The 57,671-nt window shown below is 49.1% G+C and carries 55 protein-coding genes, 4 pseudogenes and 3 riboswitches (1 of these 62 running past the window's edge); of the genes and pseudogenes, 36 read left to right on the top strand and 23 right to left on the bottom strand.

Going from position 1 to position 57,671, the window contains the following annotated elements:
* The 7 genes from ACFQNG_RS00500 to ACFQNG_RS00470 all read right to left on the bottom strand — a co-directional run.
* Positions 1 to 1,619 carry the 5' portion of an IucA/IucC family protein gene (locus tag ACFQNG_RS00500; RefSeq protein WP_379862832.1) on the bottom strand. Its footprint begins 184 nt before the window's first position, so the window shows 1,619 of its 1,803 coding nt (coding positions 1-1,619); it begins with the start codon at positions 1,617 to 1,619; the stop codon falls past the left edge of the window.
* Between the two features lie 59 nt (positions 1,620 to 1,678).
* Complete coding sequence (locus ACFQNG_RS00495) at positions 1,679 to 3,025, bottom strand: lysine N(6)-hydroxylase/L-ornithine N(5)-oxygenase family protein (protein WP_379862831.1); 1,347 nt, start codon at positions 3,023 to 3,025, stop codon at positions 1,679 to 1,681.
* The gene (locus ACFQNG_RS00490) at positions 3,018 to 3,551 is read right to left on the bottom strand and encodes a GNAT family N-acetyltransferase (RefSeq protein WP_379862836.1); all 534 of its coding nucleotides are present in this window, start codon (positions 3,549 to 3,551) and stop codon (positions 3,018 to 3,020) included. Before ACFQNG_RS00490 ends, ACFQNG_RS00495 begins: the two co-directional genes overlap by 8 nt.
* A 43-nt stretch (positions 3,552 to 3,594) precedes the next feature.
* Positions 3,595 to 5,421: an IucA/IucC family protein gene (locus ACFQNG_RS00485; RefSeq protein ID WP_379862830.1), complete on the bottom strand. Its 1,827-nt coding sequence runs from the start codon at positions 5,419 to 5,421 to the stop codon at positions 3,595 to 3,597.
* Positions 5,402 to 6,949, bottom strand: a complete 1,548-nt coding sequence (locus ACFQNG_RS00480) for a pyridoxal phosphate-dependent decarboxylase family protein (protein ID WP_379862835.1) — start codon at positions 6,947 to 6,949, stop codon at positions 5,402 to 5,404. Before ACFQNG_RS00480 ends, ACFQNG_RS00485 begins: the two co-directional genes overlap by 20 nt.
* A gap of 25 nt (positions 6,950 to 6,974) precedes the next feature.
* Positions 6,975 to 8,336: an aspartate aminotransferase family protein gene (locus ACFQNG_RS00475; protein ID WP_379862829.1), complete on the bottom strand. Its 1,362-nt coding sequence runs from the start codon at positions 8,334 to 8,336 to the stop codon at positions 6,975 to 6,977.
* A 480-nt stretch (positions 8,337 to 8,816) separates the two neighbouring features.
* Entirely contained in the window at positions 8,817 to 10,016 is a 1,200-nt protein-coding gene (locus tag ACFQNG_RS00470; RefSeq protein ID WP_379862828.1) for an MFS transporter, read from the bottom strand.
* An 85-nt stretch (positions 10,017 to 10,101) separates the two neighbouring features.
* On the opposite strand from ACFQNG_RS00470, the gene ACFQNG_RS00465 reads away from it, so the two are divergent.
* The 5 genes from ACFQNG_RS00465 to ACFQNG_RS00445 all read left to right on the top strand — a co-directional run bounded on the left by ACFQNG_RS00465 (position 10,102) and on the right by ACFQNG_RS00445 (position 13,371).
* Positions 10,102 to 10,248, top strand: coding sequence for a hypothetical protein (locus ACFQNG_RS00465; protein WP_379862827.1), 147 nt, complete (start codon positions 10,102 to 10,104; stop codon positions 10,246 to 10,248).
* Positions 10,249 to 10,265: 17 nt separating this feature from the next.
* The gene (locus tag ACFQNG_RS00460; RefSeq protein WP_379862826.1) at positions 10,266 to 10,751 is read left to right on the top strand and encodes a M23 family metallopeptidase; all 486 of its coding nucleotides are present in this window, start codon (positions 10,266 to 10,268) and stop codon (positions 10,749 to 10,751) included.
* The gene (locus tag ACFQNG_RS00455) at positions 10,741 to 11,511 is read left to right on the top strand and encodes a serine hydrolase (protein ID WP_379862825.1); all 771 of its coding nucleotides are present in this window, start codon (positions 10,741 to 10,743) and stop codon (positions 11,509 to 11,511) included. The genes ACFQNG_RS00460 and ACFQNG_RS00455 overlap by 11 nt, the downstream gene beginning before the upstream one ends.
* A gap of 185 nt (positions 11,512 to 11,696) precedes the next feature.
* A complete protein-coding gene (locus ACFQNG_RS00450) occupies positions 11,697 to 12,320 on the top strand; it encodes a LysE family translocator (RefSeq protein WP_379862824.1) in 624 nt (207 codons plus the stop codon).
* A gap of 430 nt (positions 12,321 to 12,750) precedes the next feature.
* Positions 12,751 to 13,371: an RraA family protein gene (locus tag ACFQNG_RS00445; protein ID WP_379862823.1), complete on the top strand. Its 621-nt coding sequence runs from the start codon at positions 12,751 to 12,753 to the stop codon at positions 13,369 to 13,371.
* A 72-nt stretch (positions 13,372 to 13,443) separates the two neighbouring features.
* On the opposite strand, the gene ACFQNG_RS00440 is transcribed toward ACFQNG_RS00445, so the two are convergent.
* A complete protein-coding gene (locus ACFQNG_RS00440; protein WP_379862822.1) occupies positions 13,444 to 13,809 on the bottom strand; it encodes a 2Fe-2S iron-sulfur cluster-binding protein in 366 nt (121 codons plus the stop codon).
* 184 nt (positions 13,810 to 13,993) lie between these two features.
* Here ACFQNG_RS00440 and ACFQNG_RS00435 point away from each other — a divergent pair, with 184 nt between their 5' ends.
* Positions 13,994 to 14,458 (top strand): hypothetical protein, encoded by a 465-nt coding sequence (locus ACFQNG_RS00435; protein WP_379862821.1) that lies wholly within the window; start codon positions 13,994 to 13,996, stop codon positions 14,456 to 14,458.
* Positions 14,459 to 14,513: 55 nt separating this feature from the next.
* On the opposite strand, the gene ACFQNG_RS00430 is transcribed toward ACFQNG_RS00435, so the two are convergent.
* On the bottom strand, positions 14,514 to 15,371 hold the full coding sequence (locus ACFQNG_RS00430) for a family 1 encapsulin nanocompartment shell protein (RefSeq protein WP_379862820.1): 858 nt from the start codon (positions 15,369 to 15,371) through the stop codon (positions 14,514 to 14,516).
* A 13-nt stretch (positions 15,372 to 15,384) separates the two neighbouring features.
* The gene (locus ACFQNG_RS00425; RefSeq protein ID WP_379862819.1) at positions 15,385 to 16,008 is read right to left on the bottom strand and encodes an IMEF encapsulin system ferritin-like cargo protein; all 624 of its coding nucleotides are present in this window, start codon (positions 16,006 to 16,008) and stop codon (positions 15,385 to 15,387) included.
* Between the two features lie 338 nt (positions 16,009 to 16,346).
* Here ACFQNG_RS00425 and ACFQNG_RS00420 point away from each other — a divergent pair, with 338 nt between their 5' ends.
* The gene (locus ACFQNG_RS00420) at positions 16,347 to 17,681 is read left to right on the top strand and encodes an MDR family MFS transporter (RefSeq protein WP_379862818.1); all 1,335 of its coding nucleotides are present in this window, start codon (positions 16,347 to 16,349) and stop codon (positions 17,679 to 17,681) included.
* Between the two features lie 137 nt (positions 17,682 to 17,818).
* Here the strand turns inward: ACFQNG_RS00420 and ACFQNG_RS00415 are convergent.
* The 3 genes and pseudogenes from ACFQNG_RS00415 to ACFQNG_RS00405 all read right to left on the bottom strand — a co-directional run.
* Positions 17,819 to 18,001: pseudogene (locus tag ACFQNG_RS00415) on the bottom strand (MFS transporter); the annotation flags it as partial.
* 162 nt (positions 18,002 to 18,163) lie between these two features.
* A complete protein-coding gene (locus ACFQNG_RS00410) occupies positions 18,164 to 18,766 on the bottom strand; it encodes a hypothetical protein (RefSeq protein WP_379862817.1) in 603 nt (200 codons plus the stop codon).
* A gap of 538 nt (positions 18,767 to 19,304) precedes the next feature.
* Positions 19,305 to 19,796, bottom strand: coding sequence for a DinB family protein (locus ACFQNG_RS00405; RefSeq protein WP_379862816.1), 492 nt, complete (start codon positions 19,794 to 19,796; stop codon positions 19,305 to 19,307).
* Positions 19,797 to 20,364: 568 nt separating this feature from the next.
* Here ACFQNG_RS00405 and ACFQNG_RS00400 point away from each other — a divergent pair.
* The 17 genes and pseudogenes from ACFQNG_RS00400 to ACFQNG_RS00320 form a co-directional block, all read left to right on the top strand.
* The gene (locus tag ACFQNG_RS00400) at positions 20,365 to 20,883 is read left to right on the top strand and encodes a superoxide dismutase family protein (protein ID WP_379862815.1); all 519 of its coding nucleotides are present in this window, start codon (positions 20,365 to 20,367) and stop codon (positions 20,881 to 20,883) included.
* A gap of 101 nt (positions 20,884 to 20,984) precedes the next feature.
* Positions 20,985 to 21,752 (top strand): dioxygenase family protein, encoded by a 768-nt coding sequence (locus ACFQNG_RS00395; protein WP_379862814.1) that lies wholly within the window; start codon positions 20,985 to 20,987, stop codon positions 21,750 to 21,752.
* Between the two features lie 232 nt (positions 21,753 to 21,984).
* Positions 21,985 to 23,505, top strand: coding sequence for a class I adenylate-forming enzyme family protein (locus tag ACFQNG_RS00390; RefSeq protein WP_379862813.1), 1,521 nt, complete (start codon positions 21,985 to 21,987; stop codon positions 23,503 to 23,505).
* Positions 23,506 to 23,571: 66 nt separating this feature from the next.
* Positions 23,572 to 23,869 (top strand): annotated as a pseudogene (locus tag ACFQNG_RS00385) (family 1 glycosylhydrolase); the annotation flags it as partial.
* 281 nt (positions 23,870 to 24,150) lie between these two features.
* Entirely contained in the window at positions 24,151 to 24,582 is a 432-nt protein-coding gene (locus tag ACFQNG_RS00380; protein WP_379862812.1) for a GNAT family N-acetyltransferase, read from the top strand.
* A 139-nt stretch (positions 24,583 to 24,721) separates the two neighbouring features.
* Entirely contained in the window at positions 24,722 to 25,339 is a 618-nt protein-coding gene (gene cdaS / locus ACFQNG_RS00375) for a sporulation-specific diadenylate cyclase CdaS (protein ID WP_379862811.1), read from the top strand.
* Between the two features lie 138 nt (positions 25,340 to 25,477).
* A riboswitch (cyclic di-AMP (ydaO/yuaA leader) is annotated at positions 25,478 to 25,630 on the top strand.
* Positions 25,631 to 25,785: 155 nt separating this feature from the next.
* On the top strand, positions 25,786 to 27,615 hold the full coding sequence (locus ACFQNG_RS00370) for an APC family permease (RefSeq protein ID WP_379862810.1): 1,830 nt from the start codon (positions 25,786 to 25,788) through the stop codon (positions 27,613 to 27,615).
* Between the two features lie 142 nt (positions 27,616 to 27,757).
* A complete protein-coding gene (locus ACFQNG_RS00365; RefSeq protein ID WP_379862809.1) occupies positions 27,758 to 28,270 on the top strand; it encodes an acyl-CoA thioesterase in 513 nt (170 codons plus the stop codon).
* Positions 28,271 to 28,501: 231 nt separating this feature from the next.
* Complete coding sequence (locus ACFQNG_RS00360; protein WP_379862808.1) at positions 28,502 to 29,176, top strand: response regulator transcription factor; 675 nt, start codon at positions 28,502 to 28,504, stop codon at positions 29,174 to 29,176.
* Positions 29,173 to 30,221, top strand: a pseudogene (locus ACFQNG_RS00355) (sensor histidine kinase). The gene ACFQNG_RS00360 and the pseudogene ACFQNG_RS00355 overlap by 4 nt, the downstream one beginning before the upstream one ends.
* A 55-nt stretch (positions 30,222 to 30,276) precedes the next feature.
* Complete coding sequence (locus ACFQNG_RS00350; RefSeq protein ID WP_379862807.1) at positions 30,277 to 32,037, top strand: ABC transporter ATP-binding protein; 1,761 nt, start codon at positions 30,277 to 30,279, stop codon at positions 32,035 to 32,037.
* Positions 32,038 to 32,279: 242 nt separating this feature from the next.
* A riboswitch (cyclic di-AMP (ydaO/yuaA leader) is annotated at positions 32,280 to 32,445 on the top strand.
* 96 nt (positions 32,446 to 32,541) lie between these two features.
* Positions 32,542 to 33,078: a CBS domain-containing protein gene (locus ACFQNG_RS00345; protein WP_379862806.1), complete on the top strand. Its 537-nt coding sequence runs from the start codon at positions 32,542 to 32,544 to the stop codon at positions 33,076 to 33,078.
* A 183-nt stretch (positions 33,079 to 33,261) separates the two neighbouring features.
* A complete protein-coding gene (locus ACFQNG_RS00340; protein WP_379862805.1) occupies positions 33,262 to 33,963 on the top strand; it encodes a response regulator transcription factor in 702 nt (233 codons plus the stop codon).
* Complete coding sequence (locus tag ACFQNG_RS00335; protein WP_379862804.1) at positions 33,960 to 35,282, top strand: sensor histidine kinase; 1,323 nt, start codon at positions 33,960 to 33,962, stop codon at positions 35,280 to 35,282. The genes ACFQNG_RS00340 and ACFQNG_RS00335 overlap by 4 nt, the downstream gene beginning before the upstream one ends.
* A 105-nt stretch (positions 35,283 to 35,387) precedes the next feature.
* A complete protein-coding gene (locus ACFQNG_RS00330; RefSeq protein ID WP_379862803.1) occupies positions 35,388 to 36,914 on the top strand; it encodes an MMPL family transporter in 1,527 nt (508 codons plus the stop codon).
* The gene (locus ACFQNG_RS00325; RefSeq protein WP_379862802.1) at positions 36,887 to 37,879 is read left to right on the top strand and encodes a hypothetical protein; all 993 of its coding nucleotides are present in this window, start codon (positions 36,887 to 36,889) and stop codon (positions 37,877 to 37,879) included. The genes ACFQNG_RS00330 and ACFQNG_RS00325 overlap by 28 nt, the downstream gene beginning before the upstream one ends.
* Positions 37,880 to 37,897: 18 nt before the next feature.
* A pseudogene (locus ACFQNG_RS00320) lies at positions 37,898 to 38,488 on the top strand (MMPL family transporter); the annotation flags it as partial.
* 69 nt (positions 38,489 to 38,557) lie between these two features.
* Here ACFQNG_RS00320 and ACFQNG_RS00315 read toward each other — a convergent pair.
* The 4 genes from ACFQNG_RS00315 to ACFQNG_RS00300 form a co-directional block, all read right to left on the bottom strand.
* Entirely contained in the window at positions 38,558 to 39,865 is a 1,308-nt protein-coding gene (locus ACFQNG_RS00315; RefSeq protein WP_379862801.1) for an amidohydrolase, read from the bottom strand.
* Positions 39,866 to 40,171: 306 nt separating this feature from the next.
* Positions 40,172 to 41,419 (bottom strand): threonine synthase, encoded by a 1,248-nt coding sequence (locus tag ACFQNG_RS00310; RefSeq protein ID WP_379862834.1) that lies wholly within the window; start codon positions 41,417 to 41,419, stop codon positions 40,172 to 40,174.
* A 423-nt stretch (positions 41,420 to 41,842) separates the two neighbouring features.
* Positions 41,843 to 42,346: a DinB family protein gene (locus tag ACFQNG_RS00305; protein WP_379862800.1), complete on the bottom strand. Its 504-nt coding sequence runs from the start codon at positions 42,344 to 42,346 to the stop codon at positions 41,843 to 41,845.
* Between the two features lie 466 nt (positions 42,347 to 42,812).
* Positions 42,813 to 43,619 (bottom strand): Cof-type HAD-IIB family hydrolase, encoded by an 807-nt coding sequence (locus tag ACFQNG_RS00300; RefSeq protein WP_379862799.1) that lies wholly within the window; start codon positions 43,617 to 43,619, stop codon positions 42,813 to 42,815.
* A 235-nt stretch (positions 43,620 to 43,854) separates the two neighbouring features.
* On the opposite strand from ACFQNG_RS00300, the gene ACFQNG_RS00295 reads away from it, so the two are divergent.
* Entirely contained in the window at positions 43,855 to 44,019 is a 165-nt protein-coding gene (locus tag ACFQNG_RS00295) for a hypothetical protein (protein ID WP_379862798.1), read from the top strand.
* A gap of 109 nt (positions 44,020 to 44,128) precedes the next feature.
* Positions 44,129 to 44,488, top strand: coding sequence for a DUF2512 family protein (locus ACFQNG_RS00290; RefSeq protein ID WP_379862797.1), 360 nt, complete (start codon positions 44,129 to 44,131; stop codon positions 44,486 to 44,488).
* Between the two features lie 37 nt (positions 44,489 to 44,525).
* Here ACFQNG_RS00290 and ACFQNG_RS00285 read toward each other — a convergent pair whose 3' ends face one another.
* The 3 genes from ACFQNG_RS00285 to ACFQNG_RS00275 all read right to left on the bottom strand — a co-directional run bounded on the left by ACFQNG_RS00285 (position 44,526) and on the right by ACFQNG_RS00275 (position 47,218).
* Entirely contained in the window at positions 44,526 to 45,401 is an 876-nt protein-coding gene (locus ACFQNG_RS00285; RefSeq protein WP_379862796.1) for a MurR/RpiR family transcriptional regulator, read from the bottom strand.
* A gap of 8 nt (positions 45,402 to 45,409) precedes the next feature.
* Positions 45,410 to 46,780: an aspartate aminotransferase family protein gene (locus tag ACFQNG_RS00280; RefSeq protein WP_379862795.1), complete on the bottom strand. Its 1,371-nt coding sequence runs from the start codon at positions 46,778 to 46,780 to the stop codon at positions 45,410 to 45,412.
* Positions 46,781 to 47,068: 288 nt separating this feature from the next.
* Entirely contained in the window at positions 47,069 to 47,218 is a 150-nt protein-coding gene (locus tag ACFQNG_RS00275) for a hypothetical protein (protein WP_379862794.1), read from the bottom strand.
* 131 nt (positions 47,219 to 47,349) lie between these two features.
* A riboswitch (SAM riboswitch) is annotated at positions 47,350 to 47,459 on the top strand.
* 133 nt (positions 47,460 to 47,592) lie between these two features.
* Here ACFQNG_RS00275 and ACFQNG_RS00270 point away from each other — a divergent pair.
* From ACFQNG_RS00270 to ACFQNG_RS00235, 8 genes are all read left to right on the top strand, one after another.
* The gene (locus tag ACFQNG_RS00270) at positions 47,593 to 48,411 is read left to right on the top strand and encodes a MetQ/NlpA family ABC transporter substrate-binding protein (protein ID WP_379862793.1); all 819 of its coding nucleotides are present in this window, start codon (positions 47,593 to 47,595) and stop codon (positions 48,409 to 48,411) included.
* Between the two features lie 31 nt (positions 48,412 to 48,442).
* Positions 48,443 to 49,483, top strand: coding sequence for a methionine ABC transporter ATP-binding protein (locus ACFQNG_RS00265; RefSeq protein WP_379862792.1), 1,041 nt, complete (start codon positions 48,443 to 48,445; stop codon positions 49,481 to 49,483).
* Positions 49,455 to 50,129, top strand: coding sequence for a methionine ABC transporter permease (locus tag ACFQNG_RS00260; RefSeq protein ID WP_379862791.1), 675 nt, complete (start codon positions 49,455 to 49,457; stop codon positions 50,127 to 50,129). Before ACFQNG_RS00265 ends, ACFQNG_RS00260 begins: the two co-directional genes overlap by 29 nt.
* A gap of 165 nt (positions 50,130 to 50,294) precedes the next feature.
* Complete coding sequence (locus tag ACFQNG_RS00255; protein ID WP_379862790.1) at positions 50,295 to 50,735, top strand: Rrf2 family transcriptional regulator; 441 nt, start codon at positions 50,295 to 50,297, stop codon at positions 50,733 to 50,735.
* 123 nt (positions 50,736 to 50,858) lie between these two features.
* Entirely contained in the window at positions 50,859 to 51,185 is a 327-nt protein-coding gene (locus ACFQNG_RS00250) for an NAD(P)-dependent oxidoreductase (RefSeq protein WP_379862789.1), read from the top strand.
* A 24-nt stretch (positions 51,186 to 51,209) separates the two neighbouring features.
* A complete protein-coding gene (locus ACFQNG_RS00245) occupies positions 51,210 to 51,494 on the top strand; it encodes an NAD(P)-dependent oxidoreductase (RefSeq protein WP_379862788.1) in 285 nt (94 codons plus the stop codon).
* A 205-nt stretch (positions 51,495 to 51,699) separates the two neighbouring features.
* Positions 51,700 to 52,800 carry a phosphatidylinositol-specific phospholipase C domain-containing protein gene (locus tag ACFQNG_RS00240; protein ID WP_379862787.1) on the top strand — a complete coding sequence of 367 codons (1,101 nt, stop codon included), beginning with the start codon at positions 51,700 to 51,702 and terminating at the stop codon, positions 52,798 to 52,800.
* An 88-nt stretch (positions 52,801 to 52,888) separates the two neighbouring features.
* Positions 52,889 to 53,134, top strand: a complete 246-nt coding sequence (locus ACFQNG_RS00235; RefSeq protein WP_379862786.1) for a response regulator — start codon at positions 52,889 to 52,891, stop codon at positions 53,132 to 53,134.
* 96 nt (positions 53,135 to 53,230) lie between these two features.
* Here ACFQNG_RS00235 and ACFQNG_RS00230 read toward each other — a convergent pair whose 3' ends face one another.
* Positions 53,231 to 53,851, bottom strand: a complete 621-nt coding sequence (locus tag ACFQNG_RS00230) for an NAD(P)-dependent oxidoreductase (protein ID WP_379862785.1) — start codon at positions 53,849 to 53,851, stop codon at positions 53,231 to 53,233.
* A 13-nt stretch (positions 53,852 to 53,864) separates the two neighbouring features.
* Positions 53,865 to 54,617, bottom strand: a complete 753-nt coding sequence (locus tag ACFQNG_RS00225; protein ID WP_379862784.1) for a sporulation protein — start codon at positions 54,615 to 54,617, stop codon at positions 53,865 to 53,867.
* Between the two features lie 331 nt (positions 54,618 to 54,948).
* Between ACFQNG_RS00225 and ACFQNG_RS00220 the strand changes: the two genes are divergently transcribed.
* Both ACFQNG_RS00220 and ACFQNG_RS00215 read left to right on the top strand, forming a co-directional pair.
* Complete coding sequence (locus ACFQNG_RS00220; RefSeq protein WP_379862833.1) at positions 54,949 to 55,668, top strand: GntR family transcriptional regulator; 720 nt, start codon at positions 54,949 to 54,951, stop codon at positions 55,666 to 55,668.
* Positions 55,665 to 56,291 (top strand): sterol desaturase family protein, encoded by a 627-nt coding sequence (locus ACFQNG_RS00215; RefSeq protein WP_379862783.1) that lies wholly within the window; start codon positions 55,665 to 55,667, stop codon positions 56,289 to 56,291. The genes ACFQNG_RS00220 and ACFQNG_RS00215 overlap by 4 nt, the downstream gene beginning before the upstream one ends.
* 235 nt (positions 56,292 to 56,526) lie before the next feature.
* Here ACFQNG_RS00215 and ACFQNG_RS00210 read toward each other — a convergent pair.
* The coding region (locus ACFQNG_RS00210; RefSeq protein WP_379862782.1) for an IS110 family RNA-guided transposase at positions 56,527 to 57,671 on the bottom strand (1,145 nt) is incomplete at its 5' end.

Below are 57,671 nucleotides of genomic sequence, written 5' to 3'. Positions count from 1 at the left end.
TTCTGATAGCCAAGAATCGTGGTGCGAACCTTTTGCCAGAACGCGGCTTCCGGATAGTGATGATGAATCTCCAGCAGGTCGGACAAATAGCGCATATGACAAATGAACAACCCGGTGAAAATAAACTGGCACAATCCTTCGGGCTCTTCGCTGCGCAACACCTTTCTCAGGTCCTCCGGCAAATTGGACAGCTCCGGGATCGGATGGCGGCTCACATTCACATCGTCCACAAAATCCTTGATCGCCAGGCGATGCGGAACAAAATTTTTCAATACCAAGATCGTATTTTGGCCATGAGGTGAAAACACGACGCCATAACGATATAAATAATGAAGAAGCGGAGGAAGGATCACCGCGAATAAACGATCAAGCCATTCCTCCAAAGGTAAACCGGACCGCTCCACAAGGGCGGAAACAAACGGTTTTCCCTGTCCGTCCACATGCAAGAGGGAGGCGAGGGTAATGGGTTGTTCCCCTTCGTCCAAGTAAGAGTAGATGCTTTCGCGCCAGATGCAACCCAACAATTCCTGATATTGATAAGGCACTCCTTCCAGGTTGGCGTAATAGCGATGATCGTAGTTTAAGCTAGCGATTTCCCCGGGAAGGATCAGGCGGCATTCTTCATTTAAAAAGGGGTCTTTCCGCCAGATGCCTTTGATGTATTCTGTGATTTTGGGTGCGAGAACGGTTCTTTCGCCGGGCAGTCCACGATAGACGAGCGTGTTTAGGATGCTCATCGGCAATTTGACATGATGGCGGTTCTTTTGGCTGGTGTTCACAAAGGTTCGGATCGATTGCTGGGGGAGATATTCATCTTCGCCGGTTCCCAGATAAACGATCTCTCTGTTTGCCAAATCTTCGGCAAAGAAAGGAATGATGTAGTTGTTCCATTGCCATTCATGGATGGGCATAAAGAAATAGTGGTGGGCATCCGCTCCCAATTCCGCCAAACGTCTTTTGAACAGCTTGGCCTGTTCGCCCAACTCTTTGCGGATGAGTTCGTCATGCTCAAGGCCCGCCACCGCGTGAAACTCGGCCTTGTCTTTATGGACCGCGATCCACGAGAGCCGCACGGGTTTCTTTTGTTCGGGGGCGTAGGCCAAGTAATCATCATAGCCAAACCCGATCCGCCCTTTGTTGTAGGTGATCCAGGGATGTCCTTCCATTTCGCCTTCCAATTCGGCGTAGTCCAGTTGCGTGAGATCAAGACGCTGGGTTTGTTTTTTCTCCAAGATGTGGGCATCCGCAATCAGGGTATGGTTATATTCGCGAATGAGATGAGCGGCGGTTGTGGAAGACATGCCGATGGTGTTTTGCAGGTCGAGAAGAAACCGGTTTGGATTCGTCGCTTGGGTGGATGAACCCGATTCATGGCGCTGAATGGTTTCAGCCAAGACACGGTAGCTGTCAAATAAGCGCTTTTTGGCTTGGAATGTGTACTCCACCCCGTTGTTCAGGATCAGGCGATAAGTAACGGTGTCCCCTTCGCTTTTGACATATTCCGGTGCGATGATGTCTTCATACATAAACTCGGAAATCATCTTGGTCAACAGGTTGCGGGATACGGTTTCCCATGATTTGGGGTTGAGTGCGGAGGTGATTTTTTGGGCTTCATGCATGAATGGACACTCCTTTGCTTTTCAAATGATCGAACCGCAGGCAGGCCGTGCTTGCCCGGTTAAGTGGGAGAAACGCCAAACTGTTGGAATACATTTCGGTTTGACACAGGATAGATGTTTTGATTGGAGAGCGCATTGATGATAACCGAGTTGCGGTACGCTCCCAGGCCCAGGTCGGGCGCGCCGATGCCGTGGGTGTGGAGTTCCCCGTTTTGCACATAGATGGCGCAATCCGTCTGTTCATTTAAGGCGAGCCGATAATCTCGCTTGACGAAGTATCTGTTCTCCGCATCCCAACGGATCAACGATTTCAGACCCGAGATGCATCCGGGTATGTTATGTTGGTAACCCGTCGCGAAAATCACCACTTCGCTTTCATGCGCGAATCTTTTTTCTTGTTCTTTGTGCAGGCAGGTTAAACGGTATGTCTGCTTTCCTTCCTGATCCCGTCGCTCCAACTGTTGCACCTCCGTTTGGGAGAGCAAGCGCACGGGAATCTGCTGGCCGCATGTGGTGCGCTCATAGAGAAGATCATAGATGTCGGCTATGGTCCTGGCGCTGATTCCTTTATAAAGCAAATCTTGCTTCTGGATGCGGCTGTCCCGTTTCTCCTGTGGAAGGGAGTGGAAGTACTCTGTATAATCAGGCGAGAAATGCTCCAATCCCAGCTTGGAATATTCCATGGGGAAAAAGCCGCTTGACCGCGTGAACCAATCCAGCCTATAACCCACTTCGTTCTGTTCTTGCAATAGGGAATAGAAGACTTCAGCTGCGCTCTGACCCGATCCGATCACCGTGATCGAATCCGCTTTTCGACACCGATCCCGACGGTGCAAAAACTTGGCGGAGTGAAAAACATCGTCGGAAGGAAGGTCCTTGAAGTTGGGATGCAGATGAGGCGTGCTTCCCACACCCAAAACCAGGTGCTTGGCCCGGTATTCCACGGTGGTGTCACTATTCACTTCCGTCACTTCGATGCGGAAGTAGTCTTGTTTGTCCTCTTTGACCCATTCGACATGCGTTACCCGTTGTCCGAAGCGACAATGAGCCAGTTGCCCGGCGACCCATTGGCAGTAATGATTGTACTCCCGGCGCGGGATATGGAACCGTTCCAAAAAGTAAAAATGGTATAAGCGGTTGTGTTTCTTCAGGTAATTCAGAAAGGTGTAAGGGCTGGTCGGATCTGCCATCGTGACCAGATCAGCGAAAAATGGGACTTGCAGTGTGGTTCCTTCAAGCAATAATCCGGGATGCCAGTCGAATTGAGGCTTTTGCTCGAAAAACAACGCTTTGATTCCCGGCACTTTTGTCAGCATGGCCGCCAGTCCCAAATTAAAAGGCCCAATCCCGACACCGACGAGATCTAATAAAGAGGGATCTGTTTGCGTGGTTGTTTGACTAGGCATGGTTCCAACTCCTTAAAAATGGTTCGCGGTAACAGTACATGAGTGCGGCCCGCTTGTCGGGAAGATCAATCTCTTTTTGAAACGCAAACCCGCATTTCTTGAAAATGTGAATCATCTTTTCATTGCGGATATCGGGCTCGGCCACGACTTTTTCGGTCTTTTCATGTTGGAATAAGCGGAATACCATGGTTTTTAATAACGGCAAGGCATATCCTTTTCCCAAATAGGAGGGTGGGCCAAACAACAGATGAATCCCTTGGTCTTCCGGATGAACATCATAGGTTTTGCCGACAACATCATCTTTGGCCCAATAGGTTTCCCAATAGCTCATCGGTACCCCGTCGAGTGAGCCGATGTGAAGGGTTTGGTGCGGATCCGCCAAGAATTTGCGCAAGTGCTTCTCATATTTCTCAAAGGGAATCGCCAGATTCCAAAAGGGGATGACATGGGGTTCATGCATCCATTGAAAGAGCATGTCCAAGTCGTGTTCCAAGGTTACTCGACGGAAAGAGATGGTTTTTCCAATCGTCTGATCAAACAAGCTAATCTCAGCCAGGTGTGGATGAGAATCAGGATGTGGACGTTTCATTGGCCATGTTCACCCCTTTTAACAATGGATTGGGAATGGGTACATACACAGATTGGCTTTCCATCGGTCCCACGAGTTCGTCCATATCGTGCAGACGGGTTAACAAGTTGGCCTTGCAAGGCAACTGTTCATTTTCCAACAGGCTGGCAATCAAGCTGGACGGCTTACGATTGGATGGTTGCCATTCACTTAGCGCATTCCGCAACTCCAAGAGAAGTTCCCTTTCGTCGGCAAGGCCCGAAGTTCCAAACGCATTGATGAGACCAAACAAATGATTGATAAAGAGATAGTAACGGAGTCTTTCATCGGCGACGGCATCTGCGCACATGGTCTGACTTTGCTCGCTGATGCCGGGGAGAATCCGCTCCAGTTCGGGGAAAGTGGACTCACAGTAGTAATAGCCCTGATTGTCCCGGTAATAGAAACGATGCGGATATCCTTCATGCAATTGAACCAAGCTGTTTTGCTGGTGGGCCTCCAAGGCGATTCCATAGCGCAGATACAGCCACATCATCGGTTGAAACGAGATGGATAGGTATCGGCGGAACCATTCGCAGCTGACTTCTTGTGTGCTGCGCTGTTCTTTGTGTGCCAGCTCGGTGATGATATGGGCCAACCTTGATTTTTTACCCGTGACGGGATCTTGTCCCAGTCCCGCCAAAAGCGTGACATCTTTGTCTTGCCCCTCAACAAACGGGTTCTCACGCAGAACCAATTCGAAACCCGACTCCTCGAATCCGGGAATGTTGACCGTGATATAGGCGGGGTCTTGAATGATGCTGAATCTTGGGAATTTCCTTTCCATTTCTTTTCCGATCTGGGTGCCCAGGATTCTTGACACTTCCACGCCGCGCTCAAGCTCTTTCAGTTTATTCAGGCGCACGGAGTTCGTAATCTTGATGTTGAGCGAGCATTTAAGCATAAAGCGGGCTTGGGGATGATACAACGTGCGGATCGACGAAGTGGGATGATAAGCCCTTCCCTTTACGCCGAGGTCAACCAATAATCCTTGTGCGATGAACTGTTGGATTTCTTGTTTTTGGAGCAAATGTTGAGCCTGCAACGGATGGACAGGCAGAATCGAGTATTCGTCCGCTTGCAAGAAAGCCTTTTTGAAGGACTCGTCCAGTTCCGGGTCTTGCAGCAGTTCTTCTTTAATCAGCTGAGTAGCTGATTGGGACAAGGTGGAATCTTCTTTCACGATGGATCGGTGCGCGCGAAAGTAATGCAAAGCGAACGTCCCTTTCAGCTCAGGGGAATAAAGGCGCTGATCCAGGTCGGAAAGACCTTGGCGGCTTTTGGGAGTCGGATGCATCAGATGCCCAAAGACCAATGATTGTTCCGCATCGATAAAACGGAAATGCGGGCCGTATAGTTCCTTCAAGTCCGCGTGGCGCGCGGAAATATAAGAGGCGATGTGTTGACAGCTTTGAATGGTTCGAAAGACCAATTCATCTGGATAGCCGGCGGTGTTCCGGGAAATCGACAATTCCTTTGTGATCAAGGTGACGAACGTAACGTAATCCAACTGTTGCCGTTCTTCCGTTGGCGTAATGTAATGCCAAGGAAAATGGAAAAGATGGCGGCCCGTCAAAGACCAATACTTTACAGGTGCGATGATGTTGATTCCATGGTGGGGAAGCGGGCAAACCACCCATTTGTCGGTTTGGCAAACGGAGAAGAGCCGGTCGCATGGATGATGGCTGTCTGACCCGTTTCCCCCTACCAGTTCATAGTTTCCCACTTCTCTGAGATAGCAGTTTAAAAAGCTTTGCATGCTTGCCTGTTCAGCTGTGTTTTTGGGCATGCCCTTCTTTCTCCCCTTTCTGCAATTCCAGTAACTCGCCGGTTTGTTTTACTTGATGTAAGATGAATTTCACATCTTCCATGGTCATGCGCGGATTGAGCATGGTTAGCTTTAAACAGTGCATGCCGCCCACTTTTGTTTGCGCCAACACCACTTGGCCACTTTGCAATAGTGCTTGGCGAATGGATTGGTTGAGTTGATTTTGCTTGTTTAATGCCGCCGGTTCATTGGCCGCGGTTTGCGCCGCATAGCGAAAAACGATGGCATTCAGGCTTGGTTCTTTATTGATCAGCTCCAATTGCGGATCTTCCGAGATGAGTTGGGCCGTTTTTTGGGCCAACTCGATCGTGTGGTTGATCAGCTCGGCGAATTGCGCGCGGCCGATCGTTTGCATGGAAATCCATAACTTGAGCGCATCAAAACGGCGGGTGGTCTGAACCGATTTGGCCACCAGGTTGGGGATTCCTTGCCGTTCGTCTTCTTCCGGGTTCAGATAGTCGGCATTCCATTTCATCAGGTTAAAATGGATCGCCTTTTTGGTGAGAAATGCCCCGCAACTGATGGGTTGATAAAAGAGCTTATGGAAATCGACGGTGATCGAGTCGGCCGTTTCAATGCCAGAGAGCAGATGTTTGTGTTGGTCACTCAAGATCACAGCTCCGCCGTAAGCGGCATCCACATGCAGCCACATACCGAAGTGCTTGGCCCGAGAAGCGCATTCCGAAATGGGATCAATCGCGCCAAAGTCAGTCGATCCGGCCGTAGCCACCAAAGCAAAGGGAAGCAATCCCTGCGCATGAAGTTCGTTCAGCCGTTGATCCAAATCGTTTAAACACATGCGCATATGTTCATCTGTATCGACACAGACGACCGCACGTTCGCCCAACCCCAGCAAAGCGGCCGATTGTTTCACCGTAAAGTGGGCGGTTTTTGCGCACAAAATACGCAATTTGCTGGACTCTGGCGGCAGTCCGCGCTTCTGGACATGCCAACCCAACCGCTCCTTGATATAGTGATCTCTGGCCAACAGCAGGCCCATAAAGTTGGATTGGGTTCCCCCGCTAGTGAAGACGCCATCCGCCTCTTCAGTGTATCCGTATAAGTGGCAGAGCCAGCGGATCAACTTCTCTTCCAACAGTGTCGCGGCAGGGCTTTGATCCCACGAATCCATCGATTGGTTGCTGGCGCTGATCATGGCTTCGGCCGCCAACGCAGGAATCAGCGGAGGGCAGTGCAAGTGGGCGGAACAGGTTGGATGGTGAACGGCGATCGAGTGTTTGAGGATGGTTTGTCCCGCTCGCGTGATAATGTCAGCGAGATCACTGCCTTCTTCTGGACACACCTCAAACTGATCCAGTTGGGATGTCAGCTCTTGAACCTGAATTCCGCTAAAAGGCTGCGGCCGATTGGCGAACTGTTCATAAATGATCTGTTGCGCATGTGACATCGCCCGATGATATTCAGCCCGGGATTCATATGAGTTATTTAGAAAAAGGTGTTCTGCTAGCGTCTTCGGCTTTTTCCGCATGCTCGTCACGAAAACCTCCTGTTCATCATGTATGTAACCATTTCTTTTCAGCGGCCCGAACCGCTTCATCGAAAATCCCGCAGATGTGATCCACTTGCTCTTCCGTGATTAAGAGCGGTGGCAAAAAGCGAACCACACTTCCATATCTGCCGCCCAGTTCCAGGATTAATCCTCTGGTGAAACACTCTTGTTGAATTTGCCGCGCCAGTTCGGGGTAGGCGGGATAACTTCCGATCGCGTTTGACTTCAGCTGGGTGTTGACGATTTCCACACCAACCATCAATCCCCGGCCGCGCACTTCTCCAATGCTTGAGCTGTTTTTCTGAATCTCTTTAAGATGTGATATCAGTCTGTTCCCCATTTGGGCGGCATTCGTCTCGAGTTTGTTTTCACGGATGAACCGAATCGTGGCGATCCCGGCGGCCATGGCCATTTGGTTGCCCCGGAATGTGCCGGCATGGGCTCCGGGCGCCCATTGATCCAAAGATTTGTCGTACACGACGACGGCCAGCGGCAGTGATCCGCCAATCGCTTTGGATAAAATCACCACATCCGGAATGATATCCGCATGCTCAAACGCAAACAGCTTTCCGGTGCGACCCAATCCGGTTTGCACCTCATCCACAATGAGGGGAATGCCCCGTTCACGCGTGATGGAACGAATCTGCCTTACCCAATTGTCGGGCGCGGGAATAACCCCACCTTCCCCTTGCACGATTTCCATAATCAGGCCGGCGGGGGAGACAATGCCGCTTTCCGGATCATCCAGCACATGCTGCACGTATTGGTGGCCGATCTGTTCTCCCAGCTCGCCACCTTGGTTAAACGGGCAACGATAGCTGTAGGGATAAGGGAGAAAATGGACATCGGGCATCAAACTGGCCACCGATTGTTTTGGCCCCACATTCCCGGTCAAACTGAGCGCACCATGCGTCATCCCATGATAAGCCCCATGAAACGAGAGAATGCTGCGTCGCCCTGTCGCTGTTTTAACCAGCTTGAGGGCGGCTTCAACGGCATCGGCTCCCGCAGGCCCGCAAAACTGGATTTTGGCCCGGGAGGCGAATTCCTCAGGCAGACTGGAAAACAATTCTTCGACAAATTCATCTTTAACCGGTGTCGTGATATCGAGCGTGTGCAAAGGAAGATGGCTGTTAAGCACTTGTTGAATGGCTTCGATGACGACAGGATGATTATGTCCCAACGCGAGGGTGCCGGCGCCTGACAAGCAGTCAATATACACCTTTCCCTCCACGTCTTTCACCGTGATCCCGCTCGCTTCCTTAATGGCAATGGGAATGCGCCGTGGGTAAGAGCGGGCATTGGACTCGCGATGTTCTTGATTGGCGAGGTAATGCGCGTTTTGAATCACTGGGGCATGACTCATTTATCTCACTCCTATCAGATAATGATAATGATAATCATTATCAATCGTGATTTCGGTTATTAATATACCATTCAACCAAATTAAAGTAAATAGTTTTTTCTTAAAAAATTATTTGCTAATGATAATCGTTATCAATTAATATATTCCTGGACTATAGACAATGGAGGAAAGGTGAAAGAAGTATGAAAAAGGTTGGCGAAGGGCAAGCGCACCTGTTTCAGAGCGTTGATCAGGGTACAGGCCAAACGATATCGGCGTGTTCGATGTCCTACGCCAAAGATTTGCACCTTCTCCACGAATGGATGCAAACCTCGCATATCGCCCCATTTTGGGTAAATCGGCAATGTTGAATTGGCGAAAAAAGCGTTTGATTAAATGACGGACTCTTATTTCCATCTGTTATACGCAAAGTGATGGCCCCCGCTTCAACTCCGGTTGGAGCGGTTTGTTTGCAGTGGATCATCACTTATGTAATCGATGTTACTGGTTTGACAGGGTGGTTGAAGACGAATGGACATTCGGTCGCAAAAAATAAACCATGATCGTTAACCCGGAGATGAGAAAAAGAGCAAGATAATACGGGAATTCAGGAAAAACATTGTATAGGGCCGAACCAATGATCGGTGCCAACATGGCCCCAATCCCGTTGGATGCGCTTGTCAACCCGGCAACGGCACCTTGCAGCCTGTCTCCAACAGCCAAAGATGCGGCGGTGAGGTAACCAGGAATGATGAGACCCGCACCCAACCCGATGATCGAAAATGACGCGATGATCCAAGGGTAAGACGGGCTGAACAAAAAGCCTAAGAATCCCACCAGGAATAAAGGGAATCCCAAATACAGCATAAACGCATGCGTCAGCTTGAATTTGCGCACGATGACAATCTGGCTGACAAACATGGTGATTCCCGGTGCCACAAGCGCGAAACTGGCCCATTGTGCCGCCTCGGCTGCGTTCATGTTCAGGCGATCCTGCAAATAATATCCGAGTGTGACGTGGAGGATGACGAAGATGAGATTAATGCAAAAGCTGATCAGCAGATAGGGGAAAATGCCCTTGTCGAAAGGGGTCAGGGTCCATTTTTCTTCGGATCGGACCGAACCGGACTCATTGGGCAATGCTTTTAGTAACACCAAAGTCATGACGACGGGAAACAAAGCGGCCAAATAGATGGGGACGGTAAAGTGGACACCGACCAATAACCCGCCGACAGCTGGTCCGATGATGAGGCCCAGCCCATTGGCCGCCCCAATCAGCGCCATTCCCGAAGAACGATCCTGTTTTGAGGTGATGTCAGCCATAAGGGCTTGAGAAGAGGTAAGCATCGCCGCAAAGACAACGCCTCCATATAAACGAATCAGAAGCAGACACAAAAATAACAGGGTAAAAGAGAGCAGATGTGACAAGCCCAGTTGGATGGACAGCCCGAAAAAAAGATAACTGAGGGAAAAGTGGAATGTTCCCGCTATCAGGATTTTCTTTTTCCCCCATTTTTGAACTCTGTTCCCCCAAAATATGCTGGAAACAAACAGAGACAGGGCGGCGATGGAAAAAACCAGGCTTGCTTCTATCTCTGATAAATGCAATGCGCGGAAGATCGGCCCCAATAGCGGATTCACCATCGATAAGCTGAAATAGGCGCTAAACAAGGTTAGAAACAGCGGGGTAGCATGTTTCAATTTCAACCCACCTTTCATTGTGTGATAACGATTATCATTATCATATATTTTTTTGTCAAGTAGGTCAAACGGTGAAGGAAAAGAAGTGGAAAGAACCGTTTTGCGGGACATGGTGGCATTGCGTTCTTCCCTTCTTCAATTGGTTTCAGTTGAAGAAGGGGTTTTTGGCGCGTTTTTTCTGTTGGTGTCAATTATCCCGGCCAACTCGCCGTCCCGCTGCAATTCCCATTAAAAGGAGGGGTGTTTTATGTGGGGCAAGACGGCGGTCACCGCTTGATGAATCACCACTATGACACGCCTGAGGAAAGGTACGCCTTGGATATTGTCAGGCTGAATGAAATCGGCTCATCCAAAAAAATCGGCAGCGATGGGTTATCCGGTTACGCGATTTATGGCCAGGCGGTTTATAGTCCCGCAAGGGGGAAAGTGTATAAAGTCGTCAATCATGTGAAGGACCAACCGCCATCCAGGCAAAATCGCCAATTTCCACCAGGCAATTTTGTTGTGATTGAAAATGAAGCGTATATCATTTTAGCCCATTTGAAGCCAGGCAGTATCCGCGTGAAAACCGGTGACACCGTTCAAGTTGGCGACTTGATTGGGCTTGTCGGGAACTCGGGGATGTCAAGTGAGCCCCATTTGCATATCCATGCGGTCGATAAAACAAGAAAAAAGTCCCTTCCCCTTATGTTTGACGGTGATTTTCTCGTAAGGAATGAACTCGTTGTTCACTGAAGAAGGAGTGGTAACATGCACATGTTGTTATGGATTGGCTTGGCTATTGGCGGTATGTTTTTTCTTTTTCTTGTTTTCGCATGGGGGGTCAAAGTTCGGGACAGCCAAAAAACAGTTGCGGTTCTTGGCGGAAAATCCTGAGAAGGCTTCATTGGTGATAAGGGAAAACAATCAAACCATCATCGAATACCAACCGGAACAACCCATGCCTTTGGCAAGTGTGGTTAAGGTGATTGTGGCGATTGAATACGCTTTGCAGGTGGAAGCGCAACGCATCGACCCAACTGAATGGGTTTCCTTGGATGAGTTGGAAAAGTATTATATTCCGCATACTGATGGGGAAAGCCATCCCGAATGGTTGGCGCAAATGGAGAGATCCAATAAAATATCCGGGCAACGAGTCGAGCTGCAAGAAGTGGCGCGGGGGATGATTTTATTCAGTTCCAATGCCAATACAGAATTCTTGATGGAACGGTTAGGGTTAGACCGGATCAATCATACGCTTGCGGAATTGCCTTTTTCCAAACATCAAGAGATCTACCCTTATTCATCAGCTATCTTGATTCCCACCTATCTCCGCATGAAAGAAGATCTTTCAAAGCGGCAATTAACAACCAGAATCACGAACATGTCCCATGAAGAATATAAAGAGCTGGCCATCTTTATTCACCAGCAATTAAAAGAGGGAGGGAAACTGATTGGCTTATTCCAGCCCGAAATGGATCTGTTTAAAAAGCAGGTCATCCGCCGTTTGAAATAGCTCAAACATCACAACGCTGGGTGAGGCGAAAAAATTGTTGTTGGAGGGAGCTAAGCTGGCCAGGAATATGTTAAAATCAGCCCACGGTGTGGTGAATTGACTTTATGTGCCTTTCTCCCCGCGCATCCGCTTGTCTCTGCTTGGCGCATAAAGGGAAGGTAGTGATCGATGAGGAAGGTGATTGCATGTATATCGAGGTCTTCCTGGTTGGTCTGCTTGCGGGAATGTCGCCTGGCCCGGACTTTTTCGTCGTGTTGTGCAACAGCCTTAGGTTCGGTCGCCATATCGGCGTGGCCACCGCCATCGGGATCGGCTCCGCCCTGATGATTCACATTACCTATACCGTGTTGGGATTCGCCTTCCTTTTGCACCAACATCCGGCACTCTTTCGGTTGGTTCAAGGTTTGGGGGCCTTATATCTGTTCTGGTTGGGATATCATGCCGTCAAAGCTTCCGTCAGCGAACTTGATTTGCACATGAATAAAAACACCGCAGCCCAACCGGAAAAAACAGCGGTCAAAGGATTCATCGAAGGTTTTTTGTGCAATGCCCTCAACCCCAAAGCGACCCTTTTTTTCCTCAGTGTTTTTTCGCAATTCCTTTCATCCGGCACCCAGACTTGGGTGGGTTGGGTGTACGGGCTGGAGATCGTGATCGCGGTTGCCCTGTGGTTTACCCTGCTCTCCTGTCTCATCACCAATGATCGGTTTAAGCGGCTTTATCAGCGATATTCATATTGGTTTGACCGCATTCTCGGTGCCGTGTTAATCTTTTTTGCGTTCAAAATCTTCGTGTCTTTTTTTGTCTGATGCCATTAAAGGGGGGACGGTCGTCGTGAAGGGCAAAGGCCCCGTTGGGCCGGGGTCCTGCGCGATCAACTGAGGCCGTCCACCACACCTGTTTCCATTAGCGTGTTGTTGTTATGTTACCAACCTTTGTCGAGGGCGAGTAAGGGGATGGAAGGTGGCTTGGCTTTGAGCCAACAGTGAAGCCGGGGGATTCCCCGGCTTCTTATATGCATTGAGTATGCTATTTTTTTCTTGCGCCACAAACTCCATGTAAGGATTGGCATTCCTTGTGTTGCAAATCATGAACATTTTTGACACCGGGAATGTGCAGCAAGACTTCCTCCACTTTTCTCCTGTCCACCGTCACCGGTGTTTTGTGGGTGGAATGGAGGGAATTTTGCCGAAAATGTTATAATGGGAGCATCACATGCCCCCTGAAGGAGGAAACACCATGAGCAGCATCGTCAACCAATTCAAGGAAGTCCCGACAACCTGCATATCCGATGCGATGCAAGGACTGAACGGCCTTGATCCTTCCATCAAGCCGTTAAAAGAGGAATATAAAATCGCGGGAAGGGCTTTTACTGTAAACTTGCCCGCAAATGATAATCTCATGTTTTTAAAAGCGATAAAAGAAGCAAAGCCGGGAGACATTCTGGTCGTTGATGCCAAAGGACATCAATATAACGCCATTGCGGGCGATTTCGTTGTGGGCATGGCCCAAACATTGGGTTTGGGAGGGATTGTGGTCGATGGTGTCATTCGAGATGTGGCGGAGATCAAGAGTTTGAATTTTCCCGTTTTCTGCAAAGGGACCACGGTGGCCGCCAGCGGCAAGGCGGGTGGGGGCGAAACCGGCGTGCCCATCTCCTGCGGCGGGGTGACCATCTATCCCGGGGATATCATCGTCGGCGATGTCGATGGTGTGACGGTTGTTCCAGAGCGCATGGAACAGGATGTGTTGAAGAAAGCGTTGGAAAAAATGGCGAAAGACGAGGAGCGCGCAGGGAGCATTTTGGGAAATCGGGAAGCGGTTATCAACTATATCGATCGCATGCTCGCAAAAAAATAGAAATCCTCCGTTCAATGGTGAAAACCCCAACATCCGCATGGCCGTTGGGGTTTCTTATTTGCCGGACACACCCTAGTTGATCTTGGTTTGGCAAGCCAGGCGGAATCCTTCTGCCAGCCGTTTGTTCAATTTGCTCCATTCGATCGCCGTGGGGGGAGAGATCAAGGCTGATCCCGCCACCACTTTTACCAAGCATTTCTCGCAATTCCCTTTTCCGCACTTATAATCAATGGGTTGGTTTTGGCTGAGTGCGCAATCCAGGATGGTTCTCCCTGAATGGGGGGTTAAAGTGAATGTGCGGTCATGTTGCTTCAATTTAATGAGAGGCTGAGCTGTTGTTTTGCGGTTGGGTGGTTCCATGGGTTGTGGAGGTGACATCTTCATTTGTGTCGGTTGGTTTTCTTTCAGAGATCCGACAGTGAGTGGTTTCTTGCTCAAAGTCCATTCCCCATTTCGTTTTCTTTTCTGCTTTTCATTTTAATCGGTATCTCAAAAAAACTCTAAAGGAAACATTTGCTGGAGCGTCTGATATAAAAGCGGCTTGACGATAAGAATCATTTTCAATTAGTATGATGATGAAAATGAATTTCAACGATACGGATTCCGATAAGGTGGGGTCATCATGAATTATGAGGTTAATGGATTTGCTGACATATATATGATTCTTTCCAATGAGCGGCGAGTTGGCGGCGTCATTGAAGCGGAAAGCATCCGGTTGCGTTCGGGTGAAGTGTTTACGCATCCGGTTGTGACCCATATTGATTTCACCGGCACCACTTTTTATACCATGGGTTTCGTTTCCAACACGGGACTCAAAGTGATTGTCAACGTGAATGAAATTTGCAGTATCGTTTCTCCGATGCATAAACGGACGAAGGAGCTTCAAAACAGTTATTACAAAAAAATAAAGGTGAATGAGAAGCTGAAATACCTCAAGCGTTTGTGCGAAGTGAATGAGGGTTACTATACGGAACCATTCATCAAAGAGGTCGAAGCCATCGTGAATGATATCGGCATCGAATCGGTCGAGAGCGAACTGAATTTGGACTTCCTCCGCAAATATCCCAGATTGGTTCAAATCGCTTAACAGGATCGATCTGCTTGCCATGCAAAAAAAAACAGGATCCGATGATCCCGCTTGTTTACTGGTTGTTGCCGTTGGGGTCTTCCAATGTGCAAATGGCACTTGGGCGCTTAATCCGGAGGGCAAGGCATTCATAGACCCGGAAGAGGTAGTTCATGTTTTCATAGTCAAGAAAAACCGTGTCAAAGTCTTCGGCGATCGCCAGATCGAGATTTTGCCTACCCGTGGCGATGACGACGCCGGCTTCGCCGGTAATGACGGGGGATTGATACACGCCGTCTGTCATCAATTCGCGAACGTGTTCGATTTCAAGGACATGGGTTCCTTCGTGCACACGGTGCAACAAGGCGTATAGCGATGGGGACACCACTAACGCATAAGGACCGGAATGCCCCATGCTTAACAATTTGTTCCTTGCTTCCACCACATCCGAGAACGCGTTGCCGGACTTCATCCAATCGCTGCGAATGTGGGTTAACCGCCCTTTCACATTCATCAGCCCCGGCAGGTGGAATAGATTGGAACCGTTGAAAATCAGGTCGTCTTCCAGCAGTGCGCATTGCTGCGCGGCATTGGCGGCGGGTGAAAAATCAATGGGCATGTCCATCGATTTGCTTTGTTGGATGTCGCGCCAGTACAAAATAAAATCTTTATACAACATGGGGATCGTAAGGTTGACTCGGCTGGTTGGCTGGGAAAGGCCCGTCTCTTCACCATGCAGGCTCAGATTTCCCATTTCCGGCCTTGCGAAGATGTCATTCACAACGGTTTGGACCCCTTCGCCAAGCGGCCCGTAAATATCGATGAATCTTCTTCCGACCAATTGCCTTTTGGCGCTTTCAATGACCGTCTGCTCTAAAGATTCCCATTGCTCAGCATTAAAAGGCGCATCCGGAAAGCGTTGTAGTTTGTCCATTTTTTACCTCCGATTATTTTTTTAGGCTGCCTACCGTAAAGCCTCTCTTTTTGATCTGCGTTGGTGTGTGCAGGGGAATGGGGCGGTTGGTGAGAGCGGCATCATCCGTGTACATTTCGATTTTTAACCCTTCGCTCACATCTTCCTTTTCATCCGTTGGGATGGACCCCCCTTTGGAAGCCGCGCCATCAAACTGCTCATTTAACGCTTGCAAGATTCTTTTGGTCTCTTGGTAATCCTCAAATGTCATTTCTCTTAACTGTTGCAGCTTGTTAAAGTGTTCCGTATCTTTAAATTGGAATAACGCCAAATCCAAGTGTTCCAAAAAGTTGTGCAGCCCGAACTTTTCCAGGCTGATATCTTGCAATACATGAATGAATTCCGCATTGCTCGTTTGTTGCATACCGGGGTTTTCAAGAAAGGATTCAAGTTTGGGCAACAATTCTTGCAAGCGGTCTGAGCGGTGTTCTTCTTCTTCGTAAATGTGATGAAAGTATAATTTTTCGTGGTCGTCTTTGGCGCCCTCAATGGCCGGTTCCAAGATCTTCATAAAATCAACCAGCGCTTCGTTGGTTCGGTTGAATATATCCTTTAAATTCAAGAAGCGTTCTTCCAAAGTGTCTTCCTCTCTTTCCATCATTTCACTTTCCAATATGGACTGAATTCTTTGTTTATATACCAAAGGCTGACAAACCCCATCTCCTCGGGTGTAAGCTTGGGGAGGTGGGGTTTGTTCCCATGAGGTTCGGGCACTGGGTTTAAAATTCAGTCGCTAGATTCCGACTTTTCTTTATTTCGTAATGGATAGTATTTGCAAAATTGAGAAATAAAACAGGAGAAGTTTTGTTTTATCGCAAAATAAATAGGATATGTTCACAAATAATAAAAAATATTATAGGGAAATTATTTTTTTCATTATTACAATTAGAGATGGGAACTGTGAGGTGATACGCGATAACTAGCGCAACGAAGCCATTGCCCTCGCGCACAGACCGATATTTACGCAACCACCTGCATCCTTTCGTCGTTTTTTTGCTTATTGGAACAGCCCTCATTCGAACCGCCGCCTTTATGAGTCTGCCGTTTCTGGCATTTTACCTGACGTCCACATTTCACTTTCACTCCCTGCAGACGGGAATCATTATCGGAATGTCGGGGATCGGCGGTGCGATAGGGGGGATTATCGGTGGAGGGTTATCCGACCTATTTGGGCGCAGCCGAATTTTAAATGTAACCATGTTCGGTTGGACGAGCATTTTCTTTTTATACCTGTTTGCGACCGATTATATGCATTTTGTCATTTTAAGCTTTCTGCACGGGTTGTTTCGGTCTTTTTTTGATCCGATTTCCCAGGCGTGCATGGCGGACTTGACAGCGGAAGAAAAACGTTTGCAGGTATTTAGTTATCGATATGTCGCATTAAACGTGGGAATGGTGTCAGGCCCTCTGCTTGGGGCATACCTGTTCCATTGGCTCGGCATTTACACCTTTGTCATAACAGGGGCCATTTTTTCTTTCTATGGTGTGATTTTGCACTTCAAACTAAAACGTTATAAGGGACGCCTGAATCAAACTCCTCCCAAAAGGCGAACGCACTTGGCCAATTGCATCAGAGTGATTTCCAAGGATCGGGCCTTGGGTTATTACACACTGGGCGGCATGCTTTTTTTTATGGTGTATGCCCAGATGGAATCCAATTTGCCCATTTATCTGTCTAAGGAAATTCCCAACGGAAGCAAGTTGTATCCCATTTTGCTTGTGATTAACGCAGGCCTTGTGATCTTGGTTCAGCGCTATATGTCCGCTTGGTCGGAAAAGAGACATCCGCTCAGCAGCATTGCGTTGGGGACTGTCCTATATACGTTGGGTTTTTATTGTTTTTCTCTGAATGATCAACCACTCATGTTTGTCATGGGGATTACCCTTCTCACTTTTGGGGAAATGCTTATTTTTCCCGTCACAAACCAGCTGACAGACCAATTGGCGGATGAGAAGTACCGCGGGGCTTATTATGGCGCGGCCCATTTCGCGCAGCTTGGCTTGAGTGCGGGACCCGTTTTTGGAGGCTGGTTGGTTGAGCGGTTTGACGGGTTGACCCTGTGGAAGATTGCCGCGATCCTCTCCCTCTTAATCTTATGGTGCTATGCCATGGGGTATAGGAAATATTCCGCAAAAAAGAATGTGGCGGTTGTAGAGATCGTTTATCGGATCCTTTTGGATCTCAAATTGACCTTTTTGGTGAAATTCATTCTTAAATTGATTCCTTTGGGCGTCGTTGTCGCCATCGCCTGGCATTTGCTGCAAAAATAGCCGGAAGTCAGAACCCTGACGGCTGCATGCCACAGGTGGTGTTTCCGAAAACTGTTTTGCAAACCCTGCGCTCAAGATGCGCAGGGTTTCTGTCTATATGTCATGCACACACTTCGATTCAATATTCAAACATAAGAAAAGCCGCCAGACATGATCAGCATGCCCAAAGCCATTTGGACCCGCATCCCGATCATATGCACCAACTGTCCGCCCAACACGCTGCCCACAATCATGGTGATGATCATCGGAGTCATGACAGTGCCGGAAGAGGACGCACTGACCCCCGTCACGCCTTGCATGAACAGTGGAACAATGTTGACCAAGTTACCGCCGACCTTCATGGCGGTTTTGAAAACGTCGTGGGTCGATTCGTTGCCCGGCGTCTTCCTTTTCGGGGTGATTTTTGTGCTGCCCGGCGCAGTTTGTTTTTATGGGCCGTATACAGTCCGATCACAAACGCAAGCGGAATAACGTTTGCGCTGTTACCGAATCTCCTGTTTCAACACGTCGCCCAACTCCACGACTTTTCCGTCTCCCTGCAGATAGCGGCGCCCGTCTGCATCCACTTCATAATTCCATTCGTAAATGAGAGAGGGATACTTTTTGGAGTAAAAATGGACCAATCGGTTATGCTTGATCCGTTTATGCCGCTGATGTGCACTTTTTACACCGGGTCGCGTCAAAAAGGTGTCAATCAGCAATCGGATCTTTCCTGGGTCCCGAATGGTCACGATTCGCCCATTGCCGAGCGGTCGGCGAAATTCTACTTGATAGGGATCAAATCGCTTGATGTCCAGTTTGGGGAGATGGTTTTCTTGATAGGCGAAGCAGGCGAGATTGTGATCGGGGCACATGGCCAGCCACTCCTTGGTGGACAATCCGTTGATCCGGTACACGGTGCCGGCGTTGGAATCTCCCACTGCATCCTCCACATTCTCCTCCAGCACGACGACCGAAGGGTGAACCGTATACGCCCGGTTCCCATCGACAAGGGTGGCACCTTTCAAAAACATGTTCGACAAGAACCATGTACAACCGGCCAAACCAATGAGGGTAAGAAAACAAATCATGTGACGAGTCCGCATAGCTACCGCTTCCCTACGTTTTCAATTTTGAGTTTTTACAGAAGTTGCCGACTGAAAGCCCAACTCTTTCAAGGATGGGATGAAAGTCGGCGTTGCTCGGTAATCCCTTTATGGGATTGTTAAGAGCAACAATTTTCAGTATAATCTAACGCATGAGCGGTGCTCATCCCACTGGTAGTGGGTTTTGTTCCCTCTGTACGTCATGATATGGGGTTCCAGTGGCGAACCAATCTCTCCCACTGGGTAAAATCATGAGAGTGAGTAAAACGGAACTAGAATGCCGGTAATAGGCGTTCCGCCCATGTGGGTACATGCAACATGAGTTGTAGAACTGCATGGGACGGGCTGATGAGACAGCCCTGAACTCGGGAGTTGCATGAAGCAGAAATGGATTGAGTGCGTTAACTACCCAAGAATCCCACGGCTTCAGCCGTGTGGAGTCTCAATTTCCAATAAGTTGGTATCACTATCTTTCCGTTTTCCCCCATCTATCGTGCCGCTTTTGGCCGTGTCTCGAATATACCCCCTCTTAGGGAGCTTAACTGAATAACCTCTCTTTGGTTTCCTTAATTTGCTCGAGATGCCTTTGTTCATGCAATCCGACAAATTCAACCCATTGCTTCAGGCTCATGGCCCCAAACAAAGGGTGGGGCATAGAGCTCCGTTTCAATTGATCCGGTGTCAAATCCTGCAACACACAGGTGAGGACCTGACGGGACCGATACAACTTCTCTTTCAGCGAATCAAGCGTTTTGTAGCCGTCGCTTGGTTCTATGGCCGGTGTGGGAACATTCACCCGGCGGCTGCGGTCCAAGGTCAATTGAATGGGCTTTGCCTCGGGAATTGGTGTGTCCGTGCGTTCCGCCGCTTTCTTCATCTGATGGGCCACGCTAAGTTCGGTTAAATACAAGTGTTCCAAGATTTGGGCGATACTCCAATGATCCGGAGATGGTTTTTGGTTTAATTGCTCATCGGATAAAAGTTCGACCTCTTGCCAAATCTCCTGCCGAATTTGGACGTTTTTGTTCATGCTAGCGCCTCCTATCCTCTCATATCTCGCTCTTCTACTCAATTTTACATCAACCTCAGGGCAAGGGAAAAACCCCCTATTCAAGAGGTGGCCATTATATTGGTCGAAGAGATCAACCGCGCTTATGCACCGTGGGACGAAACGGGATTTGACCGGGTTTGGTTGCATTCCCCTGTGAGAAATGGGAAGTGATTAGCCGAAATGCGAATGCGTCCTTTATTGGTGAGATAAACCCTGGACACTCTTTGATCACTGTCCAATTCTTTTTGGATTTATCCGTCTTGCTCCGCAAGTCTTAACAGAAAGGGGGGCTGGCCGGGAAATACGTCATACCCCTGAATCCGCAGATCGACGTTTTACCGATGTAGTTTCAGCACATGCCCTATCAGATGGGTCAAAGCATCGGAGTAATTAACATCCACTGCGCATCCTCCTTGATTAGTCGGCTAATCAACAATGGATTCTGATCCATTTCACTTTGGGTGTCAATGCTTTGCTAAAGTTGCTTTTAACCCTTGACACATGGAAAACAATTCCAAAATAATAAATAGGATGAAAAGCGGAGGGGATGGGAAATTTGAAAATCAGATGGGCTACATATGCATGGATTTGCTTGGTTCTGGTGACGGGTTGTACAGGCAACGCCGCCGTTTCGGTAGACATGATCAACTCACAAGGCGATAAAATCGGCACTGCTGTATTGACAGAAGAAAAAGAGGGTGTGAAGGTCCAATTCAATGTGAGTCAACTTTCGCCCGGACCACACGGCTTCCATATTCATGAAACCGGGAAGTGTGCGGCACCCGACTTTAAATCGGCAGGGGGCCATTTTAATCCCGGGCACAAAAAACACGGGAAGCTGAACCCGCAGGGAACCCATGCCGGTGACTTAGCCAATATCGTGGCAGATTCGGACGGAAAAGCAAAGGGGGCGCAAGTGGCGCAACAGGTGACCCTGTCCAAAAACCAAAAACATTCTTTGCTTAAAAGCGGGGGCACCGCGCTGGTGATCTACGAAAAAGCAGATGATATGAAAACAGATCCGGCTGGAGATTCCGGCAGGCGAATTGCCTGCGGCACCATTTGAAAAGAGACATCGGGAGGTCATTATCTTGACGTTATTAAGTTATTTTAATATACTAACTTACATAAAGTAACTATTTAGTCCAACCGATCGGAGGGGAAGGCATGCTTCCTGCGTTATTTTTGGCGCACGGTTCGCCCATGCTTGCCATTGAAAATACGGAATATACTCGTTTTCTTGAAAGGCTTGGCCGGACATGGAAACCAAAAGCGATTGTCATTTTTACGGCGCATTGGGAAAGTGACGTGCTGACCATTTCGTCCACGGATGAGGTGTATGAAACGATTTATGATTTTTACGGATTTCCGGATGAGCTTTATGCCATTCAATATCAAGCGAAGGGTTCCACACAGATTGCAGACATGGTAGCGGAGAGGTTTGAAAGACAAGGGATTCCCACCAGAAAAGATCGGTCCCGGGGATTGGACCACGGTTCTTGGACTCTTTTGCGGCGCATGGTTCCGGATGCGGACATCCCGGTGATTCAGATTTCAGTCAATCCGTTTCTGCCTCCGCAAGACCAGTTCAAGATTGGCGAATCCCTTCGGGGACTGGGGGCAGCAGATATCTTGGTGATCGGCAGCGGCGGCACGGTGCACAATTTGCGGGTCGTCAAATGGGAGCAGACCACGCCTGAACCATGGGCGGTGCAATTCGATGATTGGCTGGTTGACAAGATCCAAAAAAGGGATGTTGATTCCCTGTTCAACTACATGGAGTTGGCTCCTCACGCCAGCCTGGCTGTGCCAAGGCCGGAACACTTCGTTCCCCTCTTCATCGCGATGGGCAGTGGGGATCCGCAAAGAACAGCCAGGGTCCTTTACCGGGGTTATGATATGGGAACATTGAGTTATCTGTGCTTGCAATTTTAAGCCGATATGAACGGGAGTGATGCCGGCACTCCGGTTGGGTGATCAAGGATAAAGAAAAGGAAATGAGTATACCCATCTCTTCGGCAAAACGGTTGGGGAGGTGGGTTTTATTTTGTATGTATAGTAAATATATACGATAAATGCGTAACTTCCGATAGAATTCTAATTGTATAATGTATAGATAAATATTATCATGTACTATGGACATCAAATCGGGAGGGAGTTTTGCATCGTGGCGACTATTGGTGAATTGCTCAACAGCCGCGCCGCTTTATCGCCAGGCCTTGAGGCGTTGGTGAGCAATGGTGAACGTATCACTTTTCTGGAATACAAACAAAAAGTCAACCAATTGGCGAACTATCTGTTGGATCTCCAGGTGCAACAAGGTGACCGGGTTGCGTTCCTTTGTAAGAATACATATGCTTTTCCGATTATATACTTGGCGGCGGCCAAAATCGGAGCCATTGCCGTGCCGATCAACTGCCGCTTAAAACCGGCGGAAGTCCAGTATATTGTGGAGGATTGCCAAGCGAAAGTCTTGTTTTATGATGAAGAGTTCAGGGATGCGTTGGAATTGCTCCCCAGTTGTGTGGAGAAAGTGATTCGCGCGGCCGTGGGGGAAGAGATGGATGACCATTTCAAAAGCATTTTTCAGATCGCGTCTGCCGCGGAACCTTCCGCGGACGTGACGGAACGCGATATCGCCACGATTATTTACACTTCCGGCACAACAGGCAATCCCAAAGGGGTGATGTGCACGCACGCCAATGTGTATGCGGCGGGACTGGCCAATGTGAATACGCTGGATCTTCGCTTTGCCGATCGTTTTTTGTTTGTGACGCCCTTGTTTCACATCAGCGGCATGATGTTTATCATCAACGCCTTGATTCGCGGATTCACTTTGGTTCTGGCGGCCAACTTTACGCCTTCCCAGCTGTGGGATCTGATCGATGAAGAGAAGATCACCAACATGATGTCTGTCCCGGCCATGCTTCCGTTTATGCTGCAAATGTTAAAAACGATCGATAAGGATATTTTCAGTTTGCGGGGGATCATATGCGGGGGTTCCCGGGTGCCGGAACAACCAATCAGGGAATTCCATGATCTCGGCTTTTCCATTATCCAAGTTTACGGAGCGACTGAATACTCTGGAGCGATTGCCTACTTCTTGCCGGAGATGGATCTGAACCGTTGCCATTCCGTGGGGAAGGGATTATATTTGACCGAATTGAAGATCCTTGATCCGTTGACGGGAATGGAGTGCCCGCCAGGCGAGATCGGAGAAATTGTCGTGCGTGGAGATTCGGTTTTCGCCGGGTATTGGAACAATAAGGAAGAGACGGACCAAGTGTTGAAAAATGGCTGGTACCATACGAAAGATGTGGGCAAATTGGATGAGGAAGGTTATTTGTACGTGATCGACCGTCTCCGTGACATGGTGATCTGCGGCGGTGAAAAAGTGTTTCCCGCCCAAGTGGAAGCCGTGATACAACAACTGGATGGCGTCGCTGAAGTGGCGGTCATCGGGGTGGCGGACCCCGTTTGGGGTGAACTTCCCCGGGCTTATGTGGTCAAGGCGGAAGGGGCTTCCCTTACGGAAGAAGAGGTTTTGGACCATACACGGCAAAACTTGGCCGATTACAAACTCATTGATGTGGAATTTATCGCGGAACTGCCCAAAAACAGCATGGGCAAAACGCTGAAGTATGTATTGCGCGCGCATGCCAATGGCACGAAACTGACAAATGTCTAGGGCGTGTCTGGAAAATAAATCAAGTTGACCGCCGACATAGTTATCAGACACGCCCTAATGGGTGAGTTTGTGTCTGAAAACGGAATGGGGGTCGAAGGGGAAGAACGGTTCATTCAAGATGGATTCATCCATGACGATTACCGGATTGAATTCATCAAGAACCATTTGAAATGGCTTCATCGGGCGATTGGGGAAGGATGCAACGCCAAAGGATACCAGGACGTTCATGGATAACTGGTCTTGGACCAACGCTTACAAAAATCGTTATGGATTGATTTCCATTGATCTGAAAACCCTCAAGAGAACACCGAAAAAGAGCGCGTATTGGTTTAAAGAGGTCTCCATCCAGAATGGTTTTGAATGAAGAATAGACATGCCGTATCGCATGCCGCCTCATCGTGGGCGGCTTTTTTTGCATAAAAAACGTGAGAGGGAATGAGAAACCCGCCCTCTCACGCAATTTGGCACGTGGCGAACGACGTTTTTCATTTGATATTTCGCGCAGGATTGTTGACAAGATGATGGCCCCTTTCGGTTGTTGATTGCTGTAAAATGATTGTATTGCTATTTTGTTTATACTGGTGAGGCAATTCCATCACTTGATCAAGTTTGACGGTGACACTTGCGGAAAGGGATGACGAAATCGTGGAAGCAAAACGGGTTACGGAAAAACATGAGCTGGATGCCGCTTTTCAAATCAGGAAAACGGTGTTTGTTGAGGAGCAGGGAGTCCCATTGGAAGATGAAATTGATGAGCATGAAGAGCAAGCGGAACATATTCTTGTTTACGCCGATAACCAGCCGGTTGGCACAGGAAGATTGCGCATCGTGAATGGAGTGGCCAAACTGGAGCGGATCTGCATTTTGCCTTCTCACCGCAAACACGGTTTGGGCAAGGTGATCATTCGCAGCCTGGAAGAGATCGCCCAGGCAGAAGGCGTATCCCAAGCGAAATTGCACGCGCAAACGCATGCGGAAGGCTTTTATCAAAAATTGGGTTATGCCACCGCTTCTCCTGTGTTCATGGAGGATGGAATCCCCCATGTGTTGATGGTCAAGGATCTTGCGGGAGAATAGACGGCGATGGCCAACGGCTCCACCTGTCAGCTTTGGGGTGGGGCCGTTCTGTTTGTTGCTCATGGATAAGGGGGGAGAAGAGTGGGAACGATGGTTGATGAACGAAGGATCTTGTTCCAATAGGGGTCGAGGTGTGGTTATGAGAGCGAAAGATTGTGATTTTTCAACGTTAAAAGCACAACTGAGACAGAATCTGTTAGCCATCTCGGATGAGATCGACCGCTTTTTGAAGCTGGTCGATGATGAGCATAACTGTTTGTTGGGCGAGTTAAGGAGCTTAAGAAATCAAATCGTCCTAAGCGAAGCCTTGGCCTCGTCCTTTTATTTGCAGTGTTACTTGTCGCCTTTCACCACTAAATACCTGGGCCTCTTGTCCAGCATCGCCCACCTGTCGCAACGGAAACATGGGGTGTTGATTGTTGTGCAGCGGAAAGATCCGTTGGTCGCATGGCTTGCCCATGGCACGTTGATTCAAGCCGAGTTTTCCAGCTCATTGTTGGAATCCATTTTTTATCCCGGCAGCCCGTTGCACGATGGGGCGGTGTTGATCAAAGATGATAAAATCATTTCCGCCGCCCATGTTTTGCCCTTATCGAATAAAGAGGTTGAAGATGATCAAAAATTGGGAACCCGGCATCGGGCGGCTCTGGGGCTAAGCGAGAAGTGCGACGCCATTGTGATAGTCGTGTCGGAAGAAACGGGCCGCGCCTCGTTTGCCTTGAATGGAAAGCTTTATGTGATCGGCACGCCCACATAAATCCAATCCAACCTTATGCCATATTCATACCAGCACAAGCGGGCCAACAGGAAAAAAGCGTGTAAAAAGGTTGACTTTCCTTATGCTTGTCTCTTTACAACCACCGGAAATCGCAGTAATATACGATTAATTCCATATTCGCCATCATCGCTGAATCTACAGAGAGCGGGGGAACCAAAGGAAGTGGGAAAAGTCTTGCTTCTGGGGTGAATCTCAGGCATCGCTTGAGTAGGGTTACTCTCACAACCCGAATCCGTCAGCTAACCTCGTAAGCGTGTTGAGAGGGGGAACGTCGCCTGCCTTGACCACGGAAGGAGTTTCTCTTTTTTGTGGTTTTTTCTTTTGTAAAGGGAAAGCCAAAGCAAAGCATCGGTTACTTGGTAAATGAAGGTTTGAAGTCTCTAGTGTGTTGGTAATTGGACGCATCATTTTGTTGGAGGAATCATATGTTTAATCGAATCAAACGAATCGTGATCGGAAGACCGCTCCGGTCCAATGAGCTACATAGTCAAAAATTGAACAATTTGAAGGCCTTGGCCATTCTCTCTTCAGATGCCTTGTCATCGGTCGCCTATGGTCCCGAACAGATTTTGATCGTGTTGGCCACGGTCGGCGTTCTGGCTTTCTGGTACTCGTTGCCCATCGCGGTTGGGGTGCTTGTTTTGTTGGTGGCCTTGATTTTGTCGTACCGCCAAATCATTTTCGCGTACCCTCATGGCGGTGGCGCCTATATGGTGGCCAAAGAAAATCTGGGGAAAAACTTTGGATTGGTTGCCGGCGGATCGCTATTGATCGATTATATTTTAACCGTGGCGGTAAGTGTGTCTGCGGGCACCGATGCCATCACTTCCGCCTTTCCCGTGCTGCATCCGCATACGGTGGCGATTGGCGTCGGCCTTGTCGCGGTCATTACGCTCTTAAATTTAAGGGGATTGACCGAATCGGCTTCCATCTTGGCGTATCCCGTTTACTTGTTTGTGTTGGCCCTTGCGATCTTGATTGTGGTGGGTCTGTATCAGGTGGTGACGGGACAAGCGCCGGCCAATGCCCATCCGGCGATCGGTACCCCGGTGATGGGAATTAGTTTGTTTCTCATCTTGAAAGCTTTTTCCTCCGGTTGCTCCGCCTTGACGGGGGTTGAAGCGATCTCCAATGCGATTCCCAACTTTAAAGATCCGGCTCCCAAAAACGCCGCCTTCACCTTGGTGATCATGGGGATCATTTTGGGCGCACTCTTTTCGGGCATCGTCTTTTTGGCTTACTGGTATGGGACCGCGCCCGCGGAAACGGAAACGGTGTTGTCGAAGCTGGGCTCGGCCATCTTTGGCCGTAACGTGTTTTACTATTTCCTACAGGGAACCACCGCGCTGATTTTGGTGCTGGCGGCCAATACCGGCTTTTCCGCGTTCCCTTTGCTGGCGTTTAACCTGGCGAAAGATAAATATATGCCAAGGGCCTTTACGGTGAGAGGGGATCGCTTGGGGTATTCCAATGGGATTATCACGCTGGGCTTGGCTTCCATCATCTTGATCATCGCGTTTAACGGGAACACGGAAAACCTGATCCCGTTGTATGCGGTCGGGGTGTTTATTCCCTTTTCATTGTCGCAAACCGGCATGATCGTCAAATGGTTGCGCACCAAACCGGAAGGTTGGGGTGGCAAATTATTGGTGAACCTCGCCGGCGCGTTAATCTGTTACCTGATTTTGGCCATCTTTTATATCACCAAGTTTCAACAAGTGTGGATGACGCTTCTCTTCATCCCGTTATGCGTATTCATCTTCCAAAAAATCCACCAACACTATGCGGCGGTGGGTGATCAGTTGAGGGTGGATCCGTCGCTTAAAATCATGGATATGAAAAGCGTTGACAATATGGTGATCGTGCCGGTCGCCGGCATCACCACAGTGGTCAGGCAGTCGCTACTCTACGCCAAATCCATATCCGATCATGTGGTCGCGGTGTATGTGGGTTCGAGCCCGGAATCGATCGATCGCATGGAAAAAGAGTGGGAAGAGTGGCAGACCGGAGTGAGACTGGTGACATTGCTTTCCCTCTATCGGAGCGTACTGGGACCATTGAGCGAATTCATTGATACGGTCAAAGCGAAAGCGGATCAGTCGGGCGCGAGGATCACGGTTATCATGCCCCAATTTATCACAAAGAAGTGGTGGCACAGCTTCCTTCATAACCAATCCGGTTTTCTCATCTTGGCTTATCTGCTGAGAATGAAAAACATCATTGTCACCATCGTCCCTTATCAATTGAAAAAATAAGCCATGGAGGCCGGAGCGCCAAGGAAACCCACCTTTTCAAGCAAATGAGCTTGGGGAGGTGGGTTGTTTTTGGTGTCAAAATGGTATAATGAGATGGATCGATCCGCTTTTATTGGAAACTTAAATGAAAGGTTAAATGCAAATGGAAAAACGATGGGTTCGAGAATCAAGATGCTATAAAACGTCAAGAGTTTTTCCTCCCGATGTTAATAATCATAATACGTTGTTCGGTGGAAAATTAATGGCTTATATTGACGATATCGCTTCGATCGCGGCGACAAAACATTGCCGCCGGTCAGTTGTTACTGCTTCAACAGATTCTGTTGATTTTTTGCATCCGATAAGACCATCGGATTCTGTTTGCTTGGAATCCTTTGTAACTTGGACAGGAAAAACATCAATGGAAGTGTTTGTGAAGGTGATTAAAGAAGATTTGTTGAGCGGAGAAAGAAAGATAGCGGCTACTTCCTTTCTGACATTCGTTGCCCTTGACGATAATAAAAAACCCGTTCCAGTACCCGCAGTCGTTCCGGAAACGGAAGAAGAATTCAAATTGCATGAAACGGCGCCGCAAAGAGCCGAAGCGCGTAGGATCAGAAGGGAAGAAAGCAAAAAATTGGCTGACTATCTTACAGTAAAGCAGCCTTGGGATTAACAAAGATGCTATCATTTTGTATAAGAGAATATGTGATGTGGTCGGGCTCAGGGACATCCCCTGAGTACGAATAATGGAGTCATCCCGGAACATGGCCAACTGCTGAGACGCGGTTGGCTTTTTTATGACTTTGCTAGGGAATCTCCCTTCGTGAGTTCATTTAAAATATAGTTCATAATTTTAGCGTATAGTGAGGGTAATAATTTACAGACAAGCGACGGTGATGGACACATGGCGACAGTTTTGATTGTGGATGATGATGCGCACATCCGCGAGCTGGTCAAGCTGTTACTGGAAAACGAAGGCTTGGAAGTGATTGAAGCGGCGGACGGCCAAGAAGCTTTGGCGCTTTTGGAAACGGTGAAGGCGGACATGGCGATTTTGGACGTAATGATGCCCCGCATGGATGGCTGGGCGCTGTGCCGCGAACTGAGGACTTATTATGATTTCCCTTTGCTCATGTTGACGGCCAAAGGGGAAACGATTGATAAGGTGCAAGGGTTTGAGCTCGGCACTGACGATTATTTGGTGAAGCCCTTTGAGCCGCCGGAGTTGGTGGCAAGGGTCAAGGCGCTGCTCCGGCGATACCGCATCGCCGTGTCTCAAACGGTACGGGTTGGGGAGGTGTTGCTTGACCGGAACGCGTATGAAGTGTTTGTCGATGGCCGCAGGTTGACGTTGCCGTTAAAAGAGTTTGAACTCCTGTTTAAGCTGGCGAGCTATCCGGGCAAAACCTTCTCCCGGGACCAACTGATCGAGGAGATATGGGGTTACGATTACGCGGGTGATGAACGGACGGTGGATGTCCATATCAAACGGTTGCGCGAGCGTTTTCCCGAAGACCAATATTCCTTCAAAATCCGCACGGTTTGGGGGCTGGGCTACCGTCTGGAGGTGCGGGCATGAAGTGGAAAATCTTTCTCCATATGACCAAGTTTTGGGCTTATGCCATGTTCTGCTGGTCGACCGCATATCTGATCACTTCCTTCTTCTTTGATGTGAAAGCGGATCAACCGGGTGATTTCATCCGTTATTTCGTTACCGGTCTGGTGGGCTTGCTCCTCGTCAGTTTGGTGGGCTATCTGTTTGCCAGATTCTCGGCGCCCAAGCGCTTTGAATTGTTTCATGTGATGATGGATGCCTTTAGGCAAATCGCCAAAGGCAATTTCAAGGTGCGGTTGAACGCCAATCTTATCCAGGACAATGACAGTCCGTTTGGCGAAGTGTTTGAAAGCATCAACCATATGGCCGAGGAACTGAACAGGATGGAACAGATGCGGCAGGAATTTGTGTCCAACGTCTCGCACGAGATCCAATCGCCGCTCACTTCGATCCGGGGGTTCGCCAATGCGTTGCAGAAGGATGAGTTAAGCGCGGAGGCGCGCAAGCATTATCTTCGCATTATTGAACAGGAAAGCGTCCGCTTGTCCAAATTGAGTGAGAACCTGTTGAAACTGTCCTCGCTGGAGTCCGATGTTCATCCGTTTGAGCCGAAACCGTACCGTTTGGACAAGCAATTGCAAAAAGTTATCTTGTCTTTGGAACCCCAGTGGGTAAAGAAATCGATCGAAATGGATCTCGCTCTCGAAGAAGTAACCGTGTTCGCCGATGAAGATATGATGGGGCAATTGTGGGTCAACCTGATTAGCAATAGCATTAAGTTCACGCCGGATGGCGGTGTGATCGGGGTTGAATTGCGGAAGAAGGGGGAACGGGCCGAAGCGATCCTGTCCGACACGGGCATTGGGATAGCTGAAGAGGATCAAGCGATATCTTTGAGAGGTTCTATAAAGCGGACAAATCCAGAAACCGTTCAATCGGCGGGAGTGGGCTGGGGCTGGCCATCGTCAAAAAAATCATCGAGCGGCACCATGGCTCGATCAAGGTGAAAAGCAAGTTGGGCGAAGGTACCGAGATGACCATCCACCTGCCGCTCAAACCGCGCATGTGATGCCGACTTGTTCAAAAAGAGAGAGGAAAAAGACATAAAATGTGGAGGGACATCAATGGAGAGGAATCCTAAGTTGGAAGTAAATATCAAACGATTTATTGAACTGATCGATGTGAAGTCATTGCCCAAATTCTTGATCGGCCTCGTGCTGGGATTGAGTTTGGTGTCAACCGTGGCGGGCTTGGTTGTGCCGTGGTTGACCAAAGATATCGTCGATGTGATGACGGTCAAAACGCTTGATCTTCAGACTGTGTTGACCTTGCTGGTGGCGTTTGTCGTGCAATCGGCCGTGTCGGGGTTCTCCACTTACTACTTGGCCTATCTTGGGGAAATGGTTGTGGCCAAGTTGCGAAAACGATTGTGGCATAAAACCTTGAACTTGCCGATCTCTTATTTTGACCGAAATCGGTCGGGGGAGACGATCAGTCGCATCAATAACGATACGGCTATCATCAAAGACTTGATCAGCCAGCAATTGGTTTCGATTTTCACGGGGATTGTCTCGTTATTTGGCTCCCTTGCCATCCTCTTGTATTTGGATTGGTCGATGACATTGGTCATGCTGATTTCCGTTCCCATCATCTTTCTGGTCATGCGGCCCATTGGGCGCAAAATGTATAACATTTCCAAAGGGTTGCAAGGGGAGACCGCTCAATTCACCAGCCTGCTCACCCAGGTGGTGTCAGAGATTCGCTTGGTCAAAGCCTATGTGGCGGAAGCGGTGGAACAGAAACATGGGGAAAAGCAAATCGACCATCTCTTGCGAGTGAGTTTGAAAGAAGCCAAATTGACTGCCGTGCTTCAACCGCTGATGTCGTTCGTGATGATGTTCATGCTGGTGGTGATCATCGGCTATGGTGGGTACCGTGTTTCAACCGGTGCGTTGAGTGCGGGCGATTTGGTCGCGTTTATCCTGTACCTGTTCCAGATCATTATACCCCTGACCATGTTGACGCGTTTTTTTACCAGTGTGCAGAAAGCGATGGGAGCGACAGAACGGCTGCTCCAGATCTTGGAGCATGAACAAGAGGATGTGGAAGCGAAGAGTTCTGCCGTGGTTCCCGCCCAACCAATCCACTTTGATCACGTGACCTTTGCCTATCCGGGTCACGACGCGGTGCTCCATGATGTCAGTTTCACGGTTCAACCGGGCAAAGTGACCGCGATTGTAGGCCCGAGCGGCAGCGGCAAGACGACGCTCTTTTCCTTGTTGGAGCAATTTTATCATCCGGTGGCCGGGGAAATCCGCTTGGGAGACACCCCGCTGTCCCAACTGGGGCTCAGAGAGTGGCGGAGCTCTATCAGCTATGTGTCACAGGAAAGCCCTTTGCTTGCCGGAACGGTTCGGGAGAACATCTGCTATGCGATGGATCGGGATGTAACGGAGGAAGAGCTGGAGAGAGCGGCCAAGCTCGCTTATGCCGACGAATTCATCAAAAACTTGCCAAACGGTTTTGATACGGAAGTGGGAGAACGGGGAATCATGTTGTCCGGCGGGCAAAGGCAACGCATCGCGATCGCCCGCGCCATCTTGCATGATCCGCAAATTTTGATGCTTGATGAGGCGACATCCGCCTTGGATTCCACCTCGGAAAAAGTGGTGCAGGAGGCGCTCTCAAACCTGATGCAAGGGCGGACCACGCTGGTCATTGCCCACCGCTTGTCCACGGTTGTGGACGCGGACCAAATCCTGGTGCTGGAACAAGGAAAGCTCACCGGCATGGGGACTCATCAGGAATTGTTGGCGAATCATGCGTTGTATCAAAAACTGGTGAAACAACAATTCAAATGGGAGTTGCAGCACGACATAAGGTAAAAGGAAAAGCGCCTGGACAAGCGGTAAACTTGCCCAGGCGCTTTCGGCTTTTCCCAAAGGGGGGCGGGTGTGTGGGCCGCGAAGGGGCAGATAAACATCGATTCATTAAGAAACAACGATAATTAAGCGCTTACATGGGCTGGCAAAGTGAAAATGGGGAAGAGCCAAACCCATGGGGGCATTTACTTTCACTTACTGTCGGTGTAAGATAACTTCAACTTCGATGAAAAATCCGACATCGATCCCAAAGCTCGCTGAATCCCATTGAGGGAACGGGGGAACCAATCGTGAGAAGAGACACTTCTTCCACATGGGGTGAATCTCAAGCGAATCATTGTTGGCTTGGGTAGGGCTACTCTCCAGCCCGAATCCGACAGCTAACCTCGCAAGCGTGATGAGAGGGGGTTATTTGTTGTGGCAGACGCCCGCAGAGTAACCGCTCTGCGGTTTTTCATTTTTCGAATACCGGTTTGTGACTCTATTGCGATATAAGGGGTTATTTTTATGTTTAATAAGGATTCGTATTTATTTTCACAAGAGATTGCCACGCTCATCATCCCCAAGGAGCAAGTGACCATCATCGACCCGGACTGTTCGTTGGAACGGGCTCTCTTGGTATTGACGAGAAAGCGATTAAGCTCTGTACCCGTCATCAATGGCGCGGGAAAAGTGGAGGGAGTGATAAGCAAAACCAACATATTGGATTTCATCCTGCAGTTGAACCAACAGGAAGGTGATTTTACAGGATTGAAAGAACATACGGTAAAGGAAGCGATGAACAAAAGCTATTTGGGCATTTTGGCCAATTCCATTTTATCTTTTGCTTTTGAAGTCTTGCTGGAACGTTCGTTTACCCCCATCATCGATCTGAAAGGCCGATTCATCGGAATTTTGACCAGAAAAGTGATGATGGAGAAAGTGGTTGAGTTTTTTGAGGCCGAATACCAACGCACCAGGGATCAGGGAATGGATTCCGGCAAAACAAGGGAAGGCAAAAATGGAACCATCAAGCACAAGAAATTTTTTCATAGGCGAACTTGAACAGCAAGTGGCAAGTGAAAATCAGCCCCCTGTATGAAAAAGGGGGCTGATTTTTTGGAAGCCTCATGTGGCGGCCTGTTGGGGCCGGGGGGACGGGTTTGTTTCATCAAGGTGTGATAAGCTTGTGTTGGGAACATGCTGCGGGTAACCGCAAACAAGACCGCCAGGAAACGGGAGGTCCCTATGGCAAGAAATATCCTTATTGTTGATGATGATCCAGATATTATCCAGCTGTTAACCGAGGCACTCACCTATGAGCGGTTTCAAGTGTTTTCGGCCGCCAATGGCAGGTGCGCGCTGAAAGCGGTAGAGCGGCATCCCATCGATCTGATTGTGATGGACATTATGATGCCGGAGATGGATGGGCTGGAAACCATTCGGAAAATTCGGCAACGTTATCATATGCCGATCATTTTGCTCAGCGCCCGGGATCGGGAGATTGATAAAGTGATTGGCTTGGAGATCGGCGCGGATGACTATGTCGCCAAACCCTTTGGTGTGCAAGAGTTGGTTGCGCGGATAAAAGCTCACTTCCGGCGCTTGGAGCGGTTGGCGATGTTTCAATCGGAGAGGGATGGAGGAGTGGACTCGCCTTCGACAGGCCTCCACATGAATGAACAGACATACGAAGCGTTTCTGAACGGGGACAAACTGGATTTGTCCACCAAGGAATTTCAGATACTCCATTTTCTCTACCAACACCATAATCAGGTATTGACCCGGGAACAAATTTATCAGAGCGTTTGGGATGACAATATTGGTGATCTGAATACCGTGACTGTGCACATCAAAAACATCAGAAAAAAGTTGGGCGAAGGGAGCGCGATGATCAAAACCATTTGGGGTGTCGGCTATAAGTTTCTGTTAAGTGGAGAAGACAGATGAAACTGAAGTACAAAATCCCGTTGTTGTTTTTGGTTTTAACCATCCTGGTGTTTCTCTGGCTGGTGGGCTTTCTTTTCTTATATGTCCAAGATGTGTTTATCCGGCAAGTGGCCGACCAATCGGAAGCGCTTGTCACGGAGAATTTTGAGATTGTGCGCAAGGTGGAGTGGCTGCAACATGACTCAACCGCACTAAGTCATGCGCTGGAGCAAATGGTGGCGGATGGAAGGCTTCGGTTGGAGTATCGGGGGAAAGCCGGTTCGTTCATGGCGGGAAAGCTTGAACCCGGCAGATTCACCGTGAGCCTCTCACTTCCGATTTATGAAGGCCATCAGCGGACGGGTCAGCTTCAGATCATACGCCAGCCCCGGTTGATGGAGTTTGGCGTTCACTCCTTGATCAATCGGACGGTCTGGGCCTTTATCCCCGTGTTGATCATTTTGATCATCAGTTTTGTCATCTATTTCCATCATTTTATCACCATGCCGATCCAAGCGTTGAACAAACGCCTGGCCCAAATTCGCTTAAAGCGGAAGCCTCTTCCCCTAACCTACAAGCGCTGCAATGAAATTGGCGATTTATACCGGCATGTGCACGCCATGGAAGAGCGGTTGGTTCAGGCGTATGAAGAGCAATTGCATATGATCACTGCGATCGCGCATGACTTGAAAACGCCCTTGACCACCATCCAGGGTTTTTTGGAGTTGTTGGAGTCGGGGGTGGTGAAGGATCCGGCCAAACAACGGGAAACCTTTCGGTTGTTGCAGACGAAGACGGTGACAATCCAGAAGTTGGTGGAGGAGTTTTCGGCATACAGCAAACAGGAATATGCGCTGATCGACATGAGAACGTCTCTGATCCGCGCCGACACCTTCTTTTGTTCCATCGCGGAAGAGTATGAAGCGGAATGCGCCGGGTTGGACATCGGGTTCCGTGCCCATCACCTGTTTGGGGAAACGACCGTTCTCGACGCCAATGAGGAATGGTTGCGCAGAGTCGTGGCCAACTTGGTCAGCAATGCTGTGCGCTATGCGCAGGCAGACGATTTGATGATTCATTTTGTTGGCTATGTCGAAGAGAATATGGCGTATTTTCAGATTGAAGATAATGGCATCGGGGTGCCGCAAGCGGAACTTCCGCACTTGTTCAACAAATTTTATACAGTGGATCGGGCCCGCCAGGCGCAAACGGGCGGGACCGGGTTGGGATTGGCCATCAGCCGCACGATTGTCGAACGCCATGGCGGACAAATGGAAGCATTTCCGTCACACCTTGGCGGTTTGGGAGTCAGGTTTGCCATTCCGATCGCGCATCCATAAGATCGACTCATTTCCTTTAGCTTTTTTCATATTTGATTTAGATTTGATTTATTTTTCCTTGATAAACTGACTTGTGAGTCAGATGTCAAGGGAGGAGATGGGTGGATGAAATGGGTCCTTAAGGTCAAGTGGCTGTTGCTGTTGTTATGGCTTGCCACGACGGTTGCGCTTTTTGTCACGATGCCTTCCACCGATCAGCTGGTAAGGGAAAAAGGGCAACCGGAAATTGCGGCTGAATATACGTCCCGCATCGCTTCCGACCTGCTTGCGGAGATGGATCAACATGCCCAAGGCGAGAAAAGCGTCAATGCCTTGATTGTGTTCCATGAAGACAAGAAGCTGACGGAAGGGCAACTGGAAGCGATCGAACGGAAGCTGATCAAGTTGGAACACAACCGACGGCTTCAGGTTCGTTCCGTCTTGCATCCCTTTTCCAGTAAAGAGTCGGAAGGGCAGTTGATCTCCAAAGACAAAAAAACGGTGATGGCGGTCGCCACCATCGAACAAGGCAAGGCTACGGTAGCCGAATTGCGGCAAAAGCTGGCACAAGAAGTGAAAGTGAGTGGGGTTCACACATACTTGACGGGAAATGAGTTCATTAACGAGGATTTCGCGCAAACCTCGTTGGATGGAGTGAAGAAAACAGAGATTTTAACTGTGATGTTTATCGTGACGGTGTTGATCATCATCTTCCGTTCTCCCATCACGCCAATCATTTCATTGCTCACCGTGGGATTAACTTACGTGGTTTCGATGGGGGTCGTGTCGCATTTGGTGGAGGCGGTTGATTTTCCGTTCGCCAACACGACGCAAACCTTTTTGATTTTGGTGTTATTCGGCATCGGCACTGACTATAACATCTTGTTGTTTATGCGGTTTAAAGAAGAGATTGGCAAACAGCGCTCGATTGCGGATGCGATTGCGGCCACATACCGTACAGCGGGCAAGACGGTGTTCTTCAGTGGGCTCGCTGTGCTGATCGGATTCAGCATGCTTGGATTCTCCAAGTTCAGCGTGTATCAATCGGGCGTCGCTGTGGCGATCGGGATCGCGTTTCTCTTATTGTCCATCTATACGGTGATCCCGTTCTTTATGGCGGTTCTGGGCGAAGCGATTTTCTGGCCCGCCAAGAAGCTGGATGCGCACGGGGAGAATGGGTTGTGGAGTAAATTGGCCCATTTCTCCGTCAAGCGCCCGGCCATCTCGATCCTGTTGGTTGTCTTATTGTCGGCTTTCCTTTTCCTCTATCAAGGGGAGTTGTCTTTTGACAGCCTGCAGGAAGTGGATCCGAAGTATGAGTCGGTGCGGGGATTTCGCATCGTGGCTGAGAGTTTCGGACCTGGGCAGACATTGCCGACGACCGTGGTGATTAAAGCCGATAAGCGGTTGGATTCGCCGGAAGCGCTGGCGTTTCTCGATGAACTCCACCAGAAGCTGAGCTGGATTCCGGGTGTGGACACGGTATACGGCCCAACCCAGCCTGGAGGTGTGCCGATCGAATCATTCATCTCAATGATCAAACCAAAGGGGTGGAAGACGGGATTGAGAAATCGACGGATGGCTTGGATGAGATTTCATCAGGGTTATCCCAAGCTTCAGAGAAGGTGGGCGCTGCAACCAATGGCGACTTGAATCAAGTCGGGAAATTGGTGGAGGGAACGGCGGCGGCCCAAGATGGGCTCAATCAAGTGCGACAAGCGATGAAGCGGATTCAAACCGGACTGGACCAAGGGACCGCCAAACAACCGGGATTGGCCAAAGGATTGGCCCAACTGGATGGCGGGTTGAAAAAAATCTCCAGCCATCATGAAAAGTTGTTGGGGGAGTATCTGAAAATATCCAACGGGCTGGACCTGCTTGCATCCGGGGCGAATTCGCTTCAACAGCAAGTGCTGGCAATCAAGGGGTTGGCCGTGCAGATCAATCAAACCGCGGAAAAGTTGGACCCGAATGATCCCCATGCGGAAGAAATCAAAGACAAAAGCAATCAGTTGTCGGCCCAGGCGACGGGTTTGGAAAGCAACTTGAATGCGTTGAACAGGTCCCTGTCCGCAACCGCCCAGGGAATGAAAAAGGCGAATGCCGGCTTGGCGGAGATCGCTGTCGCCCAAAAGCAGATGAGTTATGCGGCCACCCAAATGACGCAGGGAGCGAAGCGTTTGTCCAGCGGGCAGGCTCAGACGATCGGCGCGGTCAATCAAATTGAAGCCGGACTGGGATCGATCAATCAAGGTCAGAAGCGATTGGATGAAGGATTGAGTCAGTTTGCATCCAGCATCAGGCAACTGCAAACGGGTTTGTCTTCCAGCGCGGAAGGGGTGGACAAAATTTCCGATGGGTTGTCCGAGGCGAACCGCTATCTGGGTCAAGTGACTGCTTCCGATGCGACGCGGACTTTTTTTGTGCCGAAAGAAGCGCGTGAGAGCAAGGATTTCCAGAAAGCGCTGGATATGTACATGTCCAAAGACCGAACATTGGCCAAATGGACCGTGGCTCTCGCAGCGGACCCCTATAGTGAAGAAGCGATGCAAGTGGCGCAAACCATTCAAGAGACCGTCCGCGACACGTTGAAGAATACGCCTTATGAACAGGCGTAGTTTGGGCTCGGCGGGGTTTCCTCCATTAACCGCGACCTACAATCGATGTCTTCGGAGGATTTCAGCCGCACGGTCATCTTGATGCTGATCGGGATCGGCCTGATTCTAATCTTCCTGTTCCGCTCTTTCTGGCTGTCCCTAAGCATCATCGCGGCTTTGGTCCTGGCCTACTTCAGCTCGTTGGCGGTGACGGAGCACGGCTTCCATCATTTATTCCATTACCAGGGGCTCTCTTGGACGGTGCCGTTCTTCTCCTTTATCATGATCATCGCGTTGGGTGTCGATTACAGCATCTTCTTGCTGATGCGTTATAAAGAATACGAGTTGCACAGCCCAACGATCGCCATTAAGGAAGCGACGAAACATACGGGCGGTGTGGTCATATCAGCCGCCATCATTTTGTGTGGAACGTTTGCGGCGATGTTTCCGTCGGAGGTAACCACTTTATTGCAAATTTCCACCGTCGTCATCCAGGCTTTGCTCTTGCTGTCCTTGTTCATCCTGCCTCTCTTTATTCCGGCGGTGATTGCGCTGGTGGAGCGGCTGACGGAAAAAGAACGGAGACCAAGAGAAAAAATGAATGAACGGGTACAGGCGATTCAGGATTGAATACCGGATAGACACCAACAGCCTGCGGAACCGCGTCCGCAGGCTGTTTGCCATGTGATGAGAGCCAACCTATTGCAAGTGGTCGAAGAGTCTGTTCAATTCCCAGCTGATGTGCTCCTCATCCAGTGTCAACAATTGCTTGTCCCTCATGACGAACTTGCCGTTGACCACACTGTCTTGCACGTCTTTGCCGCTGGCGGAATACACCAAGTGCGACAGGGCATGGGTAAACGGGGTGAGATGGATCTTATCGGCGGGATGGATGGTGATGAAATCGGCGGCATACCCCTGCTTGAGCATACCCGTCTGCGAAAGGCCCAAGCCGTTGGCCCCGTTGTGTGTCGCCATCCTCAAAATCTCGTCCACCGGAATCAATTCCGGGTTTTTGCGCACCCCTTTTTGCAGCAAAGCGGCGATCCGCAACTCTTCAAACATATCGAGGTTATTGTTGGAGGCGACGCTGTCCGTGGCGATGGCCACATTGACCCCCAGCCGGGTTAATGCGGTGATGTCGGCGATGCCTGAGCCCAGCTTAAGGTTGGATACGGGATTGTGCGCGATGGTGGTCTCCGTCTCAAGCAGGATGTCCCTGTCCCGCTCATCCAGCACCACGCCATGGGCGAAGATGGTGGGCGCCTGAAAGAAACCGAGCTCCCGCAAATATTGAACAGGGGTCAGGCCATATTGGGATCGGATGAGTTCCACCTCCCGCTCCGTTTCCGATACGTGGATATGGAGTCGCAACCCCAATTCCGCCGCCAGTTCGGCCGATTTCCGCAAGAGGGAAGTCGAACAGGCATAAGGGCTGTGCGGGGCGATCATCGTGGAGATAAGCGATCCGTCCCGTTGGATGTGTTTGGCTGTTTCCCTTGCTTTGGCCAGTGTATCGGCTTCCGCTCTATCGGAGCCAGTGGAGCTGAACAGCGAATAGGAAAAAAATCCTTTGAGTCCCACTTGTTTGATGGTTTCGTACAGATGGAGGCAATCAAAGCCGATCGGATTATACATATCGTTAAAGGTGGTGGTGCCGGACTTGATCATTTCGATCATGGCGGCGAGGGCACTCACTTCGGCGATTTCGGTGGTGAATTTCGACTCCAACGGCCATATTTTCTCGTTTAGCCAGCGGTGCAAGCTCAAATCCTCAGCGGAGCCGCGGAGGATGTTCATGACAATGTGCACATGGCTGTTCACCAGCCCGGGCATCACCCACTTGCCTGTCCAATCGATTTGTTCGTCGCATGCTTGAACGAAGGCATCGTGATGTTCTCCAATGTATTCGATCGTGTCATCATTGACGATGATACAGCCGTTTTCATATTCAGTTCCTTGTTCATCCAATGTGAAGATCCTGCAATGAGTAAATGCCTTCTTCATCATGCGTTTCTCCTTTTCTTAAAATGGGCAGCAAATAAATGGTTTTAATTTGATATAATATAGCATTTTTGATGCAAAAGATAGAGTGGATGTTTGGAAAATGGCTGGGGTGGAAGGGCTGTTCACGGTAAAGAAAGGGGAGGCGTACAAGAAAACCCACCTTCATCAAAGAGGTGGGTCAGGAAGATGACAAACACGATGGGAGGAAGATTTTTGAAAGCGGAGCTACTTCCAGATAAAGCGACCAAGGAACGAAGAGCGGCACTTTGTGGGCAAGCTCACCCGTCTTTTTCAAAGAAGTGGGTTTTAGGATGGTTTTAATGGTTGCGGATCGCCGCTTTGGAAAACGGGGAGGGGTTCGCCCGGTTGGAGCAGGGGCGGGTTTGTCCGCACGGTGTCGGGATATTTGATTCCCGCTCCGGTGTTTAACACGACGACGGTTTCTCCTTCTTTGATCCACCCATTCTGTCTCAAGCGACGGGCCGCGACAAAGGCGGCGGCGCCTTCCGGGCAGACGAACGCGCCTTCCATCTGGGCGATTCGCTTTTGTTCTTGCAATATGGAATGATCATCGACGGCCAGCGCGCAACCCGCCGTGCGGTAAATCGCATCAAGCACAAGGAAATCCCCCAGCGCTTTGGGGACGTTGATGCCAAAGGCGACGGTGGAGGCATCGTTCCAGAAGTCAGATGTTTGCTTCTTTTCTTCCCATGCTTTGGCGATGGGCGCGCATCCTTCCGCTTGCACCGACACCAAGCGGGGAAGTTGATCGCGAACCCAACCCAGGTCACGCAACTCCGACAAGGCTTTATAAATGCCGATTAATCCGACTCCGCCCCCCGTGGGATAGATGATCACGTCGGGAAGATTCCACTCCAGCTGTTCGGCGATTTCCAAGCCCATCGTTTTTTTGCCCTCGATGCGGTAAGGTTCTTTGAGGGTGGAAGCATCGTACCAATGTAACTCTTTGATCCCTTGAGCGACAATGTGGCCGGCATCACTGATCAAGCCATCGACCAGGGACAGGTGAGCGCCGGAGATGGCGCATTCGTTTCGCGTGATCATGGGGGCATCGACCGGCATCACGACATGGCACTGGATTCCGGCCCTTGCCGCATAGAGTGACCAAGCCGCTCCGGCATTGCCGTTGGTGGGCATGGCCAGTTCCTTGACGCCCAGCTCTTTCGCCTTCGATACGCCTACCGCCGCACCCCGTGCCTTAAAGGTGCCGGTGGGGATCACCCCTTCGTCTTTCATAAGCAGGCGGGAGATGGCCATGTCTTTGCCAAGTTGAGGCAAGGGAAGCAATGGGGTCATCCCTTCGCCCAAAGAAACGACATGCGCTGGTTGGCGGACGGGCAGCAATTCGTGATATCGCCACAGATGGTTGGGTCGTCCCCGCATATCGTCACGTTTCCACGTTTTTCGCAATGCCTCCAAATCATAACGAGCCAAAAGCGGCGAACCGCAGCGGCATAACTGATTGACACGGTCGATCCCATAAATGGCGCCGCATTTGGGGCAGCTTAAGTGTGTGGCGTAGCTAAACATCAGATCGCCTCCATTTTGTTCCTTCATTGAAGCGGAATACATCAATAAAAGACAAACCGGAACCATCGAGGTGGCGCTCAAACGACACCCTGGACCAATCCTTCTTTTGCAGATGTATTCATTTATGAAAATAAAGTGAATGACGTTGGATTCAGGCAGGATGGGCTGACCTGTGCCGTTTGATCCATGAAGTGGATAAAAGCGGCTTCGTGCCATGGAGCCGTTAAAAAAGGCCCCAATCCCTTCGGTTTTCCGCAGGTGATGGGGGCCTTCGGTGTTCCGATCAGCCATCAATATTTGTGTTACAGATTAATCGAATTAAACCGATCTGTCAAGTGCGCTTTTGGATGGGGTGGTGTGGGAGGACGGGGGGGCAGTCACCCCCTTCGACTCGATACGCTACTCGGAAAACGACACGTTATATTATTAAATCGTGGGAGCTTCCATTCCCATCTGACTCCATTCTTCTTTTGCAGGACCATAAACTCCAGGAACCTTTAGCCCAGCTTGACGCATGAGAACCGTCATTTGTCCACGGTGATGAATGATATGCTTGATGAGCAGTGAAAGTATGGCAGCATTCGGCAAATTCCTACCAAATGCATTCTGAACTTGCTTTAAGGATTCATCTGTCCACTGCCGCTTCACTGATTCCGTTGCGTCGGCACTTATTTTTCGAAAGTTCTCAGCGATTTCCTTGGCTGAGGATGGAACAGTGGCTGAGTCTTTCACCGTGTCAATGGTAATTCCGAAGTGGGAAAGAAATTGAGGTGTACTGGTTATGATGTGCCATGCAATTTCCCCCAACGTGCGACTATTAGGCGAAACTTGTTGTTGGAGAGACGTATCCGTCAAAGTGTCCAGCACTTTCTGAGTAGAGGCCGCTTCTTGGCTCCACTCCTCGATAAATTCCGCGATGGTGGTATACATTATTCCATTCCCCCGTTTTTCACAGATTGGATTCGGTTTTACATTATGCGACCTGCTGTTTCTGTGGCATAGTTGCTCGAATGGATGCAATGCCGAACAGAGCATGCTGCTTTTACAATGCGGTCGCTTCCTATATTATAAAACATATGTTCGCGAATTATGCTAGAACCATATCCATCTTTATAGTTATTCCGAGTTATCCCGGATCTACCCGATGGTCATTTGAGCCGATAACGATCATGTTGAATTCTCTACAATAAAAAAAAGAGAGGTTTCCCTCTCTGAGCTTGCTGACAAAGTGGCCTCGGAGTCAATTTTTGAGTCTGCGTTCCTTGGTCGCCTTATAGAAGTTGCTCCGTCGTCGAACTCCGCCGCGGGCCTGTCCTCGTGATCTTGAGGACGCGGCTAAAAGTGTTAAAACGAAAAAGGCTTGGGCTTCCATGCCCAAGTCTCTTTTCATTTTCCATCACAACAACACGTTTTCCAGATACACGGCGATTCCGTCTTCATCGTTGCTGGTGGTGACCGAGTCGGCCACTTCTTTTAAGGATGCAATGGCGTTGCCCATGGCGATGCCTCGTCCCGCATGTTGGATCATTTCCAGGTCGTTGTCTTCGTCGCCAAACGCGAAGATGCGTTCCTGGGGGATGCCATAATAAGCGGCGATTCTCTGCACACCGATCCATTTATTGATGCCATGACGGACAATTTCGATGATATTCCAAGGCGCCCCCCATTTGCGTTGTTCGATCACTTCTGCATGCGCATTCTGCAAATGGGCAAACAGTTCATCTAAATTTTCGTCCTGCGGTTGTATCAAAATGGAGGTGGGTTCCTCATTCAACATCTGATGCAAGTCGCCTTTATGGACAAAGCGTTCCGAAGCGATAAAAGAATTCTCCAATATGCCATCTTGTTCACGGATATATACATTGTCCAACACTTCCACCATGATATGGCGCACATGGAATGCTTCACATGTGGCAATCACTTGTTTGACGGTGGGCAAAGGCAGGGGGGAGTGATACGAACCGAAGTGGGGATCGCGCGGGTGGTGCACAAAAGCCCCGTTAAAATTAATCAGCGGCGTATCAAGGTTCAGTTCTTCATAATATTCTTTGCTCAGTTGGTAAGGTCGGCCTGTGGCGATACATACTTTATGGCCTGCGTCCATCGCGCGTTTCAGCGTTTGCTTGGTCCTTGCGGAGATGGTTTTGTCCCCTTTCAAGGTGGTTCCATCCAAGTCAATGACGATCAAGTGTGGTTGATTCATCCGTTTGCTCCTTTCTGAAAACGAAGGTGATCGCTCCCTTTCTATCATCCCACGAAAGGGAAACATGTGCCATATCAAATGTGCTTGGCATATCTGCTGACGTAAGCCTGGGAGTTGGTATGGGTGCGCCATGCCTGGACCCAACAGCCCTAAAGTAACAGATTAATGAGACATCTTGCATCATGAATAAGGTCGATTAAGAAGATAAGAATACGTAATAGAAAGGGGTGTTTGGATGAAGAGAGAATGGGAATCGAATCCCAGAGAAGAGTGGACTGACGGTGAGTTGGCCAATTATCCGGCGAAGCATGACCCCGGCACGCATGTGACGGCAGGCATCCAAGAAGCTTACAATCTGCATCCGGACAGGACGGTTCTTCCGGATGAGAAAAAAGAATAATAACCCATTGTTATGGAGAAAGTGAAATGGGTGAAAACCTCTGTCCGTGGGACAGGGGTTTTCCTCAACCTGTGAAGTAGCATAAATTCGCTGAGAAGGAGGAAACGGGATGACGGGATTATGGCTGAAGATCGTGATTTGCCCCATTGCGGTGATCTTGGCCGATTTTTTTCTTGAAGATATCTACTACCCCAATTTGATTCAACCGATCATGGTCGGGCTAGTGTTGGCCTTGGTGGGGCACTTGATGGAAGTCGCCTTTTTAAAACGGGGACGGCTGTGGATCAGCAACGCGTTGGATTTTTTGGCCGCTTCATTGCTTGTCTATGCGAGTGGCCTCGTTTTGCCGGGTGCGGTAACCCATTGGTTTGGCAGTTTTTTGACAGCTTGGTTGCTGACGGTAACCGAGCATTTTCAACATGTCTATTTGTTGCGAACGGGCCGGGCACAGAAAGAACCGGCAAGCTGAAGCTGACGGATGGGACTGTCTTTGGGGGCGCACCCCCTCATCGCTTTTTCGTTGTTGGGGAGTAGTAAATTCCTTCATTTTCCCACAATTGCTCCATGTTTTGTAAGTGCGGGGTGACTTCTTGTTCATTCATCCTGGCCACGGCTGTCAACAATGCATTGATCAGGCTGAGAGGGGCCACAAAAGAGTCAAGGAAAGAAGGGAGACCGCTGGCGGCGATGAGATAACAATCAGACACACCAGCCAAAGGTGAGCTATGGGCATCGGTGATGGCCAACGTCTGAACCCCTCGTTTCCGCGCATATTGCAGGGCTTCAATCGTTCGCGATGTATAACGGGAAAAGCTGATCCCAATGACCAGATCCTCCGGGCGAAGGGTGGAAAGCTTTTCATACATCGCATCGGAGTCGGTGATCAAGTTAGCGCTCTTCTTAAGTATTTGCAGATAAAAGGCCAGAAAAAAGCCCAAGGAATGGGAGCTTCGCAAAGCAACGATGGTAATTGACGGGGCCTGATGGATTTTTTCTGCGGCTTGGCCAAACATTTCCGCGTTCAACATTTGGATGGTTTGTTTTAAGTTGGATATGTCATCCATCAGTACTTCATAAGCGATTCGTTGCTCTTCCGGGTACCGCTCTTTGGCTAAATCCAATCGTTCGACCGTTGTCACCCGTTTGCGGAGCTGTTCTTGCAAGCTATGTTGCATTTCAGTGAATCCCGAAAAACCGAGGAAGGTCGCGAAACGAATGACGGTCGCTTCGCCTACCCCCACGTGTTCCGCCAATTTCGCAGTCGTCAAAAAGGGCACGGTATCAGGATGGGCTTCGATGTAGTCGGCGATTTGCCGTTGCGCTTTACTCATCCTGCTACTGTTTTCGCGGATTTTCCGAAATATATCATTCTGCTCAGGCATAGGCATCCCTACTTTCGAACCAGTCTTTTGACTCCATGTTCAAACCGTTCAAGCGTTTCATCGATTACCTTGGAGGTATGAACCAATGAGATCGAGAAACGGTTAAGCGGTTTAATGAAAATTCCGTGGCTTACTATATGCATATCCAATTTTTTGCGCAAGGACAGATCTGATTCCAACACATCTTGGATTTGCCGCACAGAGCCCTCCTTAAGCACAAGATTGAAGATACTTCCCACCCCCACTGTTTGTGACACGATCCCATGAACATTCAACAGTTGCTCGATCCCCGTGCGCAGTTTCATTGCGCTTTCCTCCAGTTGCTGATAAGCCCCACCTGTTTGAAGAGTTTCAATGGTGGCCAATCCCGCGGCAAGAATGAGTGGATGCCCATTATAGGTGCCGCTGTGAAACAACGGCGTAGTATGTTCGTGAGCGGCCGGTTGCGAATCGGTTGTTAAAATGTCGGTTCTTCCCGCGGGTGAACACAATTCCATGATTTCTTTTTTGCCGCCCACGGCGCCGACGGGGAAGCCGCCGCCCAACACTTTCCCCAGGGCGGTCAAATCGGGAATCACCTCATACCGACCTTGTGCTCCTGATAGGCCGATGCGAAATCCTGTTTTCACCTCATCAAAAATCAGCACCATGCCATACTCGCGCGTCAACTCCCTTAAACCTCGCAAAAAGGCTGGATCAGGTGGAATAAATCCTCCTTGTATCGGCTCCATGATCACGGCGGCGATTTCGTGGCGGTGCTTTTTCAGGATGTCTGCGGTTTGGTCCAAATCGTTAAATGGAAGCACCACGGTGTTTTCCGCGTAATAATCAGGCAAGCCGTTTGAATCGGCAGTCGGGGAAGGGGGATGTGCAAGATCCCTTCTGTGGGGATTCACACTGATCAACACTTGATCATAACTCCCATGGTAATGCCCTTCAAATTTCGCCAGCTTTGTTCTTCCGGTCCATGCGGTGGCCAAACGAATCGCCAACAAGGTGGCTTCCAATCCCGAATTGGTGAAACGGACTTGTTCGATGCTCGGATATAAATCGGCCAATTTTCGAGCCATCTCTGTTTCCAACTTGTGGGGCGTTCCGAAAATCGCCGTGCCGATCTGCGAAAGCTGTTGTTGAAGCGCGGAACTGAGTGCCGGATGACCGTGCCCCAAAATGAGCGCTCCATAACATAAGTTGTAATCAACATACTGATTGCCGTCAACATCATGAAGATAAGGACCCTTGGCTGATTCCATCACAATCGGGTACGGTTCGAAATATTTGATATTGGCTGTCACCCCTCCGGGTATCCAACGGGCCGCTTCTTTATAAATCTGGGCGGAACGTGTCGTGTCATGGAGAAATGAAGCGCGTGTTTCCATTATGGCCACCTCGTTCGTCATTATTCACTCCGTAATTTTAAAATAATGGAGTATATACTCCATTATGCGCAAGAATTGCTATTTGTCGAACACGGTTGAGCCTATTTATCGTTCTTGGGCGCAACTGGAAGACGGAATATCGGGGATTATTGCGTGAATCCATTTAAATTGCCCGGATTCCTGACTTGTGGAAGATGATGGATGATGGGCGTGCCAGAAAAAAATAAACCCAGCCTGATCGACTGGGGTTGTTCATGAACCATCGGTTGATGGAATTGCTACTTCACATCAACAGCAACTAAGTTTCACATCATTGGGGACTTGGATGCTTTGCTCAAATGGGCCCACATAAGCGAACTCATATTGATCGTCAACCAATCGTTGGTCCGTTTTTTCAGATGTGCTTAAATCGGCGTCTGTTTGATCCACTTCGACCACATAAGAACCAGCTCATTATCGGGTTTTCTTTTTAATGTCCATGGTTTTATGCGTTTTATGCTTGACGGTGAGTCCGCCGATGGTTATAATTCGAATAATTCTATAAGAATACAATGAAATAAATTTGGATTCTCTTATCCAGAGAGGTGGAGGGACTGGCCCGATGAAACCCGGCAACCAAACGCATAGGACGCGAATAGGTGCTAATTCCTGCAAAACGCAATGTTTTGAAAGATAAGAGAGAAGGAGTTACGATCGTAAACGCCTCTCTGAACCTTTCAGAGGGGCTTTTTTAATAGAAAGGAGGGGTGGCAGAACAGATTGTTTTGAAACGAACAGAACGGGAGAACAAAAAGACAAGGGGGATTCACGGTATGAAAAAATGGGGATGGTTGCTGTCTGTCACGCTCACACTTTCATCTATCATGGTAGCGTGCAGTGGCCAATCAGGCGGAGAGACAAAAAAGCTGAGTGATAACAAACTGGTCGTGGGGGTCACCGCGGGACCACATGAGGAAATTATGGAACAAGTGAAAGAAGTGGCCAAGAAAGAGGGTCTGGATATAGAAATCAAAGTGTTTAACGACTATGTCATGCCTAACGTGGCGCTGGCAGAAAAAGAGATTGACGCCAACAGTTTCCAAACGGTTCCCTATCTTGAACAGTTTAAAAAAGACCGCAATCTTGATCTTGTTGATGTGATTCATACTGTTACGTTCCCGATGGGGATCTATTCGAACAAGATTAAGGATCTCAAAGCGATAGCCAATGGAGCGAAGCTGGGGATTCCCAATGATCCCGTGAACGGGGAAAGGGCGCTGAAATTATTTGAAAAAGCGGGAGTCATTAAGCTGAAACCAGGCACGGGCCACCATTTGACGGTAAAGGATATTGCGGAAAACAAGAAAAATGTGCAATTTGTGGAACTGGAAGCATCTCAAATTCCGCGTCAGCTGGGTGAACTGACAGCGGCCGCGATCAATACGAACTTTGCGATTGAGCATGGTTTTGTGCCCACCCGAGACGCCATTTTTATGGAAGGCAAAGATTCGCCGCATGTGAATTTGATCGCTGTCCGTACGGAGAACAAAAATGACCCGGTCCTAAAGAAACTGGAAAAAGCTTATCGTTCCGCTGAAGTGAAAGCATTTATCGAAAAGGAATTCAAGGGGTCCGTGATTCCGTCATGGTGAGGACTCGCGCAAAAGACGGGGAGGGAAGAGCGTGATTCAACTGTCGAACGTATCCAAAACATTTTTCACGCAAAAAAAGGAAGTTACTGCGTTGAAAGACGTTTCTCTCCATGTGAAAAAGGGGGAGATTTTCGGAGTGATCGGTTACAGCGGTGCGGGAAAAAGCACGCTCATCCGCTGTGTGAACCTGCTCGAACGACCAACGGACGGTACTGTTACGGTGAACGGTGTGGAATTAACCAGCCTGCCTTCTGGGAAATTGAAGGAAATGAGGAAAAAGATTGGGATGATCTTTCAGGGATTTCATCTGTTAAAGACGGCCACCGTTTATGAGAATATCGCGATTCCTCTGCGGCTGTCCGGCGTTCCCAAAAGTGAAATCCATCAACGGGTCGAAAAATACTTGTCCATTGTCGGTTTGCAGGATAAACACGATTCGTACCCTTCCCAATTATCTGGAGGACAAAAACAACGTGTCGCCATTGCCCGGACGCTGGCACACGAACCGGAAGTGCTCTTGAGTGATGAGGCCACCAGCGCGCTGGACCCTGAAACGACAGAAGCGATTCTGCAACTGCTGTTAAAGATTAATGAAGAACTGGGGATCACCATTCTATTGATCACCCATGAGATGAACGTGATCCAGCGGATTTGTGATCGGGTCGCCGTGATGGAAAACGGGGAGATTGTTGAAACGGGTGACTTGTTGCAAGTGTTTTCGGCTCCGCAACACGAAACGACCAAAAAGTTTGTCAACAGCCTGTTCCATCAACCCTTGTCGCAAAGCTTGGTCGAAGAATCAAAGAAAACGGGGCCGATCGTGACTTTGTCGTTTGTCGGAACCGCCTCCGGTGAACCCGCGCTCGCTTTGGTCAGCAAGCAGTTTGATGTATACCCGAACATTTTGTCCGGCAATGTGACGCAATTGAAAAACCAGCTTTATGGCAAACTGATCGTGCATCTTCAAGGCAGTGAAGAAGAAACAAAGAAAGCCGTTCAATTCCTTAACGAACGGGGTGTACGGGTGGAAGGGGCGAATGTTCATGTTTTCGAAAATCAACCAATTTCTTGATTCATGGGGGAACTCGCTATGGGAAGCCGCCATTCAGACCCTGCAGATGACGGGCATTTCGCTCGCCTTTTCCGTATTGATTGGCTTGCCGCTGGGCGTTTTGTTGGTGTTGACGCGCCCCGGGGCCCGTCTTGGAAACCATTGGCTGTACCAGACCCTAAATGTGGCCATTAACATTATCCGTTCCATCCCATTTATCATCTTGTTGTTTTTCATTTTGCCTTTTACGAAACTGTTAGTGGGGACAAGCATCGGGATTGAGGGGGCGATTGTGCCGTTGGTCGTGTATACGGCACCCTATATCGCCCGCCTGATGGAAACGGCATTGCTTGAAGTGGATGGCGGTGTGTTGGAAGCATTTGAGGCAATGGGCATTTCAACGGGCAAAATTATCTGGCATGTCATGCTTCGGGAAGCACGTCCTTCCATCGCGTTGGGATTGACGATCGCCACAATCGGGCTTATTGGGGCCACCGCCATGGCTGGTTTAGTCGGGGCGGGAGGATTGGGCGACCTAGCGTACCGGTATGGTTTTCTCCGATACGAAGTGGATGTCATGTATGTGACGGTGATTCTATTAATCATCCTTGTACAGGGACTGCAAACGCTGGGAAATCGAATCGCAGCTCGTTTGAAAAAGGATTGACAGTGGGGTATGGAAATCAGAAACGCCCAATCCGAAGTGCGAAGCTTTGGGGCGGGCGTTGGCCTTTATGCAGATGGGAATGTTGAAACTGTCTGATGAACCACGAGGATCGGCAGTTGGCAGGATTAGGTCAATCCTTTGCTTTTTTCCGGAGTGGGTGCACTTATGAAAATCAGTAGCCGCTTTACCGTAGCTGTTCACATTTTATCCCTGTTGTCCATAGCGGGTAACGCCCATTGCACTTCGGAATGGATTGCCGGGAGCGTAAACACAAACCCCGTGGTTATCCGCCGAGTCATCGGGAAGTTGAAAAAAGTGGAATTGGTGAATGTTCGACCTGGAACAGGTGGGGCTTACCTTCTCAAAGACTTGGACGAAATCACTTTGCTTGATGTATACAAAGCGGTGGAAGTGGTAGAAGAAGGGCAGCTTTTCCAATTCCATGAACAGCCCAATCCCGATTGTCCGGTTGGGGCCAGCATCCAATCTGTTCTCCAATTGATTTTGGAGCGTGCCCAAATTGCCATGGAACAAGTATTGGCTGAAATCACCATGAAACAATTGGTTACTGATCTCATTCAGAAAAACAGAGAAACCACGAACTAATTTTTTTTCGGCTAGTTGTAATCGATTAAGTTACAACTGATCGTAGGGGGAATTTCCACTCCTGAAGATAAGAAGGTTGCACCCTCTTTTACTAATCCATCAAAGGAAGGACGTAATGAAACAATGAAAATCGCCTTGGTAAGCGCCACTGGAATGATCGGGCAACGCATTTTGCAGGAAGCGTTGCGACGCGGACATCAAGTGACAGCAGTTGTCCGTGATCCGTCCCGCCTCATGCGACAACATGAGAACCTGCGTGTCGCGACCGGCGACATTTTCGATGTGCCCAGCATCGCCCAAGCGGCGGCTGGACATGATGTCGTCATCAGCGCCTATGGACCCAAATTTGGAGAAGAGGAAGCGTTGGTGAAGGCAACCCGCTCTCTCATCGACGGCGTTAAGCAATCCGGGGTCCGTCGTCTGCTGGCGGTCGGGGGAGCTGGAAGCTAGGAAGTGGCCCCCGGGGTAAGGCTTGTGGATACTCCTGAGTTCCCGGACTTCGTGAAGCCCACTGCTTTGGCGCACGCAGAAGCGTTGGAGATTTATCGGCAAACGGATGCTCTTGATTGGACGAACCTGAGCCCAGCCGCAATGATCGAACCGGAAACCCGAACGGGCACATACCGCACCGGTACGGAACAGCTGGTCACTGATGAAAATGGAAAGAGTTATATCTCCGCTGAGGATTATGCCGTTGCCATGCTGGATGAAGCCGAAAATCCCCGCTTTATCCGTCAACGGTTTACCGTCGCCTATTAAAACAGGCATACGCTGCCAACAGTGCAATTAAGAGCAGTCGACTTGTGGGAAGGTCACCTTCCCACAAGTCCGTACATAAAAGAAAGAAGGCAAGCACAAGCGATCCCCTTATATTCAGTAATAAAATCAATTTAAAGAATAGAAAGAATAATATAAAATCGAATTGTGGGATTGAAATATAGCTTGACTGAAAGGCGGGATTGCGGTGAAACACAAGATCATTGTCCCCATAGGGGTTCTCGTGCTTTGCGTTTCCATGTTGTTTCCATCTGTTGTTGCCGCAGCGGATACAGACAATCAAAACTGGATGGAGCAAGTTAGCGGAAGTGATCCGAATTTCGGGGACAGGGGCCTGAACCAAATCATATTGCCCGGAACCCATGATTCGGGAACCGCTACCTTTGATGATCCCAACGACCCCAAAGATCCAGGTCCTGATTTCTGGAACTTGGCCAACCCCCTGATCAGCGCTTCCGCCCAAGCCGCGAAAGGGATCACCATCAAATGGAGCCAAACGCAACAATCCGCTGTGAAAGATCAGCTTCACAAGGGGGTGCGTTATTTTGATTTGCGTGTCGCACCCAACGTTTGGAATAAAGGATGGAATGAGGTCAACGTTCAAGAGACGAACTTAAGAACGTTGCATGGCTTATATGGAGAGCCGGTTGAGAATATCTTGTATGATACGAAGCGATTTTTGGATACTCATCCCAAAGAAGTGGTGATCTTGGATTTTCAGCATTTTCACGAGATGACGGAAAATGGATATTTGCATTTGAACCGACGGATCCAGGACATATTTGGAAGTATGCTGATTCCCCCCTCCTATGGCGCGAATGTTCCATTGCATCGGCTTTGGAAGGAAAACAAACGGGTCATTGTATTATACGGCACGGATAATCAAAGATATAAAAGTCCCATTGACATCAGAGAGAGATATGCCAATGACTTTCAAAAATGGATTTGGGATCGCCATGCCCTTTTGAGATCAAAATGGCCCAACACCATGGATACCCAAGTGTTAAAGCAAGTTCTGGATGAAGAAGTGAGGTTAAATCAAACGAATGACGACCATTTTTGTGTGCTGCAAGGGGTGCTGACTCCGCAAACGGAAAGCATTATCAAAGGAACGATAAACATATCGGAATCTTCTTTGCGTGAAGTGGCGGGCAAAGCGAACCGGGTCGTCCTGAATGGACTGCAAAACGATTGGAAAAACCAGAAGCTGAATGTCATAGAAGTTGACTTTTTTGATGATACCGATTTGGTTGATGTCATGATACAGATGAATAAAAACAGGCCCTGAGTGATTCTTGTCTGGGACAACGTTTACCGTACGGGACTTCGGATATAAGAAAATGCCACATGGTAAATATTGGAGAACTAGATCGGGGTTGGACAAACTGCGGCTACTGCTGGTAGATGACCAAGAGTTGATCAGAGAAAGTTTGCATAACGTGCTTAATATGGAACCGGACATGCAAATGGTCGGACTTGTGGAAAATGGGAGCATCGCGATCGAGCTTTGTGAATCGGAGCAACCGGATGTCGTCCTGATGGATATTCATATGCCGGTGATGAACGGAGTGGAACATCGCCTTCAAGCGGCCAAAAAGGCGCAAGAAAAAGGGATGCTGTGAACACCCCTATGGTCTTATCTATCCGCAAAGTGAAAAACAGGGACGAACAAGACCTCGTTTTTTCATTAAACTGGAGAGAGCCCGGTGAAGAATGCCTCAGTAGGCGATTCCCACGCGGGCCCTCACATACTCATGGTCATAGATCTGTTTATACACAAAAGCGGCGGTGTCGGAAAAGGAAACGCTGGTGCCGTTCTCCGGTAAATAATCGCGCAGCGCGCGAACGGGTTGAGGGCGTGTCTGCTTCTTCAGCGCGGTTGGGCAGACGATCGTCCATAACAGCTCCGTTTGGGCGAGCAAATTGTACACTTGGTGATGTTCTTCGGCGGCAAAGGTGGACGACCGTTTGGATTCATTGGATTGATAGCGCAGCAGGGAAGGATCTGTTCTGCTTTGCAAGATGCCGGCGGTGCCCACGGTGATGATGCGTTTGACATTTTCCTCTGTCATTGCTTTGATGATGAAGCGGATAGAGTCCGTCAAGGTGGTTGTCCCATCGGTGCTGAGTGCGCTGACGACGATTTCCGCCCCTTTTAGGGCTTGCGCGATGTTCTCTTGCCGCCGGGCGTCGCCTTGGCGGATGGTCAGGTTTGGATGTGGGGTATTGACGCGCTCCGGGTTGCGGACAAGGGCGGTGACGTGATGCCCATCACGCAAGGCGAAGTGAAGGAAGCGTCCGCCAACCCGACCGGTGGCGCCTAACAGGAATATTTTCATATCAGTCTCCCTTTCAATGAGATGATCCCCATTTTTTGCTCAATATTTCTTGCACCTTGTTCATCGGATCGGTCAATGTTTGTTGATCATCCACATAAACGGTTTGGTTGGGGCCATTGTATACCCATTCCAATGTCGTAAAATACGATTGGGTAGAGCGGATCATCTCGATGTTCATCGTGATTTGCGTTTCATTCATATGAAAGTCGACATTCAGCGCATCGAGATAGCCGTGGTATTTCCCCGTTGGTCGGAACTCATACACTTGGGCGAACGGATGCGCCTGGTGATTGGGATCATGTTCATTATAGATGCGGTACAGGATAAATTCGGCATCTTCGATTTGCTTTAACAGTTTTTGGATCAGTGGGTGGGGAAATACCTCGATTTTGTCCGTGTCACTGGGGTCGATGGCATGTTTGATATCCAACCCTGTTTTCAAATAGATCGGATAGCTTCCCGTCGATAAGGGAGTCGTCAGCGGCAAGCTGATTTGGAAAGGGATTTCCTTTGTTTGACCCGGTTCGATGACAAACGGTTGGGCAAGCTGGTACCGTTCCAGAGGATGGGATGTTTTCTTTCCCTGTTTGAGATATTGAATGATCAGATAGAGATAGATGTGATCGATTTGTTGGGAGACGCTCCCGCCTTTGACCACGATTTTCCCTTTCACTCGATCTCCGGCATAAAATTGGGTCTCTTCCAATTGCGCATCCACCGTCGCCGCACCGATCCCCAAACTGGCAAGCGAGCGATATAAAACCATTGAACTCCTCCATTGTTCATTCCATGAATTAGTATAAATAGTCATGATCCATTTATCTTCTATTTACCCGTTTGTTTGGCTTTTTCTACCTATGCAAACCGGTTCTTTTGCTGAGGCATTGAATCATTCGAATGATATAGTAACATACCCCGTTGCGGTCATGTCAGTCCCTCAGCGTGAATCTCGCGGAAACGGGACCGTTCTCTCCCTTCCCTTCTGTCCAACGGACACATTGTCGGATGGACAAACGTCTGAAAATTGGATAAAATATTAGTATTACCAAAAATGATTTTTGGTAATACCAAATAGGAGGCGAGAACAATTGGAGTCGATGGCAAAGGTTGGCCTGCCAACCCGTTCGTCGGATCAAGTTGAAAGCAAACTGATCAAAGCGATTTTGGAAGAGGAGTATTCCGCCGGAAGCGCGTTGCCGCCTGAACGTGAATTGGCAAGCAGCCTTGGGGTGGGACGGCCAATTGTGAGGGAAGTGTTTCAACGGTTGGAGCGGGATGGCTGGTTGGCGGTGAGGAAAGGGCAACCGGCCATTGTGAATGATTATTGGCGGCACGGCAATCTCAACACGCTTGCCAACATCATTCGCAACAGTGAGCGGATGACGAATGAAATGATTGCTCATTTACTGGAATTAAGGGTTTCACTCACCCCCGCTTATGTTCGGGATGCGGTGGCCGCCCATCACCCGAAAGTGGTGGCGCAACTGGCCCATCTGGAACAATTGGCAGACGGGGCGGAGGCGTTTGCGACCTTTGATTGGCAATTGCAGAAAAGTCTGGCCGGCCTTTCTCCAAATCCGATTTATCTGTTGATCCTTAACAGCTTTGATCACATTTATGTGAAGCTGGCGAGCGTTTATTTTTCTGTGAGCGCACACCGTGAAGCTTCGCGGCAATATTACAATGATTTGTTGCATGTGGCGTTGACGGGGGATTCGCTGGCGGCGGAGCGGTTGGTGAGGGAAGTGATGAAGAGCAGTTTGGAGCAATGGCGAAACCAACGTTCGTTGGCCAATGAAACGGAGGGTGGCACATGAAAAAAACAGTGGTGAAAGAATTCATGTTGTTTCCCGACATCTTGCTGACGGGAATGTTCTTTGTCATCAGCTTGGCGTTGACGATTCCGCATTTGGCTTCCATTCACGCATGGGTTGCGGTTGCGCTCGGCATGCTTGCCTATGCGGCGAGTGAATACTTCATCCACCGCTTTTTCTTCCACATGTCTCCCCCAAACCATCCAACCCTGTTGAAACTGGTAAAGCGGCTACATTATGACCATCATGTGGACCCCAATGATTTGCACTTGTTATTTTTGCCTTGTTGGTATAGCCTGCCGCTCATTTCCCTTTCCGCGGGGATCGTTTTTCTTCTGACTTCCAGTCCCGCATGGACTGTTTCTTTTGTTACCGGAGTGGTGGGGTTCTTGCTTTATTATGAATGGTGCCATTACATTGCCCACCGTCCCGTTCAACCGCTTACCCCGTGGGGGCGTTGGATGAAGAAAATCCACTTGTGGCACCATTTCAAAAATGAACATTACTGGTACGGAGTAACCAATCCCGCTTTTGACCTGCTCATGGGCACGTTTCAAAATGAAAAGGAAGTGGAGAAAAGCGAAACGGTTCGAGATCTAGAGCGGCGAAAGGGGGGGAGCAGGTGAACGGGAAACCGACCGATGACTTGTACTGGTCCGCGCTTGATCCGGAAGGTGTCTTTCTGAATGATTATTTGCGTAGGTTGTTCGGCTCGGACAAAGCTGAAAGACGCCCTAAGTCAATAGTGGAGTGAATGATTAAGCTTGAAACGAAAAATGAGAACAGCAAACCAAGGGTGAAGGGCCTGGTGAAAATTTTAGGATGCACCCCTGAGAATAGCGCTAATTCATCTAAGACCTGTTAAGCGGCATTTCTAATTTGTGCATCTAGAAAGACTTTAGAATCGTAATGGCAACGTTTTTTCCACATAGCAAAGAGTATTCGCAACCAAGTATTTGCTACAATCCGTAAACTTTCACTTGTACTGCGTCCACGTTTTCGATGCTTTTGGAACATATCTTTGCTCCATGGTTCAAATTTTACCATTTGTAAAGAAAATTGTTGCATGGTATTGCGAAACGGCTTTTTACAAGCCCTTCGAAAATGCGCGAAGCGCCTTTTCCCACTTTTTCTGGTGACGGGGGCCGTTCCTGCTTCGCACTGAACGGCATTTGCATGTGGGTAATAGGAACGATCATCGCCGAACTCAACCATAAGCCTGGCAGCAAGATTTGTTCCAACACCTTTAAGTGCAAGAAACAGCTCACTGTCAGGATGAGACTTTACCAAGCTCTCAATTTCCTGATCGTATTGCTCAATGTTTTCAATCAGCAACTCCAACTGGCTCAACAAAGATAGAAGTAATCTGCTTTTAGCACGGGCGGATGCACGTTTTACAGGGAATTGTCGTTGGTTCGCAAGAATGAAAAGTTCTTGGGCTTTCTTTTTCCAACGGAAATTGTAGCAACCTCGAAGGACTTCTTCCAAGCTGTTCAGGTCAGCGCTAGCAAATGCCTCTGGGGTTGAAAAGGCTCTCAAAAACTGAATGGTGGACTTTTGATCTAATTTGCAAAAGCATTCTAGAGCCCGTGGATAATAGCTCTTCAGACAAGTTGTAATCTGGTTTTCCATACGGACTTTGAGGGCTACCAGAGCCTCCCGATCTCTAACAAGTATTTGCAACTCTGTTAATTCAGGACTATCCGTGCGAATGGGTCGATACTGATGCCCATCTGTACGGATCAAATCGGCCAAAATCCTGGCATCTTTTGAATCGTCTTTTGAACCAGCGACCGAGAAACGGTCGCGAGCACGATCTACGCTTTTCGGGTTAATAGAGTAAACGGTGTAGCCTACTGCGTGTAGGTATTGCATGAATAAGTGTTTGGAGGTTTCAGCTGAGATCATCACATTGTCATGATCGGATGTAAAGGCACGAATTTCTAGGGCGTGTCTGGTGAATCCATCATGATTTCCTGTTAGAATGTTCATAACAACAAAAGCAA

It is taken from the genome of Laceyella putida, assembly GCF_042665195.1.
Classification (GTDB): domain Bacteria; phylum Bacillota; class Bacilli; order Thermoactinomycetales; family Thermoactinomycetaceae; genus Laceyella; species Laceyella putida.
The sequence above is the reverse complement of the archived record's forward strand: the minus strand, read 5'-3'. Positions and strand labels throughout refer to the sequence as shown.

Bases quoted from the DNA above. Each gene is read 5' to 3' on its own strand.
- cdaS (WP_379862811.1), top strand. From the start codon at position 24,722: ATGAGAGCGAAAGATTGTGATTTTTCAACGTTAAAAGCACAACTGAGA.
- ACFQNG_RS00255 (WP_379862790.1), top strand. From the start codon at position 50,295: ATGAAAATCAGTAGCCGCTTTACCGTAGCTGTTCACATTTTATCCCTG.
- ACFQNG_RS00305 (WP_379862800.1), bottom strand. From the start codon at position 42,346: ATGTATACCACCATCGCGGAATTTATCGAGGAGTGGAGCCAAGAAGCG.
- ACFQNG_RS00360 (WP_379862808.1), top strand. From the start codon at position 28,502: ATGGCGACAGTTTTGATTGTGGATGATGATGCGCACATCCGCGAGCTG.
- ACFQNG_RS00485 (WP_379862830.1), bottom strand. From the start codon at position 5,421: ATGCCCAAAAACACAGCTGAACAGGCAAGCATGCAAAGCTTTTTAAAC.
- ACFQNG_RS00270 (WP_379862793.1), top strand. From the start codon at position 47,593: ATGAAAAAATGGGGATGGTTGCTGTCTGTCACGCTCACACTTTCATCT.
- ACFQNG_RS00445 (WP_379862823.1), top strand. From the start codon at position 12,751: ATGAGCAGCATCGTCAACCAATTCAAGGAAGTCCCGACAACCTGCATA.
- ACFQNG_RS00285 (WP_379862796.1), bottom strand. From the start codon at position 45,401: ATGCCTGAGCAGAATGATATATTTCGGAAAATCCGCGAAAACAGTAGC.
- ACFQNG_RS00220 (WP_379862833.1), top strand. From the start codon at position 54,949: ATGGCAAAGGTTGGCCTGCCAACCCGTTCGTCGGATCAAGTTGAAAGC.
- ACFQNG_RS00395 (WP_379862814.1), top strand. From the start codon at position 20,985: ATGCTTCCTGCGTTATTTTTGGCGCACGGTTCGCCCATGCTTGCCATT.
- ACFQNG_RS00405 (WP_379862816.1), bottom strand. From the start codon at position 19,796: ATGAACAAAAACGTCCAAATTCGGCAGGAGATTTGGCAAGAGGTCGAA.
- ACFQNG_RS00430 (WP_379862820.1), bottom strand. From the start codon at position 15,371: ATGGACAAACTACAACGCTTTCCGGATGCGCCTTTTAATGCTGAGCAA.
- ACFQNG_RS00495 (WP_379862831.1), bottom strand. From the start codon at position 3,025: ATGCCTAGTCAAACAACCACGCAAACAGATCCCTCTTTATTAGATCTC.
- ACFQNG_RS00370 (WP_379862810.1), top strand. From the start codon at position 25,786: ATGTTTAATCGAATCAAACGAATCGTGATCGGAAGACCGCTCCGGTCC.
- ACFQNG_RS00480 (WP_379862835.1), bottom strand. From the start codon at position 6,949: ATGCGGAAAAAGCCGAAGACGCTAGCAGAACACCTTTTTCTAAATAAC.
- ACFQNG_RS00425 (WP_379862819.1), bottom strand. From the start codon at position 16,008: ATGGAAAGAGAGGAAGACACTTTGGAAGAACGCTTCTTGAATTTAAAG.
- ACFQNG_RS00340 (WP_379862805.1), top strand. From the start codon at position 33,262: ATGGCAAGAAATATCCTTATTGTTGATGATGATCCAGATATTATCCAG.
- ACFQNG_RS00475 (WP_379862829.1), bottom strand. From the start codon at position 8,336: ATGAGTCATGCCCCAGTGATTCAAAACGCGCATTACCTCGCCAATCAA.
- ACFQNG_RS00300 (WP_379862799.1), bottom strand. From the start codon at position 43,619: ATGAATCAACCACACTTGATCGTCATTGACTTGGATGGAACCACCTTG.
- ACFQNG_RS00410 (WP_379862817.1), bottom strand. From the start codon at position 18,766: ATGCGGACTCGTCACATGATTTGTTTTCTTACCCTCATTGGTTTGGCC.
- ACFQNG_RS00250 (WP_379862789.1), top strand. From the start codon at position 50,859: ATGAAAATCGCCTTGGTAAGCGCCACTGGAATGATCGGGCAACGCATT.
- ACFQNG_RS00295 (WP_379862798.1), top strand. From the start codon at position 43,855: ATGAAGAGAGAATGGGAATCGAATCCCAGAGAAGAGTGGACTGACGGT.
- ACFQNG_RS00450 (WP_379862824.1), top strand. From the start codon at position 11,697: ATGTATATCGAGGTCTTCCTGGTTGGTCTGCTTGCGGGAATGTCGCCT.
- ACFQNG_RS00315 (WP_379862801.1), bottom strand. From the start codon at position 39,865: ATGAAGAAGGCATTTACTCATTGCAGGATCTTCACATTGGATGAACAA.
- ACFQNG_RS00230 (WP_379862785.1), bottom strand. From the start codon at position 53,851: ATGAAAATATTCCTGTTAGGCGCCACCGGTCGGGTTGGCGGACGCTTC.
- ACFQNG_RS00290 (WP_379862797.1), top strand. From the start codon at position 44,129: ATGACGGGATTATGGCTGAAGATCGTGATTTGCCCCATTGCGGTGATC.
- ACFQNG_RS00215 (WP_379862783.1), top strand. From the start codon at position 55,665: ATGAAAAAAACAGTGGTGAAAGAATTCATGTTGTTTCCCGACATCTTG.
- ACFQNG_RS00435 (WP_379862821.1), top strand. From the start codon at position 13,994: ATGAATTATGAGGTTAATGGATTTGCTGACATATATATGATTCTTTCC.
- ACFQNG_RS00280 (WP_379862795.1), bottom strand. From the start codon at position 46,780: ATGGAAACACGCGCTTCATTTCTCCATGACACGACACGTTCCGCCCAG.
- ACFQNG_RS00350 (WP_379862807.1), top strand. From the start codon at position 30,277: ATGGAGAGGAATCCTAAGTTGGAAGTAAATATCAAACGATTTATTGAA.
- ACFQNG_RS00345 (WP_379862806.1), top strand. From the start codon at position 32,542: ATGTTTAATAAGGATTCGTATTTATTTTCACAAGAGATTGCCACGCTC.
- ACFQNG_RS00335 (WP_379862804.1), top strand. From the start codon at position 33,960: ATGAAACTGAAGTACAAAATCCCGTTGTTGTTTTTGGTTTTAACCATC.
- ACFQNG_RS00330 (WP_379862803.1), top strand. From the start codon at position 35,388: ATGAAATGGGTCCTTAAGGTCAAGTGGCTGTTGCTGTTGTTATGGCTT.
- ACFQNG_RS00225 (WP_379862784.1), bottom strand. From the start codon at position 54,617: ATGGTTTTATATCGCTCGCTTGCCAGTTTGGGGATCGGTGCGGCGACG.
- ACFQNG_RS00365 (WP_379862809.1), top strand. From the start codon at position 27,758: ATGGAAAAACGATGGGTTCGAGAATCAAGATGCTATAAAACGTCAAGA.
- ACFQNG_RS00260 (WP_379862791.1), top strand. From the start codon at position 49,455: ATGTTTTCGAAAATCAACCAATTTCTTGATTCATGGGGGAACTCGCTA.
- ACFQNG_RS00400 (WP_379862815.1), top strand. From the start codon at position 20,365: ATGGGAAATTTGAAAATCAGATGGGCTACATATGCATGGATTTGCTTG.